Source organism: Corynebacterium sp. NML130628, assembly GCF_001875665.1.
Lineage (GTDB): Bacteria > Actinomycetota > Actinomycetes > Mycobacteriales > Mycobacteriaceae > Corynebacterium.
Map to the genome: position 1 here is coordinate 1 of NZ_MLAL01000045.1, position 55,426 is coordinate 55,426.

Genomic DNA, 55,426 nt, shown 5'->3' on the forward strand with positions numbered 1-55,426 from the left:
CCCGCAACCTGCACACATGACCCGAAAAATGCTCAACAATCACCCCAGACAAACCAACATGTTCAACAAACCCACCGACACCTGTCAGCAGGTGTTCAACAATCAAAACCACCGCATAATATACGCTTACATGCAATCACAGGTAAGAGAATACTAAGCAAACCGGGATTACCAGGCACGACAGGTGTCATTCGACATGCGTGTGCCGGGCTATTAATGCATTGCAGTTTGATACTCAAAACCGTTAGCAGACAAGTGTTACCAACCTAAGACTTGCTACGGCGTATAAGGCAGACCTTTTCGTGATCGTTGAACAGTTACTACCCCCGCGTTTTACCCCCGTTGGGTTGGGTCGAAAGTATGAAGGGCCCGAACCAGCATGATGCTCATACTGGTCCGGGCCCTGCAAACAGCGCCAACACGCAGCCTTTTAGCGCCGCTGAATGCGTACCTCTGTGTAGGAAATTGAGGTAATAATCCGCTCCCGCAACACGCGTGGTGCGTGGGCCTGCCCGCAGCAGTCTCGCACCAGGCCGCGGATCGCTTCCTCCGACTCAAGCTGGCGGAGGCAGTCCGGGCAGCTCGCTAGCTCCTGCCGGATGGCGGCGACGCGCTCCGGTGGAGTGTCGGGCTGAAACAACTCGCACAACAGCTGGTGCATGCCACGGCAGTCAGCTTCATTTGCGTGATTGTGTTCTGTTGCCATTACTTCTCCTCCACCTTCTGCTGCTTCAAATCCGCCATATCTGCGTGGTCGAGTCCTATGCCTTGTTCGTGTGCTACGTCTTTCAACATCTCGCGTAACTGTTTTCTTCCACGGTGGAGTCGGCTCATGACGGTTCCCAGCGGAATGTCCATCACTTCCGCGATTTCCTTGTACGCCATGCCTTCGACGTCCGCGTAGTAGACCACCATGCGGTAGTCCTCGTTGAGCGCGTTGAGCGCTTCGCTGATCCGCGAGTTCGGCATCGCCTTGAGCGCCTCAACCTCCGCTGATTCGAGGCCGGTCGAATCGTGTGAGCTTGTGGTGTAGAGCTGATGGTCGGTCACGTCCTCGGCTGAGGTTTCCAGCGGTCGGCGCTTCTTCTTCCTGTACGAGTTGATGTACGTGTTCGTCATGATTCGGTACATCCAGGCTTTCAGGTTGGTGCCTGGTTTGAAGCTGTCGAACGCGTTGTACGCCTTCAAGAAGGTCTCCTGCACGAGGTCTTCGGCGTCTTGGGGGTTGCGGGTCATCCGCAGCGCGCCGCCGTAGAGCTGGTCTAGCAGTGGCATCGCTTCCTCAGTAAAGCGTGTTTTGAGGTCTGTTTCGGGCATAGGGGCCATTGTAGCTAGCTGGACACGCGACGTAGCATCGTCTGTATGCAACGAACTCGTGCTTTGAAAGTTGTGGCGAAAACTCCGCATAAAGTGCTGGAGTACACCGCGAGCAAGGACAATTTCGGGGAGCATTCGGCCCATGAGCTGGGGCTTGACCCGACGACGGTGCTCAAGACGCTGGTGGTGTCGAATGTGCAGGATCCGAAGAAGCTTGCGCTGTGCTGCGTGCCGGTGTCCGGGCACCTCAGTTTGAAGGCCGCGGCGAAGGCGCTGGGTTGGAAGAAAGCTGCGATGGCGGAGCCCACCCAGGCTGAGCATGCCACGGGCTATGTCGTGGGCGGGATCTCGCCGCTGGGCACGCTCAAGCGGCTCCCAGTGCTTCTCGACGCCACCATCGAGCACCTGGACGCCATCAATGTTTCCGCCGGCCAACGGGGGCTGTCCTTGCAGCTGGCGCCGGGCGATCTTGCGAAGCTGACGTCCGGGAAGTTCGCGCCGATCGGCGCCTAGATCGGTTGGATAAGCTCAGGCGAGTCGTTGCGGACGTTGCCTACCTCGCGTCCGACCGCATGCCACTGCAGCTGCGGCGCAACCCGCGATGGGTGGATGAGCGCCTGGGCCTCCTCGGGTGTGCCCTTCGTCCACTGCTCAATTTCCTCTGGCAGGAGGAAAAGCGGCAGCCGGTGGTGGAGCCACGCGATGCGCTCGGCGGCATCGGTTGTGACCATGGTCGTCGAAAGCCGGTTAGCGCCGGTGTCCCAGAGTGCGGCGGCGACCAGCATCCCGGATGACGGAGTGACGTAGTAGGGCTGCTTTTCGTGCCATTCGTAGTAGCCGTCGAGAAGCATGATGCCGCGCTGGGCGCGCATCGCATCCCGAAACGACGGCTTTACCGCGACGGTCTCGCCGCGCGCGTTGAAGAGGGGCGGGCCGGAGTCGTCGCGTTTCCAGCTCGGCAGGAGTCCCCAGCGGGCGGCCTGGAGCAGCGCCTCGGTGCCGTGGAAGCGCACGAGCGGGACCTGGTGGGTCGGCGCGACGTTGTAGCGGGCAGGCGGCGTGCCGTCGGGGGTGAGAACCTCGCTCACACCAGGCAGCGTGCCCACAAAATCTACGAGTTGCTCGCCAGTGCTAAATAAAACGAAACGGCCACACATTCCTCTATTATGATGTACGCCATGACTGACTTGTGGCCAGCCCCCTCAATTGCCGACCCCGTCCGCGCCACGCTCGCGCTGCCGGGGTCCAAGTCAATGACTAACCGCGCATACATTTTGGCGGCGCTGGCCTCCGGTCCGTCGACGCTCGTCGGGGCGCTACACTCCCGCGACACCGACCTCATGGAGGCGGCCCTAGCTGTGCTCGGCGTGCAGTTCACCCACAACGCCGATACCGTCGAAGTCCAGCCAGCGCCCCTGCGCGGCGGCAATATCGACTGTGGACTGGCTGGCACCGTGATGCGCTTCGTGCCCCCCGTGGCGGCGTTCGCGCAAGGCACCACCCGCTTCGACGGCGACCCGCACGCCCGCACCCGGCCGATGGGCACCATCCTGGACGCGCTACGTCAGCTCGGCGCCGACGTCGAGGGGGAGCGCCTCCCCTTCACCGTCCACGGCACCGGCACCGTCGTAGGCGGTGACGTCCGCATCGACGCGTCCGGGTCCTCCCAGTTCGTTTCCGGTCTGCTGCTTGCCGCGGCAAGCTTCCAGCAAGGTGTCACGATCACCCACACGGGCGACTCACTGCCATCCATGCCGCACATTGATATGACGGTGGAGATGCTGCGCGAAGCGGGCGTCGAAACGCACTACGAGGACGGAACCTGGCGCGTGGCCCCGCAGGAGATCCGCGGGCGACGCTGGGACATCGAGCCGGACCTCTCGAACGCGACGCCGTTTTTGGCCGCCGCGGCGGTCACCGGCGGCGAGGTCCGCATCGAGCACTGGCCCGTGCAGACGACGCAGCCTGGCGACGCCATCCGCAACATCCTGGAGCAGATGGGCTGCGAAGTCGAGCTCCTGGAGGCCGAGAACGGCAACACGCTGCGCGTTCAAGGCCCCACACCGGGAACGCTGCGGGGCGTAACCCTCAACATGGGCGACATCGGCGAGCTCACGCCGACCGTCGCCGCACTGGCGACGCAGGCGGCGACCCCCTCGGAGCTGACCGGCATCGCGCACCTGCGCGGCCACGAAACGGACCGGCTCGCCGCGCTCACCACGGAGATCAACAGGCTTGGCGGCTCCTGCGAGGAGCTTGAAGACGGCCTCCGCATCCACCCGCAGTCCCTCCGCGGCGGCGTGTGGCACTCCTACGACGATCACCGCATGGCCACCGCCGGCGCAATCATTGGCCTGCGCACCCCAAATGTGCAGGTGGAAAACATCGCAACGACCGCAAAAACGCTCCCCGACTTCCCCACGATGTGGCACACCGCGCTCGGGCACGAAGAAGCATAGAAAGAACCTCATGGCACGCCGCAAGTTCAGCGATTACGACGAATCCGACGTCCGCGTCCGCCCCGGGCGCGGCTCACGCCCCCGCACCAAGGACCGACCCTCCTACGAGGACGCGCTCACCGGGATGGTGGTCACCAAAGACAGGGGGCGCTGGGGCGTCATGCTGGACAACGGCACCCTAGTGAACTGTATGCGGGCACGCCACCTGAAGCGCACCAGCATCGAAGTCGGCGACCGGGTCAGCGTCGTGGGTGATACCAGCGGACGCAAGGACACGCTCGCCCGCATCGTGCAGCGCGCCGACCGCACCTCTGTACTCCGCCGCACTGCCGACGACACCGACCCCTTCGAGCGCGTCGTCGTTGCCAACGCTGAGTTGCTACTCATCGTGGTCGCCGCCGCCGACCCACCACCACGCACGGGCCTGGTGGAGCGGGCGCTTATCGCCGCGTTCGTCGGCGACGTGCGCCCCATCGTCTGTATGACCAAGACCGACCTCGCGCGCCCGGACGAATTCATCGCCGAAATCGAGGACCTCAACGTCGAAGTCCTCACCGTAGGCATCGACGACCCCCTCGACCAGCTCACGCAACGCCTCGCCGGGCACGTGTCCGCCTGCATCGGCCACTCCGGCGTAGGCAAGTCGACGCTGGTCAACCGCCTCGTACCGGACGCGCAACGCGAAACCGGGGACGTCTCCGGCGTCGGCAAAGGCCGTCACACCTCAACGCAATCCGTGGCACTCGAGCTGCCTGGTGGCGGCTGGATCATCGACACGCCGGGTATCCGCTCGTTCGGCCTGGCGCACGTCTCCCCCGACCAGGTCATCGACGTCTTCCCCGAGCTCGCCGAGGCAGCCCAGGACTGCCCCCGCGGCTGCACGCACGCCGGCCCGCCCACGGACCCGGAGTGCTCCTGGGACGCCCTCGAGGGCGGGGCGCTGTCGCGCCGCGTCGCCGCAGTCCGGCGCCTGCTGAGCGCACTGCGCTCCAACAACGAGTGGGAACTAAAGCAGCTCGACGAGGAACGGTAGCTCGCTGACGTCATAGAACGCCAGGTAGTTATCCTGGGCGTCCCCGACAGCCAGCTCCGCGTCCTCATCCCCGAGGTCGGCGGCATCGATATGCTCGATAGCTTTCGCCGTCGCCGCTTCCGCCTCCGCCAGGTCGATGTGAATCGCGGCAACGTCCTCCAGCGCCACCGGCCCCGCTACCCGCACCACGGAATCCCCCATGTCGTCGGCTTCCTCCGCCTCCACGTCCGCAGAGATCACCACGCGGCGGTGCGGGAAACGATCCTGGTCACCAATTGCCAGCAGGCGGATCGAGGCCAGCGCGGCGTCGTCAAACGCTACTGCCTCGATCTCCTCCTCATCGCCCGAGGTGAAGAACTCATGCAGCGCCGTCGTCGCAGCAAAGCCCCACCCGTTGCGAGGGTGCACAACTTTGTCAGCAGCGAGCCCCTCCACCATGGAGAACGTCGCGGGGATGTAGACACGCATTAAAACTCTCCCTCGATATTGAACAGCGTCTGGATCTCCACCGCGGTGCGGTCAAACGCCGTGTGCAAAATCGCGATCATGCCGCACTCGACGGCCGAGCGGACGTTCATGATGTCGTCGTCGATCATGACGCAGTCGTTCATCGGAACATCCAGGGCATCCGCCGCGGCCTGGAACGCAGCCGGGGACGGCTTCTCCGCGCCGATGTCACCCGAGAGCACCACCGCGTCCACGACACCGCGGAACGCCCAGTCGCGCACCGCGTCCGCCATCTGACCCTCGGACTCCTCGTTGGACAAAATGCCGACAGCCTTGTCTTTTTCCTTCACAGCCTCAATAAGCTGTTGCCACCGGCGCTGGTCCTCCTGGTCCTGGTCCAACACGCCTGCGTAGTCAATAATGAGTCCCTGCATCTGGACGCCTCAATTCCTGTACTTCGTTTTGCTTCTTCTGCAGTGCACACCAAGGTGCGCAAATTCTCCTAGCGCCATCACGGCGCGAACGTGCACAATACTACCTACCAGCACGCGACGCCGTGCACAACGATACGAAAGGACCCCGCCGTGACCTACTACCCCGCACCCGGCCACCAGCATGTCCAGCTGCTCGTTCCCTCCCCAAAACGCAAAGAACGCGCCACGGAGGCCCAGCGACGCCAAGCAAGGTACTCCCCCAGCGATCCACGTCGCACCACCCCAAACGTCGCACCGCTCGTGCGCACGGCACTCGCAGCGAGCTTCGGAGCCACAAACCTCCGCGCACTTCGCGCCGACCGCTTTTCGACGGCCGCACGCACCAATGTCCGCGCCTACCGGCGCTTCCAACAGCAACACGCGGGCCCGCCACGCATCGTGACCTGCCACGCCCGCGACGGCGGCGAGTTCTTCGGCACCGTCGCCACCGGCCAAAAACGGTTCGGGTTCGTGGCAAAAATGGACAAAGGCCGGTTAGTGTCCTTCAAAATTCTGTAAGTGACACCACCCGGCCAGAGCCTACCTATCGAACTTAGGCCTGCGCAGTTGCTTCCTCCGCGGATTCGAACTGCTTGCGCATCATGAAGAGCTGGCGCACCGTCTCTTCCTGGATCGCCTCGTTCATAGCGTTGAACATGTCGCCGCCTTCCTTCTGGTATTCAACCAGCGGGTCGCGCTGCGCCATCGCACGCAGGCCAATGCCCTCCTTGAGGTAATCCATCTCGTAGAGGTGCTCGCGCCACTTCGTGTCGATGATCGGCAGGATCACCATGCGCTCAACGTTACGCATCTGCTCCTCGCCGCCGATCTCGGAGACGTTCGCCTCGAGCTGATCGTACTGCGCCTGAGCGTCGTCGATGAGCGCCTCGCGCAGTTGCTCAGCGGTGAGCTCGCCCGGCTTGCCGTACTCGTCGCCGTCGATAATCTCCTGGGCCGTCTTCGACGGGCCGTACAGGGACTCAAGCGCGTGCCAGAGCTCCTGCAGGTCCCAGTCCTCGACGTAGCCCTCCATCGTCGCGCCATCCACGTACGCACCGACGGTCGCGCTAATCATGCGGCGGATCTGGTCCTTAATGTCTTTCGACGCCAAGATCTCCTGGCGCTCACCGTAGACCACCTTGCGCTGCTCGTTGAGCACCTCGTCGTACTTCAGGACGTTCTTACGCATCTCGAAGTTCTGGTTCTCAACCTGCGACTGTGCGCCCTTAATCGCGTTCGAGACCATCTTCGCCTCAATCGGAACGTCGTCCGGAACGTTGAGACGATTCATCATGTTTTCCATCGACTGGCCGACGAAGCGGACCATCAGCTCATCGCGCATCGACAGGTAGAAACGGGTCTCACCCGGGTCACCCTGACGGCCAGAACGGCCGCGCAGCTGGTTATCAATACGGCGGGACTCGTGGCGCTCCGTACCGATCACGTACAGGCCACCAGCCTCACGCACCTCATCACCGAGCTGCTTCGAGCGCTCCTTCGCCTTCGGCAGTTGCTCGTTCCAGGCTTCCTGGTAGCGCTCCTCGTCCTCGAACGGGTCAAGGCCTTGCTCCTGCAGCTTCGCGTCCAGCAGGATTTCCGGGTTGCCACCTAGCACGATATCGGTACCACGACCAGCCATGTTCGTAGAGACCGTCACCTTCGACGGCAGACCAGCCTCCGCAATAATGCGGCCTTCTTCCTCGTGGTGCTTCGCGTTGAGCACATTGTGCTTAATGCCCTTGCGCGTCAGCAGCTGCGAAAGGTACTCCGAGCGCTCCACCGAGGTAGTACCGACCAGCACCGGCTGGCCCTTCTCCACGTGCTCCGCGATATCCTCCGCAACAGCAGCGAACTTTGCTTCCTGCGTCTTGTAGATCAGATCGTCGCGGTCCGCACGCTGGTTCGGACGGTTCGGCGGAATCTGCACAACGTCCATCTTGTAGATCTGGTGCAGCTCCGCCGCCTCGGTCTCAGCGGTACCGGTCATGCCGGCCAGCTTGTTGTAGAGGCGGAAGTAGTTCTGCAGCGTCACCGTCGCCAGCGTCTGGTTCTCGTTCTTGATCTCGACGTTTTCCTTCGCCTCGATCGCCTGGTGCATGCCCTCGTTGTAACGACGGCCAGCAAGCACACGGCCCGTGAAGCTATCGACGATCATGACCTCACCCTGGCGGATGATATAGTCCTTATCGCGCTCGAAGAGCTCCTTCGCCTTGATCGCGTTATTCAGGTAGCTCACCAGCTGCGAGTGTTCAGGCGCGTACAGGTTGTCAATGCCCAACTGGTCCTCAACGAACTCCACGCCTTCCTCAGAGATGCCAATGGTGCGCTTGCGGTGGTCCACCTCATAGTGGATGCCCTCGCGCATACGCGGTGCAAGCTGTGCGAACACGGTGTAGAACTGGCTGGAACCATCAACCGGACCGGAAATAATCAGCGGGGTACGAGCTTCGTCGATAAGAATCGAGTCAACCTCATCCACGATGGCGAAGTTGTGGCCGCGCTGCACCATGTCATTGACAGAGCGGGTCATGTTGTCACGCAGGTAGTCAAAGCCGAGCTCGTTGTTGGTGCCGTACGTAATCGCGGCGTCGTACGCCTTCTTGCGCTCCTGCGGGCGCATATCGGACAAGATGACGCCCACGTCAAGGCCCAGGAAGTGGTGAACACGACCCATCATCTCGGCGTCACGCTTTGCCAGGTAGTCGTTGACGGTGACAATGTGCACGCCCTTGCCACCCAAACCATTGAGGTAGGCAGGCAGCACGGAGGTCAGCGTCTTACCTTCACCAGTTTTCATCTCGGCGACGGAGCCGAAGTGCAGCGCGGCACCACCCATGATCTGCACCTTGTAGTGCTTCTGCCCCAGCACGCGCCAAGATGCCTCGCGGGCTGTCGCGAACGCATCGAGCAAAATGTCGTCGAGCGAAGCGCCGTCTGCAATCTTTTGCTTAAACTCTTCCGTTTTGGCCTTCAGCTCGTCATCTGTGAGTGCCGCGTACTCCTCTTCAAGATCGATGACTTGATCAGCGATCTTCGAGAGACGTTTTACCGTACGCCCTTCACCCGCACGCAGCAGTTTCGACAGTCCAAACACGTTTCTAGAATCCTTCAAAAGTTAGAAAAACAAAGCGATCACGCCAGCTCTACGCGCTGCTTTTTATGTACCAATCGGCCATTGTACGCACGCGTCAACGAAAACGGGCAATCATGGCTGGTGGAATGAATAAGAAAAGAATGTGAAAACGCCGCCCACCCGTACAAGCTGTTTGCTTACACGGAGAGGCGACGAATCATATAGTGGCGACGCTACTTCTCGTCGTTTGCCTTGACCTCATCTTCTGGGGCCAAGGTGATCAAACCGTAGTCGTACGCGTGGCGGCGGTACACAACTGCCGGGCGCTTCGACTCTTCGTCGATGAAGAGGTAGAAGTCGTGGCCGACCAGCTCCATCTCGGAGAGGGCGTCGTCAACGCTGATCGGGGTATCCGGGTGCAGCTTACGACGCACAACCTGGCCGAGCGGCGCATCTTCAATAGTGCCGGCGTATGGGTCCGTGTCGTACTTTCCGTGAGTCTGCTTCGCGCGTGCATCCTCTGCCTCGTGCACGAGCTCAGCTGCGATCTCGCCGGTGGACTTCGGAGCGCGGTGGCCGGAGCGAGCAATCTCGCGACGGACCTTGACCTTACGCAAGGAACGCTCCAGCTTGCCCAGCGCGGATTCAAGCGCTGCGTAGAAGCTGTCTTCCTTGGCCTCTGCACGTGCCAGGTGGCCCTTGCCGGTCGCAGTAATCTGCACGCGCTGTGCCTGCGCCTCACGACGAGGGTTCGGCTCATGCTGCAGCTCAACGTGGAAGAACGTCAACGATGGGTCAAGCTTCTCGATCTTGGCAAGCTTGGTGTTGACGCGCTCTTGGAAATGCTCTGGGACCTCGACGTTACGGCCAGTAATCGTAACCTGGGCTGCTGGTGCGATTCCGTCGGTGTGCTCTGCAGAAGTCATCTGCTTCCTCCCTAGCGTTGTTGGAACTGGGTCTATCACCACTATACAACTGGTAATAACCAATGGCTACGCAATGGTGTAAAACTCCCTGCCAGTTTGCTACCAGCGAACACCGCGCCTGCAGTGCTGCTAAGCGGCGCACACAGCGATGCAGCTCACCACGTCAAAACCGTGCGCAAGCAGCACCTCAACGCTGGTCTGCAAGGTAGCGCCAGTAGTCACAACATCGTCGACAACGATGACGGGGCCAGCGCCAGGTGCCGCCTGGAACGCCTCCCATCCGCGACGCATCCGCACCGCACCAGCCAAGTTCGCCCGGCGGTGTGCAGCATCAAGTTCCGACTGGTCAGTCGTAGATTCCGCGAGCTCCAGCAGATCCGCAGCCTTTCGACCCGTACGCTTACAGATCACGCTCACCGGGTCCCCACCGCGCTCCCTGGCAGACGCCGGACGCGTCGGCGCAGGAACGAGCAGTGCGTCCGGCTGAATCTCTCCACGGACCTCAAGAAAGGCCAGCGCGGCATCCAGCACCGCCCCCACGTGCTTGCGCACAGCCAGGTTCTTGCGCTCTTTCATTGCCAGCACCACCCCACGGTGCGCGCCGCCGTATGGGCCGAGCGCGAACACTGACACGTGTGGCAAATGCTGCGGCGACACTCGGCGGGGCACGGCAGCCAGCTCGGTGCGACACGTTTGGCACAGCACGGAACCTGGGGCCCCGCACCCCGCGCAGTGGCGCGGAAGAAAAAGTTCACCGACCTCTGCGAGCGTCACGCCACCTACCTCGCAATGATTGGGAGGGAGCGCACACCCTGCAACCCCGGCACCTCACGCCAGATGGGGGTGTCTGCGCCGCTGACAGGCATTTGCAAAATCGCATTCGCATCCGTGACGTACAACATGTTTGTCGACGCCGCCACCGCCACAACCGGCGCGGAAATGTTTCCGAGCGACAACGCGGTAGTCGAGGAACCGTCCTGCTCCACGCGCATCACCGGCGACGCCGGGTTCGACGTGCCCACGATCAGTGAACCGTCCGGGTGCCAGTCCGCAGCGACGACGCTGCCGCCGAGCTCAAAGCTGTACTCCAAAACGTTGACGATCGCCCCGGCACCCGCCGTGCGCTGCTCAATGATGCCGGTGTACAGGTGCCCGTCAATCACCATCACAACGCGCGAGCCCGAACGGGAAAGGCGCAGGACGGAGATATTGCCGTCGACGCCCTCCGGCAGGTGTAGGTGCACCTCCTCGGTGTTGACTTCCCCCGTCGCTGAGGACCGCGTGGAGCGAAGCACGTGCTTGCCGTCAGACACGGTCCACACTGCCTTGTTGTTGGACTCGAAGGAGGGACGCGAGAACGTCTCCGCCTTGACGACGCCCACATCCCCACCTGCGAGCTGCCCGACGCGCAGCTCCGCGCCTTCGGGCCCGTCGCCGAGGTTGAACACCGCTGCCCACTGCCCGTCGCCGGAGACATCGGCTGTGACCACGCTGCGCGTACTACCCAGCACGCCAGGTACAGGCTGGGGGCCGCCACCGGTGATTTGGGAGACGTGGCCGTCGGCAAGCGAATACAAGGTACTCTCCCCGACTTGCTCGACGACGGGGCTGACGTCGATAAAGTCGTCCGTCGTCAGTTCCCGAGCGCCAGTGATGAGCGGTTCTCCGTCAGCAAGGAGGGAAAACGGGCCGGTCACACCGGCGGAGGCGAGTGTCCACACCACCTGTGCGGCGAAGCGGCTACGGGCGGTCTCGTCCATATTCCCAAGCCCCGCGAAGTGGTAAGCGCCATTTTCGAAGCCCGTGTAGCGCACTGTGGACGGAATCGTGCCCATGATGGCGGGGCGAAGGCGGGTAGCCGGGCCGTCGAGGAGCAGCGAGACCAGCGTGCTCGGCAAAAAGTCGCGCGGCGAGTACACCCACCGGCGGTCGGTGACTAGCTCGTTGCCCGTCGGGTCGAAGAAGTAGAGGTTGTAAGGCTGGTATTGATTGCGCAACTCGGTGCGCTCCATCACGACACCCGGGGGCAGCGAGGCGATGCGCCACTGGCCGTCGACCTGCTCAAGCTCAAGCGTCGCCTCGTACGTACCGCGTTCAGGGGTGAACACGCCACCGCTGCCGAGTGCGCCGACCACGTTGCCATGCACCGCAAAACTACGCTTGTTGCCGACGCTGCCGGACACCGTATTCAGCCCGATCCGGTCGACGATGAGCGTCTGCTCGTGAGCACTCCAGGTGGGTTTGGCGTCCTCGGTCAGGAAGGAGCGCGCGGCCTCATAGTCGCCGGTTGGGATCGCGGAGGCCGCATAGAAATCTCGGAGCAACAGGTCGGGCTCGCGGTCCTTGATCGGGCCGATAATCTCCGACTCATGCGACTGCTCCTGGTAAGGCCGCAGCACATGCGGGTCAGTGTTCGACGGCAGCGTCGCGCACCCACCCAACAGCAGCGCCGCGCTCGTCAGTACAGCACAGTACTTATGCTTCATCTGGCTGCCTCTCCTCGTCCTGCGTTTCGACGTCCACTTCGACGCCATCCGCGTCCACTTCGGGTTCCAGCTCGAGAGCCAACGGGGGCGTCGAATAGCCTGCCTCCGGGTCACGCGGCAAGACAAGCCTGAACATCGCGCCGACGCCCTCCTCCCCGACGGCCTCGAGCGTGCCATGGTGCAACTGCGCATCCTCGCGAGCAATCGCCAGGCCAAGGCCCGTGCCTCCGGAGTGCCGCTTGCGGGACTTGTCCGCGCGCCAGAAACGGTTAAACACCAGCTCTTCCTGGCCGGGCTTCAGCCCGATGCCGTGGTCCCTCACCGTCACCGCAACCGCGCTGTCGTTAGCGCGCAGCGCAACAACAACCGGTTTGCCTTCCGAATGGTCGATGGCGTTTGCGATAAGGTTTCGCACGATGCGCTCAATCCTGCGGGCCTCGCCGAGCATCATCACAGGCTCGTCCGGCATGTCGAAGGAAACTTCGACACCAAGCTCCTCAGCGAGGTGCTGCGTCTGCTGCCACGCCGAGACAATCGGTGCCTTCATGTCCATTTGCGTTACGGACAGATCGGCCACGCCCGCGTCATGACGCGAAATCTCCAGAAGGTCGTTGAGTAGGGCCTCGAAGCGGTCCAGCTCGCGAGTCATCAACTGAGAGGCGCGGCGGGTCCCAGGTTCCAAGGAGTCTTCATCAGCGGCAATCATGTCAGCCGCCATCCGGACCGTGGTCAGCGGCGTACGCAGCTCGTGAGACACATCGGAAGTGAACTGACGCTGCAAGTCGCCGTAGCGCTCCAGGTGATCAATCTGCTGCGACAGCTTGTCAGCCATGTTGTTGAAAGACAGCGCCAGCACCGCCATCTCGTCCTCCCCGTCAACCGGCATGCGCTCACGCAGGTGGCCTTCCGCGAACCGGCGCGCAGTGCGCGACGCCGAACGCACCGGGGCAACAATCTGCTGCGACGCCAACCACGCAATACCCACCAGCAGGACGCTGACGATTACCGTGGCCGTCGCTAAGATGCCACGCATCAGCGCCAACGTCGAGGCCTCGCTGTCCATATTCATCACAAGGTAGAGCTGCAGGTACGGCACATCAGAGGTTGTCGGGGTACCGATAATCAACGCGTTGTACGACGAATGGTCGCCACGCTGCACCGAAGAAAACTGGTACGCAATGTTGCCCTCAGCAACGTATTCCTCAAGCTTGTCCGGGATCTGATACGCCTCCGGCGAAGACGTAACAACCCCGTTCGGATTCTTCACCACCAGCACCGGCTCGTACACGGCGGTCGCCTCCGAGCTTTGCTGCGTGCGCTGCGTCAACCCGGCACGCGCCGAATTCAAACGGCTTTGCAGCGAGGTCGCCGACCCCGAATTATTAATCTGCTCCTCGACGGTGACGCGCGCACGCTCGATCTCCGCGCTCGCAGCCTCAATCTTCGAGGCGGCAATGCGCTGGCTCACCACGGACGCCAACGCGAACCCCAGCACCAACATCACCACAGCGGAAACAATCAGCACTGTGCCGACGAAGCGCACCTGCAACGAAGTACGCCACGCCTCTGTGATTCGGTCCCTGCTACGTTTCAGTACGGCGAACAGGAGCGCCACCTCCCATTCTTACTTCACGGACTTGTAGCCCACACCACGCACAGTCTGGATAATCTCAGGGTGCTCATGGTCGTGCTCAATCTTGGAGCGCAGACGCTGCACATGCACGTTGACCAGGCGGGTATCGGAGTTGTTGCGGTAACCCCACACGGATTCCAGCAACTCGTCGCGGGAGTGGACCTGATTCGGCTTCTTCGCCATTTCCAGGAGGAGGTCGAACTCGAGCGGGGTCAGCGCAATCTCTTCGCCGTTGCGGGTCACCATGTGCTGGGGGACGTCGATAACTAAATCGGCGATTTCGATGACGTCGCCGGGCTCCTCGTCCGTCCTGCGCAGCCGCGCCCTAATCCTAGCCACGAGCTCCTTCGGCTTGAACGGTTTCGTGATGTAGTCGTCTGCGCCCGACTCAAGGCCAAGCACGACGTCGACGGTGTCCGTCTTGGCGGTAAGCATGACGATCGGCACGGAGGACTCGCGGCGGATCGCCTTGCAGATGTCGATACCGTTCATGCCCGGAAGCATGAGGTCCAGCAGGATCAGGTCCGGTTCGTACTCGTGGAAAGCCTGGACGGCCTCGGCGCCATCGGTGACAGGCCGGGAATCAAACCCCTCGGCCTCCAGCACGATGGTCAGCATCTCGTTGATGGCGGGGTCGTCGTCAACGACCAGGATCTTCGACATGGGCATTGGTGGCTCCTCTTAACGAACGCTTTGTATTGCTTGGATAATAGCCGTGGCATCCGACGTGGAAATCCACCGACTCACCCAGTCGCCGTCGGCGAGGCGCTGGTACTGGGAAAACGTCGCGTCCTGCAGCCCGCCGTCGCGCTCGTAATGGTCGCGAGTGCGCGTCGCGTCTTGTGCTTCTCGGCGTTGCGCGCGCTGCCTGGCAACCCTCGGGGACGTAGCCACCAACACCTGCAGATCAGGCTTCGGCAACCCGAGCCGTTCGAACTCAAGCTCAGCCACCCACTCCGCCGCTGCATCATCACCCGTGCGTGCCGCGGTATAGGCGGCGTTCGAGGCAACGTACCGGTCAAGCAAAAGGATGCGGTCCGGCGTGTCCTGGTACTGCGCGAGCTGCTCCTTTGCGTCGTAGCGGTCGAGCGCGAACATCGTCGCCATCCCGTAAGCGGAATCCACCAGGTCACCCATCTTGCCGTAGAGAGCGTCCTGCGCCAGCTGCGCGTGGAGCGAATCCTCGTAGCGCGGGAAAGACAAGGTGTCCGCATCGTATTCCTCCACGATGCGCCGCACGATGGTGTTCTTGCCCGCCCCATCAATGCCTTCGATGGCGATGATCATGCCACAGTCCTCCTACCGGCCTCCTCCTGGCCTCCTACGCGAGCGCTTCCAAAAACTGCTCGACGTCCTCGTCCTCGTCGTCGCCAACCGTTTCTAGGAGCTCGGCTGCGCTCTCAATGAGCTGCTCGTCAAGCTCACCGCTGTTGCCGCGGATGAACGGGAAGCGCTCCGCAACCTCTCCGGCGGAAAAAGGCGCACCAGCCCAGATGGCAGTGATTGTCGCCGCGGCGAGCCCGTTCGTACGTTCCTGGTCTGAGGCGCTGTCCTGGTCCGCGGCCAACAGCACCGCGTCACGGACGGCTTCCAATATGTCCTCTTCGTCCAAGTCCGCGATCTCATCAAGAAAGTCAATGTTGTCGTCGTCGGAGAAAATCTTCTGGTCCCAGCTGCTCATCAGTGCTTCCTTTCAGGTGGGGGCTGCATATACCCTGCAATCTACACGGGACAGCACTCATTGCGAACTCCCCTGCTTTCCGCCCAGAAACCGCACAGGCGCACTCTTTTCAATGTCGGCCATCCATGCTATAAACGTTTTCAAACAACAACATTGTTATCGTTTTGTAATTCTGGAAGTTCTGCGGCGAAGGGCAACGTATGAATCAGACGCAAAGGAGAGTTGCCACATTTATGGCGCTCGGCATCTGTGTTGCCATCGCAGTGGGAGTTGTTGTCTGGAACGCGTCCTCACCCGGTCGCTCAGACACCACCACGCAGGCTGGCTTCATTGCAACAACCTCAACCATGCCAGCTTCTTCCTTGTCGACGACCCCTTCGCGCTCCTCAAGCCGAAACGGGACGGCGCCACACACTGCTGAGGCGTACATCGCCACGACTCCGCCCTCGGCGTATAACTTGTCCGCAGACCCGCTCGCTCCGGCACACGCGTTCTCAGGCGGCCCTGCCGTTACGGAGCCAACGAAGCAGTACCGCCCGTCGAACGTGGCCCCGTCTGCGGCTGCGCCGCGTTCTGCAGGCTCTGCCACAACCGCTGAGTCGCAGCGCGCGAAGCAACGCGCCCCACGGCCCGACGCGTCATCCGCGCCGAACACTACCTCGCGCACCTCGCGCCCGCAGACGACGCAGCAGGCACCGACCACGGTGCCGACCACAGTGTCGACGCCAACCAGTATCACCACAACGCAGCCGCAATCCCCAACGGTGCTGCCTGCGGAGCCAACGCAGGACGAACCTACGACGCCGACGACTTCAGCCCCGAACCCTGGTGCCACGGCATCCACGTCAGCGCCGATGCCTACACAAACAACGACTTCCGAAGAGTCAACCTCGCCCGAGGAACCTACTGAGGAACAGTCCTAGACGCGCGCGTAGAAACACTGCGCCGTAGACCCTTCGGCGACCTCGAACGTCACTGCCGGGTCGGAGGCTGGAATCCACGCAGCCTGGCCAGGCGTGAGCACGAAGTCCCCTGCGCGCACCTGCCCTTCGGTGCACAGAATGATCGCCGGCCCGTCGGTGTCCACGAGCAGGGGATGCTCAGTGTCGACGCGGTGGGCACTCATGATGAAATCGTGCACCGGCAAGTGGAAGCTCACCACGTTGTCCTGCTCAGACGTAGCCGCAAATGGGTCTTCCAGCGAAGAAAAGTCGAGTACCTTCACCAACTCAGGTACGTCCACGTGTTTCGACGTCAGACCCCCGCGAAGCACGTTGTCAGAATTCGCCATGATTTCCACGCCAAGCCCCGAAAGGTACGCGTGGAGCTGGCCGGCCGCCAGGTAGAGCGCTTCCCCAGGGCGCATCTGCACGTAGTTCAACAGCAACGCGGCAAGGACGCCGACGTCATTGGGGTACTTTTCGTGCACCCGCAAGAACATCCCGGCTAACGCCGCGGCATCCCCCGCTGTAGCGTCATCGGCGACGCGCTGGGCAGCCGGCACAATTGCGGCAATCAGGGAGGTGCGGGCGTCTTCAGGCAGGGAGATGAACGTCGTGAACGCTGCACGGAGTCCGGCATCTTCCGAAGGGGCGTCGAGAAGCGAAGCGTAACGGTCCAGCTCCTCGCAGTCGAGCGCGGCGAAGAACTCGCGCGTCTGCTCCAGCGGGCGGAACCCGGCGAGTGCCTCGAACGGGGTCAGCGCCACAATCAGTTCCGGCTTCGGGTTCGGATCCTTGTAGTTGCGGGTCGGATCCTCCAGGCTGATACCATCGGCTTCCTCCCGCGAGAACCCGTCCTTCGCCTGCGAGCGCGACGGGTGCGCCTGAATGCTCAGCGGCTCGGCGGCGGCGAGCAGCTTCAACAAAAACGGCAGCTGGGAGCCGTACTGGTCAGCAACACGCTTGCCCAGCATGCCGACGGGGTCAGCGGCAATGAGGGCGTCGAGCCCCTGCCCGTCCACTAGCGAAGGTGCGGCGCTGTGGGCACCGAACCAGAGCTCGGCCTCTGGCTCCGCGCTTGGCACTTCGGTGCCGCGCAGTTGTGCAAGCAACGTGCGCGAACCCCACGGGTACGTCCGCAGCGCCCCCTGTAGGTGCTCCATAGTGTCTCCTTCGCAAGTTTCGTCGGTGCTGAAACAGTTGAAACAACAGCGTTCCAGAATACCAGCGTGGCGCCGTTTCACGGAACAGCGCCGGAGACCACGGGCGCTACTGGCGAATAACTGCGAGGACTTCCTGCACAATCTCGTCGACCTTCGCCCTGGTCGGCGCCTCAACGTTGAGGCGCAGCAGTGGCTCCGTATTCGACGCGCGCAGGTTCAACCAGACTGGTCCTGGCGCACTGTCCTCGTCGCGAAGCGTGACAGTGACCCCGTCCAGGCGATCAATGTCTGCAACGCGGTCGCCGAGCGCCTCGAGGACGCGTTCGGTAGCAGCTACCTGATCCGCGACGGTTGAATTGATCTCCCCGGAGGCCTCGTAGCGTTCGTACTGGGCCATCATCTCGCTGAGCGGTTTCTCTTGCTCCGCAAGCGCCGCCAACACGTGCAGCGCCGCCACCAGGCCGGAGTCCGCGTTGAAGAACTCCGTGAAGTAGTAGTGTGCCGAGTGTTCCCCACCAAACATCGCCCCAGTACGTGCCATCTCCGCTTTAATGTACGAGTGGCCCACCCGGGTACGCACCGGGTTGCCGCCCTGCTCACGGATGATCTCCGGCACAGCACGGGAGGTGATCAGGTTGTGAATGATGGTCGCACCTGGGTGCGTCGCAAGAGTACGGGTGGCGACCAACGCAGTGATCGCGGATGGGGACACAGCCTGACCACGCTCGTCCACAACAAAGCAGCGGTCCGCGTCACCGTCGAAGGCAAGCCCAATGTCGGCCTTTTCCTCAACCACAAAACGCTGCAGGTCAACAAGGTTCTTCGGGTCGAGCGGGTTTGCCTCGTGGTTTGGGAACGTGCCGTCGAGCTCGAAGTAGAGCGGCCGAATATCGAGGTCGCCGAGCACCGCCGGCACCGTCAGTCCCGCCATGCCATTCGCGGCGTCAACAGCGACCTTCAGCGCCTTGCCCTGCGGCAGCGGCACGAGCTGGCGGAGGAATTGCGCGTAGGAGTCGAGCACATCTCGCTTTTCGACGTCCCCTTCTTCCCCTTCAAACGCCGGCACTCCCTCAACGAGCATGCGGCTGATCTCCGAAAGGCCAGTGTCGGTGCTGACCGGGGTGGCGCTTGCGCGGCAGAGCTTGATGCCGTTGTACTGCGCAGGATTATGGGAGGCAGTAAACATCGCGCCGGCACACTCGAAGGTGCCGGCTGCATAGTAGAGCTCATCGGTAGAGGTCAGACCCAGGTCAAGAATGTGCAGCCCTTGCGAGGTCGCGCCCTCCGCGAATGCAGCGGACAGCTCCGGTGAGGAAGGGCGCATGTCGTGGCCGACAGCAATGGTTCGCTCCCCTTCGTTGTACAGGATATGCCCGAACGCTGCCCCTACCGTGCGAACAGTATCCGCATCAATGGTGGAGCCAACAACGCCGCGAATGTCATACGCCTTAATAAGGTCCTTCAAGGACTCATCGGTGTGCTCAATAGCCATACGGCCAATCTTAGTGACTCGACTCCTCGTCGGCGCCTTCAGTACCTTCAGCACCTTCAGTGCCCGCAGCACCTTCAGCAGGGTCAGGGACGACGTGGAGGTGGGAGCGTCGCGCGTTGCGCTCCGCAGCAAGGTGCTCCTCGATCCGCTTCGTGCGGTGCACCGGATGATTTGACGTCGAAGGATCGTTAAAGTCCTTCGTCGCCTCGTACTCGATTGGGTCGCCGCCGTTTTCCACCAGCCCCGTGGTCACACGACCGGCCTCCCGGACGGCCTGCGCCAGCGCAGTCAGCTCTTCGTCCTCGAGTGCGTGCGCCTCGTCGTCAAAGATATCGACGGCCTCTACTCGCACCAGCTCCCAACCAACTGGGGCCGTGATGTGCGCCGAGTGCCGCTCACAGAGGTCCCAGGCGTGTGGCTCCGGGTTCGGCGAGAGCGGGCTGATGACTGCTGTCGATTCCGAGTAGGCATAAATCAGCGTGGCCACAGCAGGCCTGCCACAACCAGGACGACAACACCGACGGAAAGTACTCACGCCGTCTAAGCCTAAACCCCAACTTGAGATTTTGGTAGTACGTCCTCGGCGCGCCATGCCCGACTGCACCCCAAGATCCCTAGAATCTGGGGCATGAACGCGCCAATTCACCACCTTCGGACTGCACGAGACCGCCACGGTCGCGGGGCCCACGGCCCACTGCTCCCCGTCGGTGTTCCCCGCTACCGGACGCGCTCCGCGCAGTTCGACCAGCTGGTGCTAGACACGTACGCCCCGCTACATAACGCGTACTTTGAGCAGCTGGCTACGGTGGATTTGGCCGTCGATACGATCCCCCGGATGCGCCTGCACCCCGATGTTGCCCGCTTCAGCGATGAGATAGTTGCCGACGGCCCCATCCCACTCGGCCGTATCCTCCAGGCAGGCGTGGACCGCTACGGCGTTCCCACGAGGGCACGCTTCGTGCTCTTTCGCCGCCCGATTGAGCAGCGCACCGAGACAACAGAAGAGCGGTCAGCCCTCATTCATTGGGTACTGACCGCCCTTGTTGCTTCGTATATCAACCTGGACCCACGGGACATCGATGCCGATTTCCCTTGGTAGCTCAGGCGTTTAGCCGATCTGCTTCTTTAAGCGACGGCGCTCTCGGTCGGAAAGTCCGCCCCAGATACCAAAGCGTTCGTCGTGCTCGAGCGCGAATTCGAGACACTCGTCCCGCACAGCGCACGCTTTGCAGATCCGCTTTGCTTCGCGGGTCGAGCCACCCTTTTCCGGAAAGAACGCCTCGGGATCGGTTTGGGCACATAGCGCCTGATCTTGCCATTCCTGCTCGACGGCACCGAACAGCTCGTCGAAGCTCATGCCAACCGCGGCCACGCCACGGATGTCAGCACCATTTGCCGTGTCTTCCACGCCGTCCCCTTTCTCCGTCGTCCTTGATTACAGCCAACTGTCGCCCACACCCCACTGAAGGGGTGCGACGAGTGACCCTTGCACTTCTGCGATTACACACCGAACCACTAAATAGGTGCAAGCTACTGGGGTAAAACTTCACCGTTTCCCGCGGAAAACGCACGCCAGTAGTCACACGAGTCACAACAGTCACAGGGGTACAGATTCGGGGGTATAGGTCGGGGGTACTACATGTGGTACCCCGACTGGCCACCTCTTACTAACCGGCAAGTTTTTGGCCTCACCGGCGTGTCGCTTACGCATCTGGGGAAAAGCGCACTCCCGAATCAGGGATCACAACTCCCGGCCACACCCGCATACCGCCTTGTAATTCGCAGCGAGCACCGATTTGGGCGCCCTCACCGATCACGCAGCCATCGATGCGGGAGTTCGCCCCGATGGTGGCACCCGAGGCGATGATCGAGTCGCGAATAACGGCACCCGGTTCAATCGTGACCCCATTGAAGATGACACTGTCGTCCACGCGGCACCCAGCGCCGATCTCCGTACCGCGGCCGACTGCAGTGCCGCCCATCAAAATGACGCCGGCCGCGACCCCCGCGGACTCGTCAATAAGCGCCTCTCCAGTCTGTCCTTCCAACAGAGGCGAGTACGCGATACCGCGCACCACGTCCGAGGACCCCTGCACGAAATCCGACGGCCTGCCCATGTCCCTCCAGTACGAGGCGTCCACATAGCCAACCATCTTCGCGCCAGACTCCAGCAGCCCCGGGAAGGTTTCGCGCTCCACGGAGACCACACGGCCAGCAGGAATCTGCTCAATCACCTTGCGGCGGAACACGTAGCACCCCGCGTTAATCTGATCGGTTGGCGGATCCTCCGTCTTTTCCAAAAACGCAAGCACGTTGCCGTCCGCGTCGGTAGGGACAGACCCGAACGCGCGCGGATCGGGAACGCGGACCAGGTGCAGCGTCGCGTCGGCATCCTTCTCAGCGTGGTAGTCCAGGATCTTGCTCAGGTCAGCGCCGGAAAGCACATCCCCGTTAAACACCATCGCGTTATCGAAGCGCAGCTTATCCGCAACGTTTCGGATTGCGCCGCCGGTGCCCAGCGCCTCTTCTTCGACGACGTACTCGATCTCAAGACCAAAGTCGGAGCCGTCACCGAAGTACTCCTCGAACACCTCCGCGCGGTAGGACGTCCCCAGCACCACATGGCGCATCCCCGCCTGGCGGATCCGCGCAAGCAGGTGCGACAGGAACGGGTGCCCGGCAGTCGGCAACATCGGCTTCGGGGTACTCACTGTCAACGGACGCAGGCGCGTGCCGCGACCACCAACCAAAATGACCGCGTCGGTATTCTCCGGGGTCACGGTGCGGGATGCATTCACGTGGAATCCTTTCAAAGCGTTCTCTATTACTTACGGCGTGAGACAAGCAGTGCTGCCCGCACCTTCAGGCCAACCCACAACAGCGCGCGCAGCGGGGCCTGCCACCAGTGAGGGTGGCGGTCAGACTGGAAACGATAGGCGGAGGCATGGTGCGCCGGCACCGTGACCCGCTGAAATTTGCTAGCAACATGGCCCTGGTCATGCACGATGACCGAGGAGGGGCAGTACACGTTTTCCCACCTGGCACGGCGCAAACGGTCGCCGAAGTCCACGTCCTCGAGGTACATAAAGTAGCGCTCGTCGAAACCGCCGATGGCATCGAAGGCGTCCCATCGCACGAGCAGGCACGCGCCCGAGAGCCACCCGGCACTGCGCTGTTGGTTCATGTGCTGCTCCGCCTTGTAGGAGGCAGAAAATGGGTTGGACGGCCATACCTCATATAGCAGGGCGTGCCCGATGCCGGTGATAATGCCAGGCACTTCGCGTGCGCTCGGGTACAGGTTGCCTTCGCAGTCTTCAATGCGCGGCCCGACCGCACCAGCCTCCGGCAGGGCGTCCATGCAAGCGCGTAGCGTGTCCACACTACCCGGGCGAAACACCACGTCCGGGTTGGAGATCAGGAAGTAATCCTGGTTGATCTCTCCGCGCTCTCGGCGAGGGCGCAATTCCCGAACTGCGGCATTGATCGCCGCGCCGTACCCGATGTTTCCGCCGGTCGGCAGCAACTCAACGTGTACGTGCTCACGCGCCGCAGCCTCCGGGGCTCCATCGGTAGAGCCGTTATCGACACAGACGAGCAGCGTCTGGTCGGCAGTGGCGTCGTCAAGCGAGGCGATGAGCTCCGCCAGGTGCTTTCCCGGCGAATAGGTTACTGCCACCACAGCGAGTGGAGCTGTCATAGCCACCTAGCCCTCCTATCGGTCCTATCGGTCAGCCTTGCGAGCACAATGCGGATCAGCTTACCCATCCAAAAGTGTGAGAGGCATCTTGAACTCACCTACCAAGCTGACTTTTCGCACCCTGTATACTTGCGCCCTGTGACTGACTCCTTGAGGCCTGCGCGCGACATCCAACCCGCCCCATCGCAGATGCGTGACATTTCTCAGATGGGCCACCCGGTTGTAAAGGGATCCCTGGCGGTGCTGTCGGCTGTTGCCTTGACGGTGTCCGCCGTCGGTTACTTCACAGTCGGTCGAGTGAGTAATCAACTCAGCGCATCCGAGCTACGGATTAACGCGGGTCGCGGGCAGAACGACAAGGAGCAATTCGACGGCGCGATGGACATCCTGCTGGTCGGCTCGGACTCCCGTACCGACGCCCAAGGCAACCCATTGAGCGAGGCGGAGTTGGCGCATCTCAACGCAGGCATCGCCGATGGGGAGATCAACACGGATACCATCATGATTATCCGTGTGCCCGACGACGGCTCGCGCGCCACGGCGGTTTCTATCCCGCGCGATACGTACGTGCACACCGATGACTACGGCAACTTAAAGATCAACGGTGTCTACGGTGCGCACGCTGCCGCCAAGCGCGAGGAACTCATCGCGGCAGGAAAGACGGAAGGCCCCGCCCTCGAGCAAGAGGTAGCCCGCGCAGGTCAGCTCGGGCTTATCGACGCCATCAATGACCTCACCGGCGTGGAAGTCGATCACTACGCGCAGGTGGGCCTCCTCGGCTTCGTGCTGCTGACGGACGCAGTTGGCGGGGTCGACGTCTGCCTCAACGCCGCAGTAGACGAACCGCTTTCGGGTGCGCACTTCCCTGCCGGGCAGCAAACGCTCGACGGCACCCAGGCGCTATCCTTTGTGCGCCAGCGCCACGACCTGCCACGCGGCGACCTTGACCGCATCGTGCGCCAGCAGGCGTATATGGCGTCACTTGTGCAGAAGGTGCTCTCTGCTGGCACGCTGACGAGCCCTGCGAAGCTGCGCGACTTGGCGAACGCCGCAGAGCGCTCGGTCACCCTGGACCAGAACCTCGACGTGATGCGGTTCGCCCAGCAGATGTCCGGCCTGGCAGGTGGCAACGTCACCTTCACGACCATCCCGGTGACCTCTGTCAACGGCGTCGGTGACTACGGCGAATCCATCGTGACTGTGGACATCAACGAGGTCCACAGCTTCATGGACGCCGCGATCAAGGAAAACGAACAGGTCCCCGAGGACGGGCAGCCAGAGCAGGCACCGGAGCAGGCCGAAGACTTTGCCGGTACACAAGTTTTCGTCCTCAACGCGGGTTCCGTACCTGGGCAGGCCCGCTCGACCGGCGAGTGGCTCGCTGACGCTGGCATCACCGTCTCCGACGTGTCGAACGCGATGGACGGCGTGTACTGGGAATCTCAGGTCGTCGCTGCCGACCCTGAAGACCCACGCGCGAAGAAGCTCGCAGAGATGCTCGGCGGCGTGCCGGTCACGGCGAACAACGCCCTCGAACCTGACAGCATCATCGTGGCTGTCGCGGACGACTATAACGGGCCGGCGAAAGTCGACCCGGAAGATGCCGAGCAGCACGTTCCCGTCGGCACACCTGGTGACGACATCAGTGGCATGAGCCTCGGCCCCGAAATCGACGCTGGCGGCCAAGGCCCCCGCTGCGTGAACTAGCCCACCCACCTATGCTTGGCTGCCATGAGTATGCTGGCACGCTTATTGCAGGATGACCCCGCGACGCCCCGCCTGACCGTCTATGACGAGTCCCAAGGCAGCCGCATGGAGTTTTCCGCGCTGACCCTTGACAACTGGCTGAGCAAAGTAGGCAACCTCCTGGATGAGGAGTTCGACCTCGAGGATGACGCCACCATCGTGATCGACCTGCCCGTGTCTTGGCAGGCCGCGGTGATCGCGCTCGGCGCGTACAACATTGGGCGGCGCCCGGTGTTCGCCGATACGCCTGAGGCCGTCGACGATGTGCCGCTCGTGTTCACCGTGGCGGAGCGCGTCGATACGTGGTCAGACGCGGAAGAGTGCGTCGTCGTATCCCGTGACCCGTTCGGGCGTGGCGTCGTCGAATCTGGCGGCACCCTTCCTGTCGGGACAGTCGACTTCAGCCCGACGGTACGAAGCTACGGCGACCAGTACTTTGGGCAGACCGCCGACATCTGCCAGTGGGCGCAGAGAGGCGAGCCACCCGCCTCCCCCGAACGGGTGCTCATTTTTGGGTGGAACAGCGCCGAGACATTCGAGCAGCACGTGCTTGCTCCACTGGCGGCGGACGGCTCCGTCGTCGTAGTGACAGATGAGACGGAAACGCCTGGTGAAGAACGTGTTGCCGCCATTGCCCGCACCGAGCACGTCAACCACATACAACCGGGCACCTAACTCCGCTACCGCCCCCGTTCGTAGGTAATTGTGCAGATCTCGGCGCGTCCGCATCTCGTTTTTGCACTAGATTGAAGTCACCGAATTCACACGAGTCACACATGACCCAACGAAAGGCGCATGAATGAAACTCCGTACTACTGGTGCAACCCTCTGTGCAATCGCGCTCGCGGGAGCAGCGCTGACCGGTTGTTCTTCCGATAGCGAGCCAGCGGACACCAACAAAGACTCCGGCACCACTGCTTCCGAAGCCGGCGAAGGACGCGGCCCAATCACCTTCGCGATGGGCCGCAACGATACGGACAAGCTCACGCCAATCATCGAGAAGTGGAACGAAGCCCACCCCGATGAGAAGGTCACCCTCTCCGAGCTTGCTGGCGAGGCCGACGACCAGCGCGACACCCTCGTGCAGTCCCTCCAAGCTGGCAACGCTGACTACGATGTGATGGCCCTCGACGTTGTGTGGACGGCCGACTTCGCTGCGAACCAGTGGCTCGAGCCGCTCGAGGGCGAGTACGCCGTCGATACCTCTGGCCTGCTGCAGTCCACGGTCGACTCCGCAACCTACGGCGGTAAGCTCTACGCCCTGCCGCAGAACACCAACGGTCAGCTGTTGTTCCGCAACGTCGACAAGGTGCCGAGCGCGCCTGACACCTTCGACGACGTCATCGCTGCGTGTAAGGAGGTGGAAGGCGACTGCCTGACCACCCAGCTCAAGCAGTACGAAGGCTTGACGGTGAATACGCTCGGCTTCATCAACGGCTGGGGCGGCAGCGTCCTCGACGACGCCGGTGCGCCAACCGTCGAATCCGACGCCGCAAAGGCCGGCCTGCAGGCGCTCGTTGACGCATACAACGATGGCGTCATCGCCAAGAGCTCCACAGCCGCGACCGAGGAAGAGACCAACCTCGCGTTCACCGAGGGCAAGACCGCCCTGGCGATCAACTGGCCGTACATGTACACCAACGCCCAGGAGGCCGGTGTGAACTTCGAGGTCCAGCCGCTGGTCGGCAAGGATGGTGTGGGCGTATCCACCCTGGGTGGCTACAACAACGGCATCAACGTGAACTCCAAGCACAAGCAGACCGCGAAGGACTTCATCGAGTTCATCATCAACGAGGAGAACCAGCTCTCGTTTGCTGAAGCATCCTTCCCACCAGTGCTCGCCTCGATTTACGATGACGCTGAGCTGGTAGCAAAGCACCCGTACCTGCCAGCACTGAAGGTGTCGCTGGAGAACGCACAGCCACGCCCGGTTTCCCCGTTCTACCCAGCAATCTCGAAGGCTATCCAGGACAACGCTTACGCAGCGCTGACCGCGGGCAAGAGCGTCGATGACGCCACCGCCGACATGGCTGCTGCTATCAAGCAGGCCTCCTAATACGATCGAATACGATAACTTCGTATGAGCATAACGCCCGCCCGGACTGTGTTCGGGCGGGCGTTATAGTTCGCACATCTCCATCTTCCCGTCTACTTGCAAAGGCCCACGATGAGAACACCCCCATCAAAGCCTCGCGATACCGCGAAAGCGGCAGCGCTCGTCGCTCCCGCATTGCTGGTATTGGCAGTGGTGATTGGCTACCCGATCGTCCGCGCAATTTGGCTTTCATTCCAGTCCAACCGACACCTTGACGCCGCAACTGGTGTCTTCATCGACGGTGGCTTCGCTGGCGTCGATAACTACTTGTATTGGCTGTCAAACCGTTGCATGACCCCGTCGGGTGTCGTGGGTGCTTGCCCTCCTGGTGTGCTCGCGACGGACTTCTGGCCAGCGGTCTCAGTGACGCTCTTCTTCACCGTGGTCACCGTCGCACTAGAGACCGTACTCGGCATCGGGATGGCCATCATCATGAACCGCCCGTCGCGTGCCCGCGGGCTCATCCGCGCGGCTGTGCTCATCCCCTGGGCGATCCCGACCGCGGTAACGGCGAAGCTGTGGCAGTTCATGTTCGCGCCAAGCGGCATCGTCAACTCGCTGCTGGGCGCAAACATCGCGTGGACGACCGACCCGTGGGCTGCGCGCTTCGCGGTGATCATCGCCGACGTATGGAAAACCACGCCGTTTATGGCGCTGCTGATCCTCGCCGGCCTGCAGATGATTCCGAAAGACGTCTACGAGGCCGCGCGCGTCGACGGCGCCTCAGCATGGCAGACGTTCACCAGCATCACCCTGCCGCTAGTGCGCCCGGCGCTCATGGTGGCGGTGCTCTTCCGCACACTGGACGCGCTGCGCATGTACGACCTGCCCGTCATCATGATTTCGGGCTCCTCGAACTCACCAACGGCGACGATCTCTCAGCTCGTAGTCGAGGACATGCGCCAGGGCAACTTCAATTCGGCCTCTGCGCTGTCCACGCTGATCTTCTTGCTTATCTTCGCGGTGGCGTTCGTCATGGTGAGGTTCCTGGGCGCAAACGTGGGCGGCGCAGACGAACGCCGTGAAGCCCGGCGCGCGAAACGGAAGAACACAAAGGCGGAACAGTCAAAGGAGGTGGCCACACGATGAAGCGGCTCGGCCACTACGCAGGCATCATCTTCATTATGTTCTGGGGGCTCGCCCCGTTTTATTGGATGCTGATTACCGCGCTGCGGGACAAGCGGTTCACCTTCGATACCACCCCGTGGCCTACACATGTCACCCTTGAAAACTACCGCGACGCGCTGGCAACAGATGCAGGTAACGATTTCCTCGGGGCGATTCTCAACTCGCTGATCATCTCGCTGGCGACGACGGCGCTCGCAGTCGCCGTCGGTGTGTTTACCGCCTATGCGCTGGCTCGCCTGGACTTCCGTGGCAAGGGGATTATCACGGGCATCATCTTGGCGGCGTCGATGTTTCCTGGCATCGCGCTTGTTACTCCCCTGTTCCAGCTGTTCGGCGACCTGGGGTGGATTGGCACGTATCGCGCGATGATCATCCCGAACATCTCCTTCGCCCTGCCGCTGACGATCTACACGCTGGTCTCCTTCTTCCAGCAGCTGCCCTGGGAGCTGGAGGAGGCAGCACGTGTCGACGGCGCCTCCCGCGGCCAGGCGTTCCGCCTCATCCTGCTGCCGCTGGCTGCGCCGGCCATTTTCACGACGGCGATCTTGGCATTCATCACCACGTGGAATGAGTTCATGCTGGCACGCCAGCTGTCTTCGACCGCGACTGAGCCGGTGACCGTCGCCATTGCTCGTTTCTCCGGGCCGAGCGCCTTCGAGTATCCGTACGCAGCGATTATGGCGGCTGGTTCGCTCGTGACCATTCCGCTGATCATCATGGTGCTGGTATTCCAACGCCGCATCGTGTCGGGCCTCACAGCTGGCGGAGTGAAGGGGTAACTTAACTTTTTCTTATCTCTCGATTAAACTGTATTCACTTTATTACTTTCCATCCCTAGAAAGAGCGGCAATGCACAACACCACGCTCCGAATCGCGACAGCAGCTGCAATCGCTTCCTCCTTGGCGGCAGGTGGCGTCAGTGCCACGGCACACGCCGAAACCACTGCGACGGTGGCTACCAACACTGGTGACAATGGCGCCGAGGTGACCGTCAACGTCACCGCGAACGCCACACCAAAGAGCGGCTTCACTCAAGATGAGGCGAACGCGCTTGAGGTCGCCGGTGTGGTGGTGGGGATCTTGGCAGTACTCGGGGCTCTGATGGCCGGGTGGCTATACTTCGCTGCGCCGCACATGGGCCTGAACTTCGGCCCCCGCCTCTAACGAGTGCAACGTCCTTCGCAGCGCCAGGACCTGCTCTGGCAAACAATCATTGGGTTCGTAGGGTTCTTCACCCTGCTCGCCTTCGTGCAGGCCGCCATCAACATCACAAGGCCCGAGCCGTCAATCTGGCCGGGCCTTGTGCTTGCCGCCTTCGTCGCGGCGCTGTGGAGGCTGATTCGCCGGTGGCGCCGGTGGCGCGCAGGCGAAGACTAAGTCACTCCTTGCCGAGCAGACGCTCACGCAGCGCGGCGTCCTTACGCTCAACTTCGGCCGCCATGTCGGCCTGGTACTTCACCATTTTCTCCACTAGTTCCGGATCCCCGGCACCGAGCATCCGAACAGCAAGCAGGCCCGCGTTCTTCGCGCCACCAATAGACACGGTCGCGACCGGAACACCGCCCGGCATCTGCACGATGGAAAGCAGCGAGTCCAGCCCGTCAAGGTCCTTCAATGCGCGAGGGATACCGATGACTGGCAGTGGCGTTGCCGCGGCGACCATCCCCGGCAGGTGGGCTGCCCCACCGGCGCACGCGATGATGGCCTGGATGCCGCGTTCATGTGCCTGCTTCGCATAGGCAAGCATCTTCTCAGGGGTGCGGTGCGCGGAGACCACCCCAACCTCAAACGGCACCGAGAATTCAGCAAGCACCTCTGCGGCAGGTGCAACCGTGTCCCAATCCGAATCCGAGCCCATAATGAGCCCAACGCGTGCGTTCATAGGTAAATCTCCTCCTGTTAGTACCAGTTCGCGTGAACGATGAAGTGCGCTGCATGCTGAGCGATCGCCAAGGTAGACATCGCGTCGTAGCCGGTGACGTTCACATGCCCCATCTTGCGCCCGGGGCGCCAGCCCTTGCCGTACAGGTGCACTTTGGCTTCTGGGTAGCGGCGCATCACCTCGATGACGCGTCGCTCCATCGGCATCTGCGGGTCGTCCTCCGCGCCGAGGGTATTGACCATCACCGTGACTGGCTCGAGCGTGTCCACCGAGCCAAGCGGCCAGTTCAGTACCGCGCGCAGGTGCTGCTCAAACTGGGAGGTCACGCACCCGTCTTGTGTCCAGTGCCCGGTGTTGTGCGGGCGCATCGCCAGCTCATTCACCAAGACTTTTGACGCCCCGTCCTCCCCGATGCACTCGAAAAGTTCGACGGCAAGCACACCAGTGACATCGAGCTTGGTCGCGATCTTGGTGGCTAGATCACGGCACTGCTTCGCCACGGTAGCCGGCAGTTCTGGCGCCGGCGCGATCGCGATATGGCACACCCCGTCAGCCTGGCGCGACTCCGCAACTGGCCACGCCTTGACCTCGCCGTCGCGGTTGCGTGCCACCATCGCGGAAAGCTCGCGGGCAAACTGCACCTTTTCTTCCGCGTACAGTACAACCCCCTTCTCGAGCAGGTCTGTGACGAGCTGCTCGCACTCCTGCAGGGTCTCGGGGAACCAGACGCCGTGCCCGTCGTAGCCACCACGCGTTGCCTTGACACACACCTGGCCGTCAACAAGCTTCCAGAACTCGCGTGCATCTTCCACCGAGTCGAACTTCGCGAACGGCGGCACCGGCGCCCCCAGTTCCTTGAGCTTCCGGCGTTGCTCTAGCTTGTCCTGGGCGTAAATCAGCGCCTGGGGCCGCGGCTCTACGTTGTAGCCCTCGTCCAGCAGGCGCTGCAGGAATTCGTTCGGGACGTGTTCATGGTCGAACGTGATCGCCGACGCGTCCTGGATCGTTGCGTGAAGGTCGTCGAAGTTGGTGTAGTCGCCGAGCTGGACGTCGCCAAACACCTGGGCAGCGGAGGCGTCCGGGGCCCCTGCAAGCACCCGGGGCTGCAGTCCGAGCTCGATGGCTTCGGTGTGCATCATTCTGGCAAGCTGACCATCACCGATGATGGCGACTCTGGGCATTCCTTGAGCGTCTCTCACAACGAACTACCTTAGCCTTAAGGGCGCTACGATGTGGGCATGACTGAAACGAATCCTGCCATTGTTCGCCACACCATCTTCCAGAACTCGTTGATGACCGCGCTTCTCGACGGCATCTACGAAGGCGAACTGACCATCGGAGACATCCTCGGCAAGGGAAACTTCGGCCTTGGCACCTTCGACGGGCTCGACGGCGAGATGATCATTCTCGACGGCGTGTGCTACCAGCTCACCAGCGACGGCAAGGCTCGCGTCGCCACCCTCGACCAGCGCACGCCGTTTACCGTCGTGACGAACTTTGTGCCACGCATCCGCGTCGACGCCCCGAAAGGGATGCGCCGCGCCGAACTTGCCGAGTTCATCGACGCGCTCGAGCCGAGCCACAACTTCTTCTACGCCGTCAAAATCACCGGCACCTTCGACGAGGTGGTCACCCGCACCGTCACCAAGCAGGAGAAGCCCTACCGCCCCATGACGGAAGCCATCGGCGACGACGCCGAGCACCACTTCACCGACGTCCACGGCATCATCGGAGGCTTCCGCACGCCCGCCTACGCCAAAGGCATCGGGGTGCCGGGCTGCCACGTCCACTTCATTGACGACGCCCGCACCGTCGGCGGCCACGTGCTCGACTACACCATCAACGACGCCGTCATCGAGCTGTGCCCCGCCACCGACATGGACCTGCACCTGCCGATCACAGCAGACTTCCAGGCGGGTAGCCTCAGCCCCAGCGACCTGGACAGTCAGCTACACACGACGGAAATTAAGGAGTAATCAGCGACGGCGCAAGCTCTCGTCCAGCGCACGCTCCACCGCGCGCGTTTTCCCGACCTGCGGGAAGAACACCGGCTGGTCGAACCCCCACAAGGCGATGGACAGCCCGCCGCGCTGGCGTCGAAAAGAATGAATCTGACGCAGCGGAATGGAATCGACCGCACCGCGCGACGAGCGAGCGAGGATACGGCGGTCGGTGAGCAGGAAGCGCTGGCGGCGGAGTCGAACCACCGGCAGTACAAAGCGCCACGCGGACAAAAGCGCCCACACCACAACCACGACGTTGCGTGCCTGGGCGTCTACGAACGGGGTGACATCCATCCAGCCGACGGCGATCCAGGCGATCCCGGTAATCACGATGAGCTCGAGCAACGGGAAAACGAGGCTCCTCAAAGGCGGGTTCGTGTCGGCGAGGACGGTCTCGCCCTCTGCCAGCTGAAACTTCACCCGCGACTGTTGCACGGCACAGATCCTACTGTTTCGGCCGGAGGTGGTGCACATCTCCGACGGTGTAGGCCGTGCCGTCTATGATCACTTCGCCCTCATCGTTGACACCATCGACGGTGCCGACCACCTCGCCGTTGTGCAGCTCAAGGCGCACTTGCTGGCCGATCGTGCTGCACACCCTGCGGTAGTCGGCGAGCAGCTGCGGGTCGCGCTGCTGCCACTGCACGAAACGCCGCCCCATCGCGCACAGCACCTGCGTGGTGAAGTCCACGAAGTCGACGTCGATTCCCTCAAGGTTCAGCGCTGTGACGGTAGGAATGGGCAACTGTTCGCGTTCAAAGTTGAGGTTGATGCCGATGCCGACCACCACGCGGCCATCCGCAAGCCCGGAGAGTATCCCCGCGAGCTTCTTGCCCCCGATCTGAATATCGTTCGGCCACTTGAGCCGAGCTTGTGGCACGACGTCGGTCACTGCGACCCCGGGGGCGATCGACAAAAGCCCGAACGGTGGCGGGCTGTCATCGACGGGCACCACCATGCTCATTGCCAGCTGCGCACCCTTGGGGCTCACCCATTTGCGCCCAAGCCGCCCACGCGATGCAGTTTGCTCGCCCGCGATGAGCACGGTGCCGGGCTCACCTTCTTTAAGGAGGTCGTCGTTCGTCGACCCAGTGGTTTCGACCCATCGCACCACCGGCCAGTACTTTTCGACGCCCCGCTGGAGCCTGCTCAGTTCCTCAGCATTCATGTTGCCCCAATCTAGCGCTACTGTTGGACGCATGACCATTCAACGTTTTCTTCGCAAGGCACTCATCCCGACGTTCGGGGTGGCCGGCATCCTGCACTTCATCAAACCGGAACCTTTCGACTCAATCGTTCCCGATGCCCTCCCCGGTGAGGCCCGGACGTACACCTACGCATCCGGCGTCGCAGAGCTTGCGGCCGCGATCCTGCTGGCGGCGCCGAAGCTTGGTCCGGCATCACATGCGGGGCACCAGAAACGTGCGCCGAAGCTGCGCAAACTTGGTGGTGCATTCGCAGCAGCGCTTTTGCTGGCCGTGTGGCCTGCAAACTTCGAGATGGCACGACAGTGGCGCAAGAAGCCGTGGCAGAAGCAAGTGATCAGCATCGGCCGCCTGCCACTGCAGTTGCCTCTGATCTCGGCTGCGTGGAGCATATTCAAGGATCCGAGCATACGCTAAGCGCGTTGCGCGTGCCGTGCTGGCGCGCTTGGCGCACTGGCGTGGTGGTGCCTGAAACATGAGGGCGCCGCCGCGCGATTTATAATGTGGTTTTCTTTCCGTGCTAGTTAGACTGAGGCGATATGGGCGATAAATCTTCTTCCAAACCTGACATGTCGACGACAGCGGGCCGCATCCAAGATCTGCGCAACCGGCTCGATGAAGCCCGCGCGCCGCTTGGCCAGGATGCGATCGACGCGGTCCACGAAGCGGGAGACCTGACCGCGCGGGAGCGCGTCGAGCGTTTGCTGGACGCGGGCTCCTTCGTGGAGGTCGACGCGCTGGCGCGCCACCGCGTCGAGGCGTACAAGATGGACCGCACTAAGCCGTCGACGGACGGTGTCGTGGCGGGTTACGGCCTAATCGACGGGCGCCGTGTGTGCGTGTTCTCCCAGGACTCGAGCATTTTCGACGGCGGTATCGGCGAGGTGTACGCCGAGAAGATCCTCAAAGTCTACGAGCTGGCCGCAAAGACTGGTGTGCCGGTGATCGGGTTCTACGACTCGCTCGGCCCGCGCTGGCAGGAGGGCGTCGTCACGGCTCACATGCAGGCGAAGATCTTGCGAGCCGCGACGCAGGCCTCTGGTCTGGTGCCACAGATCGCCGTGGTTGCCGGTGAGGTTGCCACGCTCGCTGCCACAACCGTTCCTCTGGCCGACATGTGCATCATGGTCGATGGCGCGAGCCTGCACCTGGCCGCGACCGACGTCGCGTCCAAGGTCGCTGGTAGCGAGGTGACCGCGGAGCAGCTCGGCGGCGCGGACGTCCACTCGGCGACCACTGGTGTTGCCAGCATCCGCGTCAGCACCGATGAGCAGGCTGTCGACGAGGTGCGTAAGCTGGTGAGCTACCTGCCGCTGAACAACCGCGCGGCCTCTCCCGTGGCGGACGCTGCCGAGGGCGCGGACGCTAGCGCGCTCGATTCCCTCGTTCCGGACGAGGATGCCCAGACGTACGACATCACTACCGTCATCGAGACGATCACTGACGGCGACTTTTACGAGCTCGGCGGCGCCCACGCCGACAACGTTGTCACCGGGTTTGCACACATTGATGGTCGAGCGCTCGGCATCGTGGCAACGCAGCCAAGCGTGCTTGCCGGCTGCCTGAGCGCCGACGCTGCCCGGAAGGCCGCGCGCTTCATCCGCACCTGCGACGCCTTCAACCTGCCACTGCTGCACATCGTGGACTGCCCCGGCTTCGTCCCGACCGTCGAGGAGGAGCAGGCAGGCGCCCTGTCCGCGGCCTCCACCCTGGCGTACGCCTTCGCTGAGGCCCAGGTGGGCACCATGACTGTGATCACGCGCAAGGCACTCGGCACCGCCTACTCGGTGCTCGGCTCGAAGGGACTGGGCGCCGACTTGGTCTTTGCGTGGCCGACCGCGCAGATCGCGCTGGCTGACGCCCCGACGGCTGCTGAGGCGTTGGGCGTCGATACGCAGGCGTACGAGGAAGAAAACCTCAACCCCTACGTCGCTACCGAGCGCGGCCTTGTCGACGCCGTCATCGCACCAAGCGACACCCGCGCCCAACTCGTGGAGGGCCTGCGCCTGCTGGAGCGCAAGGTTATGTACCCGCCGCAGAAGAAGCACGGCAACCTGCCGCTGTAACAACGAAAGGAACGGTATGTCTTCCCTCCCCTTCGACGTTGTGAAAGGCAACCCCTCCCCCGAGGAGGTCGAGGCGCTGCGCCTCGTGCTGGAGCAACTGCAGCAAAAGGCACAGGCGGCGAAGCGCGGGCAGCGCAACCTCTGGGGCACCACGCCGTCGCCGGTGCATACGCCGACGCTGTTCAACCCGCTCGCGTTCTCCCCTTCGACGTACTCCTAAGCCATGCGGATTGTTCTCGCTTCGCAGTCGCCGTCGCGCCGAATGCTGCTCGAACAGGGTGGCGTAGAGCCGGTACTTCGACCCGCCAACATCGACGAGGATGCGGTCATCGCCTCGCTAGTCGACGCCCCGCCAGCCCACACCGTGGCGGCCCTCGCCCGCGCGAAGGCCGAAACCGTCGCCGGTGAGTACCCGGACGACGTCGTGGTCGGCTGCGATTCCATGCTGCTTCTGGACGGCCAGCTACTGGGCAAACCACACACCGTCGAGGCCACGATCGAGCGCTGGCGTGCGCAACGCGGCAAGACCGCTGAGCTGCTCACCGGCCACGCTGTGACCTACAACGGCGAGTGGGTCACGGACACCGTGCGCACCACCATCCGCTTCGGCGAGGCGAGCGACGCGGACATCGAGGCCTACGCCAACTCGGGCCAGCCCCTGCAGTGCGCGGGCGCGTTCACGCTGGAGGCGCTCGGTTCCTGGTTTATCGATTCCATCGACGGCGACCCAACCAGCGTCATTGGCCTGTCTATGCCGCTGCTGCGTCGCTGCCTCTATCGCTTCGGGCTGGACGCATCAGCGTTCTGGGTATCTTAGTCGGCGAACTTCGCCTCGACGCGCTTGATTGCCTCTTGCGCAACGAGCTCTTGGATGCCCATGTCGAGCTCGGAGGTGAAGCCGACGCAGGAGCAGTTGATCTCGCCGAGCACGTAGGTGTCCTCGCCGTTCTCGCCGTCGGCCAGCATGAAGTCCGCGGTCCAGATGAGCGGGATGTTGTCGCCGCCAAGGTTCTCGGCGATGACCGGGCGTGCTTCAGCGAACATGTCGATGAGCTCCTGCCACGCCTCTGGCTTGTCGTAGGTGTACGTTGCGCCGGAGAACAGGGTTGCGGAGAAGTTGTCGCCACCCTCTGCTGGCTTCTTGTGCACAACGAACACTGGGTGCGGGCCGACCAGGAGGATACGGATTTCGCCCTCGACGATGCGAGGCATGAAGCGCATGTCGACCAACATGCCGTTGTCGCCGACAATGTACTGGTTGCAGAAGGTCATGAACTCGCCGAGCTCACGGGTCTCTGTGTGGTTGTCGACGGCCTCGGTGCAGCGGATTTTGGTATCCAACGGCAGCGCGGTGCCCGGCTCGACGGAGGCAGCGAGGTCCTCATCCGCGATGCGGACGCGCCAGATACCTTCACCGGTGGAACCACGGTTTTGCTTGAGCACACGCTCACCGTAGGACAGGGACGTCGGGAAGGTCTCGTGGAAAATATCGACGTCGTAGTAGGCGGCGGTGTCGGACGGGACGAGGTCGGTGTCCTTCAGCTTCACCAACGCATCCTTCGCGCCGTAGGCCATCATCTCACCCGGCGTCGACATGCCGACCAAGCCTGCAACCGAAAGGCTGGTGAGCAAGTCAAAGTAGCCCTTCTCGCCGCCGGGGATGTTGCCTGGGTTGACACGCGAGATGTAACCGTCAAAGTTCTCGGAAACGTAGGTGAAGATCGCGTCTTTCCACTCGGGGCGGTAGAAGACGACTTCGGCGTGCCATCCCATTGCCTTGATCGCGTTGACGATCGGCATGGTGTCTTTCCGGTGTCCGTCAAAATATTTATCCGAGCCGCCCTCGACCTCGAATACGACGATTGCCTTATGCATGGGGCACCTTTCTTGTCATTGTTCCACCGTATTGGCGGAAACTGGTGTCGAAATGTTTCAATTTTTCACTTTATTGTCTGGAGTGAATTTTTCCGCACCCGCCTGGGCAAAGGTGCCGAATTTCACACAGCGATTGACCCCCTTGGATACACCCTGTACACAGGAGTGACGCCCCACACAACAGGTCCGTTTTTGCGGGCTTTCCCGGCTCTCTATTTCCTTGACATGTAGGGTGAGGGGTATTAAAGAACTTCGCTCTGTGTTTTTAGCCAGTGTTATTGGAGGTTAGCCCACCGTGGGTATTGAACTCGATGATCATTCGCAGTTTGCAGACTACGCGCACCCTGAACGATTCGTCTCTGCAGCATGGTTGTCTGCGCGCCTCGGCATGCCGGGGTTGCGGGTGATTGAAAGCGATGAGGACGCCTTCCTCTACGACATCGGCCATATCCCAAGCGCGGTGCGCATCGACTGGCACAATGACCTCAACGATCCTGTGCAGCGCGACTTCATCGACGGTGAAGCTTTCGCGGAACTCATGAGCGCCCGTGGCATCTCCCGCGACGACACCGTAGTTATTTACGGCGACCGCTCCAACTGGTGGGCCGCCTACACGGCGTGGGTCTTTGAGCTTTTCGGCCACCCGGATGTCCGCATCCTCGACGGTGGTCGCGATGCCTGGATGGGCGAGGAACGCGACACCTCGTTCGCGGTGCCCGAGTACCCTCGCACCGAGTACCCGGTGGTGGAGCGCCAGGACGCGCCACTGCGCACGTTCGCATCACAGCTGCTAGCAGAAACGCCCGCCCAGCTTATCGACGTCCGCACGCCCGAGCACTACACAGGAACAGAAGAGGCGGCACAGGATGGTGGCGTCGGCACCCTGCGCCACGGACATATCCCGGGAGCTATCAATATTCCTTGGGGCAACTCCGTGTTCCCGAACGCGCGCCTGAAGGGCAAGGACGACATTGCGCAGGTCTACAAGGATCTCGACCCTGTTGTACCGACTGTGGTCTACTGTCAGCTCGGCGAAAGCGCGGCCCACACCTGGTTCGTACTGAAGCATGTGCTCGGCTTCGAGCAGGCTTCGCTCTACGACGGTTCATGGGCGGAGTGGGGAAACATGGTGCGTGTGCCGGTAGAGCGCGAAGGACACTAGGCCTGAACAGGTTGACTGCCTGTCGCACCGGACTTCCAGGTGCATATCAGGCAGGTGGCAGTGACGTAGTCGCCATCGGTGTCGCTGCCATCGATGCACTTGATGACGCGCCCTTCCTAGGAAATAATGAGAATAACCTCGTCGATGCATTAATCAAGCAAATAACCAGGAGCTGGGACTCCGAGAGCAGGTGACACAAATGGAAAAGCACCGTACCCCTAATCAAGAGATTTACGTCCCAAAGACCAACGTTCCTCCAAACGCGGGCCAAATCGCCGCGGCCAAGCTCATCATGAAGCGCCACCGCGAGGGCAAGGGGCGCGTGGAGATCACACCGAAGATCCGTTACCTCGCGAACTACGGGGACTAATTCTGAGCCTCTCCTACTACTCTCCGACCCATTGTCAGTCTGGTTGCCAAAAATCGCTTTCCCGTGGCTGCACCCAGCAGCTACGCGTAGAATCGCGGCCACGCGCACTGAACAAATTTGGCGTGAAGGTAGTTCGCTACTACGGAAAAGATGACCTACGAATCGACGAAATTGCAAAGCCCGAAATTCATCCGGCACAGCACGCAGGCCGGGTAGAAGTTTTTAGCCCTGCCCTGCGGCCCCCTACTTCTCCGCAGGCTGGTGGGCCAGCATGAATTCGACGACCGCATGGATCGCCGAATGGTCATCGCCGCCGTAGATGTACGCGCGACCGAGCAGGTCGTGGAACTCGGACTCGATCTCGCCGCTTGCTTCCGCGTCGTGCGGGACGACCAGCACAGTATCTTCGGGGAGTAGGACGTTGGCTGCCAGGATCGCGGTGCGCTTGTTGCCGTCCTCGAAGGGCTGCGCCTTAGCTAGACGAACAAATAGCAACGCTGCTCGCGCAAGCATTGAGTCGGGCGCAATGGGCTCAGTCTCGTCTTCCTCTACGAGTGCCCGCAGCTTTTCCATCGTGAGCGCCGGAGGCATGTGATCGCCGTCGGCGGTACGCACGCCGATACGCTGCTCTTCCCGGCGCAATTGCCCCGGGTGAAGCGCTGCAGAGCGTGTCATCGCGGCGTTGAGTTCACACACAAGCTCGGCGGTCACCGACTGCCGGTAGTGTTTCGCTCGCCGTGCGATTCGTGCAGCATCCTGTAAGTCTTGGAGCAGCTGCAAGTCAGCCCGCGAGGCGATTCCGGCAGTGCTGCCATTCGCCAAGAACTCCTCAGTCGCAAGCCGTCCGGTACGGAGGTTGTCGAAAACCTTTCCCGCCGAATAGATAACTGAGACAAACGCGTCCGTCCGTAGCATGCCTCGAAGTGTAGCGCTTAGGGCACATCGACGAGATCGCCTCTACTTCTCCCCCGCCCATCACAGCGAGGCAGCAGATTCCCTTGCCGAGCTCTGCCTCATCAAGCCTGGCAACATCGGCGGCAGCACTCTAGAAGCCAGGCAGGCCAAGGAGGAGTACAAGGAAGGCTGCAGCTGGGTCATCGCCGACTGGAATACCGACGTCATCGCGACCCCGGAAACCGTCACCAGCTACTTTGTGCAGCTGGACATCTACGCCACGATCCGCACAGCAGCGCTTGGCCAACCGGTGTCCCGCCTCGAACTCATCTTCGCGGGCGTGGAGGTGCCACTAGGTGTGGTGCACGACCGTAGGTGAAGAACGGCGAAGCAACGTGGCACCCTTCCACCACGACCAATACAATTTCGCCACCCTAACTATTTTCCTGCCGAAAAGCTTGGTTGTCGATAAGCACAAGCTGCTAACCTGGCGCCATGAAAATCAACGACATGCTTGCACCCGCGCCTCTGCACTTGCCCGAGGACCCTGCACACGGGAAAGACCTCCTGGCGCGCGACACCGCGCTGGCGCACCCCGACTCCCCCGCAGTGTGGGCTGCACGCGCCGAGCAGGAGCTCGACGGCGGCGACGTCCTTGTCGCCTACGCGTACGCGCGCACCGGCTACCACCGCTCGCTCGACCGGCTGCGCGCCAACGGCTGGAAGGGCTGGGGCCCGGTACCGGCCTCGCACGAAGCGAACGTGCCGGTGCTCAAGGCCATCGCGATGCTCGCCCTGGCGTCCAAGGCAATTGGCGACGACGCCGAGTACGACCGCTGCCGCCAAATGCTCTCCGACGCCGACCCCGACAGCGTCGCTACGCTGCTCTAACCCCCAGACTGGAACCATGACACACAAGCTTTTCAGCCGCGCATCAGCTGCCACTCTCACGATATTGGCACCCCTGACCTTCACCGCCTGCAGCTCCGAGACGGACACACCACCCGTCATCACCATCACGCAGACCACCGTGGTGGAAGAGCCCTCCTCCTCAAACACCGCTGACACCGCCACACCGCCTGCCAAGCAGCCAGCGCAGCACAACAATGCGGACGCGTGTGCCCAGCTCCCCAATGACCCGCGCGAGGCATACCCTTCCAACTCGACGCCCGGGCGCATGCCCGCTGATGATGGCAGCGACTCCAACTACTGGATCGAGGACATCGACAATGCCTACGACCCATGTCAGCGTTTGAGCTGGATCATCTTCCGCGGCTCACTCGGAGACAAGGAGCGCCCAGCAGGCACCGGCGCCTCCATTACCGACGGAGTAGCGTTCTACGTCGACGGCAAACCGGTCAAAGAGATGAAGGCTTTCGGCCGCGTCGACAGCATCACTCCACTCAAGGACGACGGAGCCATCTTCGCATGGTCAGGGCGCGGCGATTACACAGCCGAAGGCTTCGTCAACCACTACTCTGCGGAGATCCGCGTCACCGACGCGGGCATCGCAGCGGTCTCCGGGGACACGGAAAAGTTTCACGAACACTGGGACTATCGCGTCAGCTACCTGCTGGGCACGTATGATTAAGCACGTCCCCGCGACGCATTTTCATGCACCCCTCGTTATGAGAATCGCTGGGACCTACCGGCAAGTTGTAACATAGGGTGGCAAAATCCGATATATTTCGGCAAAGCTCAGACTCTTTGAGAAAGACGGGATTTTTTGTGCCTACTCAGAATCAGCAAGTGACCAAGGTGCTGGTTGCAAACCGCGGCGAGATTGCGGTGCGCATCATCCGTGCTGCCCAGGATGAAGGCATCGCGTCCGTTGCGGTGTATGCAGACAGTGACGCGGCCGCACCATACGTCTCCCTTGCCGATGAAGCGTTTGCCCTCGGCGGGGAAACCGCCGCAGAGACCTATCTGGACATGGCGAAGCTGCTCAAAGTGGCGGCTGATTCGGGCGCGGACGCCGTTCACCCCGGCTACGGTTTCCTCGCGGAGAATGCTGAATTCGCACAGAAAGTTATCGACGCCGGTTTAACCTGGATCGGCCCCTCCCCTGAAGCGATCGCGACCCTGGGCGACAAGGTCGCTGCCCGCGCCATCGCCGAAGCTGTCGACGCCCCGATGGCACCCGGTACGAAAAAACCCGTCGCAGATGCCGACGAAGTCCTCGCGTTCGCGGACGAACACGGCCTGCCAATTGCGATCAAGGCCGCATACGGCGGCGGCGGACGCGGAATGAAGGTCGCGCACACGCGTGAGGAAATCCCAGAACTGTTCGAATCCGCAACCCGTGAAGCCATCGCAGCGTTCGGCCGCGGCGAGTGCTTTGTGGAGCGCTACCTGGATAAAGCCCGCCACGTTGAGGCCCAAGTGCTGGCGGATCAGCACGGCAACGTCGTGGTCGTCGGCACTCGCGATTGCTCTCTGCAGCGCCGGTTCCAGAAGCTGATCGAGGAAGCCCCCGCACCGTTCCTCACCGATGAGCAGCGGGAACGGATCCACCGCTCTGCCGAAGCAATCTGCAAAGAGGCCGGGTACTACGGCGCCGGTACCGTGGAGTACCTGATTGGCGCTGACGGCCTGGTGTCCTTCCTTGAAGTTAATACTCGCCTGCAGGTGGAGCACCCGGTCACAGAGTTGACCACGGACCTCGACCTTGTCCGCGAACAGTTCCGTATCGCTCGCGGTGAGAAGCTCAGCATCACGGAAACTCCAACTCCGCGCGGGCACGCATTCGAATTCCGCATCAACGGTGAGGACCCAACAGCCAACTTCATGCCATCTCCCGGCCCAATCAACGTGTACCGTGAGCCAGCCGGTCCTGGTGTGCGCGTGGACTCTGGAGTGCGCGAAGGTTCTGCGATTAACGGACAGTTCGATTCGATGCTGGCCAAACTCATCGTGTACGGCGCCACTCGCGAAGAGGCACTGCGCCGCGCACGCCGCGCGCTTGCTGAATACACCGTTGCAGGCATCCCGACTGTCATCCCATTCCACCGCGCAATGGTGGAACACGACGCCTTTGTCGGCGACGGCTCCTCGTTCGACGTCTACACCCGCTGGATCGAAGAGGCCTGGGACGGCGAGATGCCAGGAATCACTGCGGCTGATGAAGACGCTGTGGAGGGCGAAGAGGGCGTCGATAAGCAGGTGTTCGCAGTGGAAGTTGATGGGCGCCGCATCGAGGTCGCCCTGCCTTCCGCGCTTGTGCCTGGTGCGGGCCCTGCCCGTAAACCGAAGAAGCGCCGCGCATCCGCAGCGAAGAGCGCAGCATCCGGCGACACTGTGACCGCCCCGATGCAGGGAACCTTGATCAAAGTCAACGTGGCAGAGGGCGACACCATCGCAGAAGGCGACGTGCTTGTTGTACTCGAGGCTATGAAGATGGAAAACCCTGTCAAGGCGCATAAGGACGGCGTGGTCACTGGCCTGTCCGCCGAGCAAGGCTCGCAGGTAACGAAGGGCGCGGCACTGATGGAGCTGAAGTAGCCGATGGAGTTTCACTTCCGCCGCGCCACCGAGTCCGACCGCACCTACCTCGAGCGCATCTACTTCCTCGCCGAGGCCCACGGTGACGAGTCGAGCGAACTGTTCACCGACTACCCCACCTACGCCGCTGGCTACATCGGCGACTGGGACCCGGAGCGCGACGGCGGCATCATCGGCTACGACGCCCTCGGCATACCAGCTGGTGCAATCTGGCTGCGGTTCTGGGAGGATGCTTCCGCCGTCGGGTGGGCGAACCTCGGGCCTGATATCCCAGAGTTCGCCATCGCGATTGAAGCCCGCGTGCAAGGCAAGGGCCTGTCACGCACGATGATTGAGCAGGCCTGTGAGCTCGCGCGCGACAAGAGCGCCCGGCAGCTCGCACTCTCTGTCGACGCCGACAACCCCAAAGCCCGCCACGTCTACGAAAAGTTTGGCTTCCGGGACGTCCCCGACGCCCCGCGCCCGGGCACGATGGTTATCGACCTCTAGCTGCCGCGATCGAGCGCCAGGACTCCACGATGGAAACGATATCTGGCGCGGCTGCAACCAGCACGCCCAGGACAATAGCCAGCACGGCAGGAAGCACGCCGCGCGCCGCGGAGCCATCCTCGGAGGACAGCGATTCCAGCCGCTTTCCTAGCTGAGCGCCCGCGTTCGCGGCGGTTTCTACTGGGCGCTGCGCGGTATGTGTAACTGGGCCGTCGATACGAAACTTGCGCTTGAGCACACTGATTTCCTCATCAACGCTGTAGTCCCTGCCGTCTTCCGGGTGCACCGCCCGCGCGAGGCCCCGCGATCCGGAGGAGGACGAGATCTTGCTGATGCCCGAGTACGGCCCGATCATGCCCTTGCCTTCGACCCAGACGGGCGCGCCGGAGTCACCGGCCTGGCCGTCCGGCAGCGTTGCAAACACCGTGTTGCCGAGGCGAGCGGCAAACGTGCCACAGCGCTTCGTCTTGGACACCCCGCCGTACGTGCACACGCGATCCTTCGAGGTCAACTCCGTGCCCGGGGAGATACGCGCGTCTCCGCTCAGCCAGTTCGGGCCGAGTGCCACGCCGTCGTCCCACAGCACCATCGCCCAGTCGTTGGCGGTGTAGCCTTCCTCATCGCGGTAGAGCGGCGAAGGGAGAAACGTTCCGGTAAGGCCTTCGGCACCGTTGACGGTGACCCGGTCCCCGTTGTGCCCGCAGTGGGCGCTGGTGTAGCTCACGCCCTGGTCTGGATCGTTCATCGCGACGGTGCACTTCGTGTTGCCGCCAACCACGATCAGACCACCCTGCTGCACTACCGACGCCGCCACCGCGGCACCGTGCGAAACGCCGAGGACCAACGCCACGGCGATCGCCCCGATGCCACGTGTCATTCCTCCTCGCATAGGCCACAGGGTACCGCACTGCCCGAACTGCACCTATCTGCATCTACCTGTGCAACCCGCGTTACAGTAGGCACCATGACACAAAACAAGTCGTTTACCCTGCGCCAGGCCACCGAGTCTGACCGCATGTACCTTCAGCGCTTGAACTTTCTCGCGGACGTGTTCGGGGATGAGACCGCGCCCGTCGGCCACGAGGAACGCCTCGGAGTCACCGACTACGTGGACCACTGGGATCCCGAGCGCGACGGCGGAATTATCGCATGCGACGAGTTCCGCACCCCGGCCGGTGGGGTGTGGCTCCGCTACTGGGATGACCCCGACGAAGGCCACGCCAACCTCGGGCCCGACGTGCCGGAGCTGGCCATCGCTGTGGAGCGCCGCTTCGCCGGGCACCGGCTGGGCGCGAAGTTGCTGCGCGCGGTCGTCGAGCTCGCAGCGCAACAAGGCGCGCCCCGCGTCGCTCTCTGGGTTGACCCAGACAACGAGCGTGCGCGCCACCGTTACGAGCAGTTCGGCTTCACCGCAGTTGCCGACGTTGCCAATGTCATGGTGTTTGACTGCAACGTCGGCTAGCTGAAGACGAGGAACCTCTTAGGAGATAACGACGACCAGGTCGCCGCCCTCCACCTTGGTTGCCTGCGTGAAGGCGACTCGCTCAATTGTGCCGTCCTTCGTGGCGGAAATTGCGGCCTCCATCTTCATCGCCTCAATCGAAGCAACTTGGTCGCCGGCTTTAACCTCATCGCCTGGCTTGACAGTCACGTTCACCACACCAGCGAACGGCGCTGCAACGTGGCCTTCCTGCGACGGATCTGCCTTCTCCACTTCGGCGACCGTGGACTCGGCGTTCTCATCCCTGACCTGCATCGGGCGGATCTGGCCGTTGACGGTCAGGATGACCTGGCGCATACCCTTCTCATCGGGCTCGCCCACAGCGTCAAGGTTGACCACGAGCGGTGGCAGGTGCTCGTCGCGCTCGCCGTACCAAATCATCGTCTCTTCGCCTTCAACGAGGCCGTAGAAGAAGGTGCGGTCAGACAGGTGGTCCGTGATGCCGTAGGTGCGACGGTGCTCCAGGAATTCCTTGTACTGCTTCGGGAACAGCAACTGATCCAGCGCGGCACGGCGTGTCACGTGCTCTTCAGAGGCAAGGTCACCGGCGAGTGCTTCCGGCACCTGCACCGTGTGGTCTACTTCCTTGCGGTCCTCGAGCGCCTTATCGCGCAGCAACGGCCAACCACCCGGAGGTGTACCCAGCTCACCCTGCAGGAAGCCAATGACGGACTCGGGGATGTCGTACTTGCGCGGGTTCTCCGCGAAGTCCTTCGGGTCCACGCCCGCACCCACCAGGTGCAGCGCGAGGTCACCAACAACCTTCGAGGACGGCGTCACCTTCGTCGGGCGCCCCAGAATCTCGTTCACCGCGGCGTAGTAGTCCTCGATGAGCTCGAAGCGGTTGCCCAGCCCCAGTGCCTTCGCCTGCGTACGCAGGTTAGAAAGCTGGCCACCAGGAATCTCGTGCTTGTACACGCGGCCGGTCGGGCCGGGAATACCGGACTCGAACGGTGCGTAGACCTGACGCACGGCCTCCCAGTACGGCTCAAGGTCACTGACAGCCTGCAGGTCAATGCCGGTGTCGCGCTCGGTGTTCGCGAACGCAGCAACGAGTGCGGACAGCGAAGGCTGCGAGGTGGTACCCGCCAGCGGTGCCGACGCCACGTCCACAATGTCCGCGCCAGCATTTGCGGCCGCCAGGTAGGTCGCCAGCTGGCCGCCAGCCGTGTCGTGGGTGTGCACGTGCACCGGCAGGTCGAAACGCTCGCGCAGCGCCTTGACCAGCTTCGCTGCGGCACCAGGGCGCATCAGGCCCGCCATGTCCTTGATCGCGAGGACATGCGCGCCGGCGTCGACAATCTCTTCTGCCAGACGCAGGTAGTAGTCCAGCGTGTAGATGTCCTCAGCAGGATCAAGCAGGTTGCCAGAGTACGCCATCGCAACCTCGGCGACGGTGGTGTTGGTCTCCAGGACAGCCTCGATCGCTGGACGCATCTGAGAGACGTCGTTCAGCGCGTCGAAGATACGGAAGATATCAATGCCTGACGACGCCGCTTCGTTCACGAACGCCTTCGTCACCGAATCCGGGTACGGGGTGTAGCCCACCGTGTTGCGGCCACGCAACAGCATCTGGATGTTGACGTTCGGGATAGCCTCACGCAGGGCGTCGAGACGCATCCACGGAGACTCGTGGAGGAAGCGCATGCCCACGTCGTAGGTGGCGCCGCCCCACGCCTCCACCGAGGCGAGCTGCGGCGTCATGTGGCCAACGTGCTTTGCCGCAGCAACCAGCGTGTTCGTACGGATACGCGTTGCCAGTAGCGACTGGTGCGCATCTCGGAACGTCGTCTCAGTGACGCCAAGTGCGGTCTGGTTGCGGATCTTCTCTGCCCACTTGGTCGGGCCAAGCTCCAGCAGGTCGTCGCGGGAACCGCGTGGCAGATCGCCGTAGTCGAACTCTGGCAGCTTCTTGGAAGGACGGATCGAGGTCGGACGTGGACCGTTCGGCTTATTGACGGTCACGTTCGCCAGGTAGTCGAGGATCTTGCCTGCATCGTCCGCTGCTGCGGGCGCCTCAAGCAGGTGCGGGTGATCGTTGATGAAACTCGTGTTGATGCGCTTGTAGCGGAAATCCTCCTCGGACAGCAGCGCGCGTAGGAAGCCAATGTTGGTGGAAACACCGGTGACGGTGAACTCGTTGAGCGCGCGCAGCGCACGATCAACCGCGACCTGGAAGTTGCGTCCGCGGCAGGTCATCTTCACCAGCAGCGAGTCGAAGTTCGGGGTGATCTCAGTGCCGACGTTTGCGGAGCCGTCGAGACGTACACCTGCGCCACCTGGCGAGCTGTAGCCGGTGATCACGCCGGAGTCCGGGCGGAACCCGTTGTTCGGGTCCTCGGTGGTGATGCGGCACTGCAGCGCAGCACCGTTCATCTCGATGAGGTCCTGGCTGAGGTGCACGTCCTCGAGCTTCGCCCCCGCGGCGATGTACATCTGGTTCTTCACGATGTCCACGCCGGTGATTTCCTCGGTGACGGTGTGCTCCACCTGGACACGCGGGTTCATCTCGATGAAGACATGGTTGCCGTTTTCGTCGACGAGGAATTCGACCGTGCCGGCGCCTTCGTAGTTGATTTCCTTACAGAAGTTCACCGCGTCCTGGCAAATGCGCTCACGCTGTTCCTGCGTGATGTGCTGCGCCGGGGCGATCTCGACGACCTTCTGGTGGCGGCGCTGCAGGGAGCAGTCGCGCTCAAACAGGTGCACCACGTTGCCGTAGGAGTCGGCCATGATCTGCACCTCGATGTGCTGCGGGCGGATGACCGCGCGCTCGAGGTACACGTTGCCGTCGCCAAATGCGGCCTCGGCCTCGCGGGACGCCTCGGCTGCGAGGCGCTCAACGTCCTCAATCTTCTCAACGAAGCGCATACCGCGGCCGCCACCGCCGGCAACTGCCTTCACGAAGATCGGGAAGGTGAAGTCCTTCGCAAGCTCAGCGAGATGCGCCGGATCAGTCGACGGCTCGGAGTCTTTCAGCGTCGGCAGCCCGGCGCGCTCAGCCGCATGCACCGCGGCTGCCTTATCGCCGGTCAGCTCGAGTGTTTCTGGGCTTGGGCCGATGAACTTAATGCCGTTGTCGCGGCAGGCGCGCGCAAGCTCCGCGCGCTCCGAAAGGAACCCGTAGCCTGGGTACACTGCATCGGCGCCGGTCTCTTTCGCAGCCCGGATAATCTCATCGATGTCGAGGTACGCCTTGACAGGCTGCCCCTCAACGCCGATTCGCACGGCTTCGTCGGCGAACGGTCGGTGGTATGACTTGCGATCCTCACGCGGGTACACCGCGACGGTCTTCGCACCCGTTTCGAATGCTGCTCGGAAAGCACGCACCGCGATTTCGCCACGGTTTGCTACCAAGATCTTTTTGAATGCCGGGAGGTCATTCAGGGGGAGCTGCTCCATCGATGCAATCCTTCCATACTGTGACATGCGTGACAGTTTGCATGTTATTTGGTTGGCCTGACAATCTTAACGCAGGTCGGCGCTACATCACGGGAAAATGCAGAATTGCATTCGGTCCCCCAGCGATTACCCCCTATGTTGGGGCCCGCACTCAACGCTGCTTCAGGTGAAAAACAAACAAAACGGATGGCCCACCGCGCAGGCAGGCCACCCGTCGGTAAATGCTTACTGCGGCTGGTAGGTGCCGTCGAGATGACGCTCCTCCGGGCCGTTGTACGCGGACAGCGGGCGAATCAGCGAGTTGTTCTCGAACTGCTCGATGATGTGAGCCGTCCAGCCCGTGATGCGGCTCATCACAAACAGCGGTGTGAAGAACTCGATGTCAAAGCCCAGGATGTAGTAGGACGGGCCGGACGGGAAGTCCAGGTTCGGGCGGATGTTGATGGACGTGTTCTCGTACATCGTCTTCGCCATGATGTCGTAGATTTCCACCCACTTCTCGGCGCCCTTGTCCTTGTGCTCTGCTGCAAGCTTCTTGAACGCAGCTTCCATGGTCGGCACACGCGAGTCGCCCTTCTTGTACACGCGGTGGCCGAAGCCCATGACAAGCTCCTTGTTCTTCAGTTTGTTCAGGCACCACTGCTCAGCGTTGGCTGGGTCGTCGATTTCCTTCATGTGGTGCATGACGAACTCGTTCGCGCCACCGTGCAGCGGGCCCTTCAGCGCGCCGATCGCCGCGGTAATCGCGGACCACGCGTCGGACTGCGTCGAGGTCACCGTGCGCGCGGTGAACGTGGAGGCGTTGAAGGAGTGCTCCGCGTAGAGAATCATGGTCTTCTCAAACGCCTCAATATCCGACGGGATGGTTGCCGGTGAGCCCTCTTCGTCACCAAAGACCATCCAGAGGAAGTTCTCCGAGAACCCCTTGTCCTTGCTCGGGGCGATGTATCCCTTGCCCTGACGGCGGCGAATATCAGTTGCGACGATCGTCGGCAGCTTTGCCAGCAGCTCGGTGCCGATCTTACGGATGTGATCAGCGTCCGGAGTGAACTTGTACTCGTCGCGGGTGCCAAGGAAGGACACTGCGGTGCGCAGCACATCCATTGGGTGGCAGTCCTTCGGCAGGTAGTTGATCACCTGGATGAGTTCCTCATCGATGTCTCGGTTATTCATGCAGCCGAGACGGAACTGTTCCGCGCCTTCCTTGTCTGGCAGTTCGCCGTTCCACAGCAGGTACGCGACTTCCTCGAAGGTGCAGTGTTCTGCCAGCTCGTGGACTGGGTAGCCGTAGTACAGCAGGGAGTTGGTCTCCGGGTTGACCTTGGAGATTGCGGTGTAGTCCGCAACGACGCCAGCGAGGCCCTTCTTGATTTCTTGAGTGGTCATGGGATGAGTCCTTTCGGGATAGTGATTAGGATGAGAGTTGAGTGCTAGAGCTACTCGAACGTGGATGAGTAGGTGTCCTTCGAGTAGGTGAAGACGGACTGGTCAAATTGGTTGAAGTCTTCGTACTTGACCAGCTCGTACAGGCGTGACCTGTGCTGCATACGGTCGAGCCACGGCTCCTGCGTGCCGGTTTCCGCGATGTCGCGAAGCATGGCTTCGGTCTGGCCCATCGCGAGGCGGAACGTGGTCACTGGCCAAATCACGGCGTTGTAGCCAAGGTCTTGCAGCGCGCCGGCCGAAAGCAGTTTGGTCTTACCGAACTCAGTCATATTGGCCAGCAGCGGAATGTCGACGGCCTGACGGAAGGTTTCGAAGTCCTTCTCGGTGTACAGCGCTTCGGTGAAGATGAGGTCCGCGCCGGCATCGGCGTAGGCCTTGGCGCGCTCGATCGCGGAGTCAATGCCTTCGATGCCTGCTGCGTCGGTTCGAGCGCAGATGACGAAGGCGTCGTCGTGACGCTCCCGGACAGCGGCGCTGATGCGTCGCACCATCAGGTCGCGCGGTACGACCTCTTTGCCGTCGAGGTGCCCACAGCGCTTCGGGTTGACCTGGTCTTCCAGGTGCAGCGAGGCAAGCCCCGCGCCTTCGAACTCAGCCACGGTGCGTGCGGCGGACATCGGTTCGCCGAAGCCGGTGTCGGCGTCGATAAGCACTGGGAGGTTCGTAGCGCGAGCGATGTGACCGCCACGCTGCGCGACCTCCGTCAGAGTGGTCAGCCCGATATCCGGCAGGCCCAGGTCATTTGCGAGCACCGCGCCGGAAACATAGACGCCTTCGAACCCACCGATGTCTTCAATCAGCCGAGCCGTCAGCGGGTTGAACGCACCGGGCAGCTTTGTAATTTTCTCGGACTCGAGCGAGGCCCGCAGCGCCAGGCGGCGCTCATTCGGCGTTGTATCAGGAACAAACATCTTAGAAAATCCCTCCCGGAATCTGAGGAGCGTTAGCCTTCGTTTCTGCGTTGACCTTGATGTTGAGCTTGCTCAAGTCGGTGAGCTGCTCCAGGTTCTGCACGTCCGCAAGGAAGCGATCCTGCTCTTCCTTATCGACGATCCCCTCCGCCAGCGTGCGGAACTTCTGGATGTACTGCTCACGGGCGAACGGACGCGCCCCCAGTGGGTGCGCATCCGCCACGGCCATCTCGTCCTCGATGACGGTGCCGTCGTTGAAGGTGATGACAGCCTTCGCACCGAACGCCTTCTCGTTCGGATCCTGCGAGTGGTAGCGGCGCGTCCACTCCGGGTCCTCCACCGTGGAGATCTTGTGCCATAGCGTTACCGTCTCTGGGCGGTTCGCACGTTCAGGAGCGTAGGAGTCGACGTGGTGCCACGTGCCGTCCTCGAGCGCGACTGCGAAGATGTACATGATCGAGTGGTCCAGCGTCTCGCGGGTCGCGGATGGGTCCATCTTCTGCGGGTCGTTCGCGCCGGTGCCGATGACGTAGTGCGTGTGGTGCGAGGTATGCAGCACGATGGACTCGATGTCGGCGGTGGACTTGCCTGCATCCGCAATGGTCTGCTTCATGCGGCGCGCCAGGTCGATCGGTGCTTGCGACTGATACTCGGCCGAGTGCTCCTTCGTGTAGGTCTCCAGGATTGCGCGCTTCGCCTCACCGTCCGCCGGCAGTGGCACGATGTAGGTGCGTTCTGGGGAGTGCAGCATCCACGCGATGAAGCCGTCTTCGCCTTCCCAGATCGGTGCAGGTGCGCCCTCGCCGCGCATCGCACGGTCAACGGCCTCGATGCCCATCTTGCCCGCGAAAGCTGGAGCGGACGCCTTCCAGGAAGAGATGAGGCCCTTACGGGACTGGCGCGTCGCAGTCGTCGTGTGCAGCGCCTGACCCACCGCCTGGTAGATGGTGTCGACGTCCAGGTCCAGCATGGTACCCAGACCAGCTGCAACTGACGGGCCAAGGTGTGCCACGTGGTCAATCTTCCACTCGTGCAGACACATGCCCTTCACCAGGTTGACCTGGATTTCGTAGCCGGTGGCCAGGCCACGGATCAGTGCCTTGCCGTCGAGCCCCTTGTGCTGCGCGACTGCGAGGATCGGCGGGATGTTGTCGCCCGGGTGGGAGTATTCGGCCGCGAGGAAGGTGTCGTGGAAGTCCAGCTCGCGAACCGCGGTGCCGTTCGCGAACGCGGCCCACTCTGCGGAGTAGGAGCCGTCGACACCAAAGAGCTGCGCGCCGCCTTCGACAACCGGGTGTGCCTCCGCCATCACGCGGGCAGTGGCAACTGGGCGACGACCGTAGGAAGCGACCGCGACCGCAGCGTTGTCGATGATGCGGTTGATAATCATCTCGGTCGTTTCAGCAGGAACCTCGACCGGGTCTGCCGCAACCTTTGCAATCTTGTATGCGAGGTGCTCTTCAATCGGGAAATCTTCTGCCGAACGGTGCGTGCGCACATTGTGTTCGATCATCTCGGCTCCTTCGTCTTTGCTGAAGTTCCGCATCTGCGAAACGTTGTTGATGTTGCAGCTCATACTAAGAACCAAAATGTGATGCGTGCCATGATTTTAGGCTGTAAACTTCTGCGTACAAATTCATTCGACTATGCAAACTCTGCTAACCACGCTGCGTAGACGCACAAAACCGAGGAAAGGCAACCATGGCAAAGCTGTACGCGGGGGCAAAGATACAGACGCTCCGCCGTGAACTCGAACTCACACAAGGGGAAATGGCCCGCCGGATCGACATCTCAACGAGCTACCTCAACCAACTCGAAAACGACCAGCGGCCGCTGACCGTCAGCGTGCTCCTCCAACTCACCAACGTGTTTCAGCTCTCCCCCACCTTCTTCTCCCCCGACGAAGACCAACGCGTGGTCAATGAGCTGTCCGAACTCCTCCCGCGCATCCCGCAACCGCAACTCCACGAATTCGCGCAGCGCTTCCCCGACATCGCAAATACCCTCCGGGCGCTGCCCTCTCCCGAAACAGCCGATCCCGAACACCCCCACGCGTTAGTCCGCGAGTTCTTCCAAAACCACAAGAACTACTTCCACGAACTCGACCTCGCAGCCGAACAGCTCGCCGCGCACACCGCGAACCGACAACTGCGACTGACCCGGCTCGCGGCGACCTTCGACCGTGAATACGGCATCCAGGTGCGCTTCAACCAATACGTCAACGGACCCCGCTCAACCCTGCAGCACAATCAGCGCGAGATCCGGCTGCGCACCGGCCTCACCGAGGCGCAACAGTGCTTCGAACTCGCCTACCACTACGGGCGCACCGCGTTCGCCGCACTCATCGACGAATACGTACGTGACACCTTCAACGAGGCAACACAACCCGAACCTGTCCAGCTTGCGCGCCACGGACTGGCGCAGTACTTCGCCGCTGCTGTCACCATGCCCTACGCCGAGCTGCTCAAAGCCGCCGAGGAAACCCGCTACGACATCGACGTCATCTCAGCACGCTTCGGCACGGGGTTCGAGTCCACCTGCCAGCGCCTCGCCACCTTGCAGCGCCCCGGCGCGGAAGCAATCCCATTCGTTTTCGTGCGCACCGACCGGGCGGGCAATATTTCGAAGCGCCAGTCGTCGACAGCGTTTCACTTCTCACGCCACGGCGGGGGTTGCCCCTTGTGGGTTGTGCACCGCGCGTTTGAAACCTCAAACAGGGTGACGCGCCAGGTTGCCGTCATGCCGGACGGGCGGACCTACTTGTGGATCGCGCGCATGGTGCAAGGCCCCGTCGTCGGTTTCGACTCCCCGCGCCGGGAGCACGCGGTGGTGTTGGGCTGCGATATCGCGTTCGCCCAACGCATGATTTACGCCGACGGGCTGAACATCTCCCCTGAATCAGCGACAAAAATTGGCCCCGGCTGCGCTACCTGCCCACGCGCATCGTGCCCGCAGCGAGCGTTTCCGGGGCCACCAAGCCCTCACCTGGGTACCGAGGTCGGCCCCTAGTCCAGGTCAGACTTAGCAATCAGCCTGCGCGCCGCCTCAGTAATCGAGCCCGACAGGGACGGGTAAACCGCCATCGAGTTCGCCAGCTGGCGTACGGTCAGGTCGTTGGCCACCGCGATGGTCAACGACAAAATCAGTTCGGAGGCTGTCGGGGCGACAATCACGCCACCGAGCACCTGGCCGGAGCCCTTGCGGGCGAAAATCTTCACAAAACCATGCTGGAGGGAACGCATCTTCGCGCGAGGGTTCGTCGCCAAGTCCAGCTTGTAGATGTCCGCGTCCACCTCACCGTCGGTGATCTGCTGCTGCGTCACGCCAACCGCTGCGATCTCCGGTCGGGTAAAGACCGCGTTGCCCACCGTCTTCAAACGCACCGGCGAAACCCCCTCACCCAGGGCGTGGTCGACGGCAATGCGACCCTGCTGCGCTGCGACGGATGCCAGTGGCATCAGGTCACTGCAGTCGCCCGCAGCGTAAATGCCAGCGACGTTGGTGCGCGACACACGGTCAACAACGATGTGGCCGGACGGGGCAACCTCCACACCGGCCGCCTCCAGGTTGAGGTCCGCCGTGTTCGGAATCGAACCAATGGACATCATCACGTGCGAACCGGAAATTTCGCGCCCATCCGTCGTGCGAACCACGACGCCGTCGCCAGTGTTCGTCACCGACTCCACGCGCGCGTGCTTCTCCAAGTGGACGCCACGGCCAGCCAGCACATCCTCGAGCACGTCAGCCGCATCGGCGTCGTCGTGCGGCAGAATGCGGTCACGCGACGCCACCATGGTCACCTTGACGCCCAGCTCAGCGAACGCAGAAACAAACTCGGCGCCAGTGACGCCGGAGCCGACCACGATCAGGTGCGTCGGCATTTCCTTGAGGCTGTACATCTGACGCCAGTTCAAGATGCGCTCGCCGTCCGGCTCAGCGCCTGGCAGCACGCGCGGATTCGCGCCGGTGCACACCAGCACCATGTCGCAGTCGATAATCTCGGTGTCGTTGCCCTCGCAGTGCACCTCCACGCGATGCGTCGTGTGCCCAAGCTGCTTGTCAGCAAACCGCGCACGCCCATTGATAAGACGCACACCACGCTGCTCCAACTGCGCAGCGATGTCGCTCGATTGCTTCTCGGCCAGTGCAATCACACGCGCATTCAGCGCCGTCAGCGATAGCTGGGCTTCCCCAAGGCCGTGGTTGAGGCCCATGTCGTCTGCACGGCGAAGGTCCGTCTTGATGTTGGCGCCAGCAATGAACCCCTTCGAAGGGACAACGTCCTTGCGGATAGCGGACCCGCCCAAGCCGTTGTCTTCCACAACGGTGATATCAGCTCCGTACTTTGATGCAACCAGCGCAGCCTCGTAACCAGCCGGCCCTCCGCCAATAATGACGATCTTCTTCGACACCTACATACTCCTCAACGGTCTTCGTCGTTCACACAAATACTTAGATAGTCTACACCGCTGTACGCAGCTCCGATACCATCCAATAGTTGCACTAGCTGAGGTTTTCGGCGTACTTTTCGACGACCCCTCCGAACAAGCGCACCCCAACTTCAAGGGCACGCTCATCAATATTGAGATCGCCTTGATGCAAGTCCTGCATTTCCCCTTCACCGCTCCAAGCGCCAAGCCTGAACATCGCCCCCGGTACGTGCTCCAGGTACCAAGAGAAGTCCTCGCCACCGGAAGATTGCGGCGCGGTCACCACAGCGTGAGGGTCAATCCTCCGACCTGCTTCAACACCGAGTGCGGTCGCGGCGTCATCATTCAGCACAGGTGGCACACCCCGCATGTAGTCCAGGTGATAGGTACATCCGGTCGGCGCAACCACCAGATCGATCAAGTCGGTCACCAGATCTTCGAGGATGCGCCACGTCCCGATATCCGCCGTTCGCAGGGTGCCCAGCAGCTCACCAGTCTT

59 protein-coding genes (1 of these 59 cut by a window edge) are annotated in these 55,426 nt (G+C 62.2%); 26 read left to right on the plus strand and 33 right to left on the minus strand.

Features of this window, described 5'->3' with window-relative positions:
• Positions 1-430 precede the first annotated feature (430 nt).
• The gene (locus BJP07_RS09690) at positions 431-706 is read right to left on the minus strand and encodes a hypothetical protein (RefSeq protein WP_071567268.1); all 276 of its coding nucleotides are present in this window, start codon (positions 704-706) and stop codon (positions 431-433) included.
• A complete protein-coding gene (locus BJP07_RS09695; protein ID WP_143111774.1) occupies positions 706-1,317 on the minus strand; it encodes a sigma-70 family RNA polymerase sigma factor in 612 nt (203 codons plus the stop codon). The genes BJP07_RS09690 and BJP07_RS09695 overlap by 1 nt, the downstream gene beginning before the upstream one ends.
• A 45-nt stretch (positions 1,318-1,362) precedes the next feature.
• Between BJP07_RS09695 and BJP07_RS09700 the strand changes: the two genes are divergently transcribed.
• The gene (locus BJP07_RS09700) at positions 1,363-1,830 is read left to right on the plus strand and encodes an aminoacyl-tRNA deacylase (RefSeq protein WP_071567270.1); all 468 of its coding nucleotides are present in this window, start codon (positions 1,363-1,365) and stop codon (positions 1,828-1,830) included.
• Here BJP07_RS09700 and BJP07_RS09705 read toward each other — a convergent pair.
• Complete coding sequence (locus tag BJP07_RS09705; RefSeq protein ID WP_071567271.1) at positions 1,827-2,474, minus strand: SOS response-associated peptidase; 648 nt, start codon at positions 2,472-2,474, stop codon at positions 1,827-1,829. The genes BJP07_RS09700 and BJP07_RS09705 overlap by 4 nt on opposite strands.
• Positions 2,475-2,495: 21 nt before the next feature.
• On the opposite strand from BJP07_RS09705, the gene aroA reads away from it, so the two are divergent.
• Positions 2,496-3,776, plus strand: a complete 1,281-nt coding sequence (aroA, locus tag BJP07_RS09710; protein ID WP_071567439.1) for a 3-phosphoshikimate 1-carboxyvinyltransferase — start codon at positions 2,496-2,498, stop codon at positions 3,774-3,776.
• Positions 3,777-3,786: 10 nt separating this feature from the next.
• The gene (gene rsgA / locus BJP07_RS09715) at positions 3,787-4,809 is read left to right on the plus strand and encodes a ribosome small subunit-dependent GTPase A (protein WP_071567272.1); all 1,023 of its coding nucleotides are present in this window, start codon (positions 3,787-3,789) and stop codon (positions 4,807-4,809) included.
• Here the strand turns inward: rsgA and BJP07_RS09720 are convergent.
• Together BJP07_RS09720 and BJP07_RS09725 are read right to left on the minus strand one after the other, a co-directional pair.
• A complete protein-coding gene (locus tag BJP07_RS09720; RefSeq protein ID WP_071567273.1) occupies positions 4,783-5,277 on the minus strand; it encodes a hypothetical protein in 495 nt (164 codons plus the stop codon). The genes rsgA and BJP07_RS09720 overlap by 27 nt on opposite strands.
• Positions 5,277-5,690, minus strand: coding sequence for an HAD family hydrolase (locus BJP07_RS09725; RefSeq protein WP_071567274.1), 414 nt, complete (start codon positions 5,688-5,690; stop codon positions 5,277-5,279). The genes BJP07_RS09720 and BJP07_RS09725 overlap by 1 nt, the downstream gene beginning before the upstream one ends.
• A 150-nt stretch (positions 5,691-5,840) precedes the next feature.
• On the opposite strand from BJP07_RS09725, the gene BJP07_RS09730 reads away from it, so the two are divergent.
• Positions 5,841-6,248 (plus strand): hypothetical protein, encoded by a 408-nt coding sequence (locus tag BJP07_RS09730; protein WP_071567275.1) that lies wholly within the window; start codon positions 5,841-5,843, stop codon positions 6,246-6,248.
• A gap of 34 nt (positions 6,249-6,282) precedes the next feature.
• On the opposite strand, the gene secA is transcribed toward BJP07_RS09730, so the two are convergent.
• The 12 genes from secA to BJP07_RS09790 all read right to left on the minus strand — a co-directional run bounded on the left by secA (position 6,283) and on the right by BJP07_RS09790 (position 19,716).
• Positions 6,283-8,823, minus strand: a complete 2,541-nt coding sequence (gene secA / locus BJP07_RS09735) for a preprotein translocase subunit SecA (RefSeq protein ID WP_071567276.1) — start codon at positions 8,821-8,823, stop codon at positions 6,283-6,285.
• 212 nt (positions 8,824-9,035) lie between these two features.
• Positions 9,036-9,728 (minus strand): ribosome hibernation-promoting factor, HPF/YfiA family, encoded by a 693-nt coding sequence (gene hpf / locus BJP07_RS09740; protein WP_071567277.1) that lies wholly within the window; start codon positions 9,726-9,728, stop codon positions 9,036-9,038.
• Between the two features lie 129 nt (positions 9,729-9,857).
• A complete protein-coding gene (locus BJP07_RS09745) occupies positions 9,858-10,502 on the minus strand; it encodes a ComF family protein (protein WP_071567278.1) in 645 nt (214 codons plus the stop codon).
• A 5-nt stretch (positions 10,503-10,507) separates the two neighbouring features.
• Entirely contained in the window at positions 10,508-12,214 is a 1,707-nt protein-coding gene (gene lpqB, locus BJP07_RS09750; protein WP_071567279.1) for an MtrAB system accessory lipoprotein LpqB, read from the minus strand.
• Positions 12,204-13,829 (minus strand): MtrAB system histidine kinase MtrB, encoded by a 1,626-nt coding sequence (gene mtrB / locus BJP07_RS09755; protein WP_369822354.1) that lies wholly within the window; start codon positions 13,827-13,829, stop codon positions 12,204-12,206. The genes lpqB and mtrB overlap by 11 nt, the downstream gene beginning before the upstream one ends.
• Before the next feature lie 9 nt (positions 13,830-13,838).
• A complete protein-coding gene (gene mtrA, locus BJP07_RS09760) occupies positions 13,839-14,510 on the minus strand; it encodes an MtrAB system response regulator MtrA (RefSeq protein ID WP_071567280.1) in 672 nt (223 codons plus the stop codon).
• Between the two features lie 18 nt (positions 14,511-14,528).
• Positions 14,529-15,134 carry a dTMP kinase gene (locus BJP07_RS09765; protein ID WP_071567281.1) on the minus strand — a complete coding sequence of 202 codons (606 nt, stop codon included), beginning with the start codon at positions 15,132-15,134 and terminating at the stop codon, positions 14,529-14,531.
• Positions 15,135-15,168: 34 nt separating this feature from the next.
• Positions 15,169-15,528 carry a DUF4259 domain-containing protein gene (locus BJP07_RS09770; protein WP_071567282.1) on the minus strand — a complete coding sequence of 120 codons (360 nt, stop codon included), beginning with the start codon at positions 15,526-15,528 and terminating at the stop codon, positions 15,169-15,171.
• A 205-nt stretch (positions 15,529-15,733) separates the two neighbouring features.
• Entirely contained in the window at positions 15,734-16,363 is a 630-nt protein-coding gene (locus BJP07_RS09775) for a hypothetical protein (RefSeq protein ID WP_143111775.1), read from the minus strand.
• 84 nt (positions 16,364-16,447) lie between these two features.
• Complete coding sequence (gene manA, locus BJP07_RS09780) at positions 16,448-17,632, minus strand: mannose-6-phosphate isomerase, class I (RefSeq protein ID WP_071567284.1); 1,185 nt, start codon at positions 17,630-17,632, stop codon at positions 16,448-16,450.
• A gap of 106 nt (positions 17,633-17,738) precedes the next feature.
• A complete protein-coding gene (locus BJP07_RS09785; RefSeq protein WP_071567285.1) occupies positions 17,739-19,124 on the minus strand; it encodes a phosphomannomutase/phosphoglucomutase in 1,386 nt (461 codons plus the stop codon).
• Positions 19,125-19,134: 10 nt separating this feature from the next.
• Positions 19,135-19,716, minus strand: coding sequence for a DUF3499 domain-containing protein (locus tag BJP07_RS09790; RefSeq protein ID WP_083584199.1), 582 nt, complete (start codon positions 19,714-19,716; stop codon positions 19,135-19,137).
• Between the two features lie 36 nt (positions 19,717-19,752).
• On the opposite strand from BJP07_RS09790, the gene BJP07_RS09795 reads away from it, so the two are divergent.
• Positions 19,753-20,223, plus strand: a complete 471-nt coding sequence (locus BJP07_RS09795) for a metallopeptidase family protein (protein ID WP_071567287.1) — start codon at positions 19,753-19,755, stop codon at positions 20,221-20,223.
• Positions 20,224-20,232: 9 nt separating this feature from the next.
• On the opposite strand, the gene BJP07_RS09800 is transcribed toward BJP07_RS09795, so the two are convergent.
• From BJP07_RS09800 to BJP07_RS09810, 3 genes are all read right to left on the minus strand, one after another.
• A complete protein-coding gene (locus BJP07_RS09800) occupies positions 20,233-20,481 on the minus strand; it encodes a WhiB family transcriptional regulator (RefSeq protein ID WP_176754827.1) in 249 nt (82 codons plus the stop codon).
• Between the two features lie 346 nt (positions 20,482-20,827).
• Positions 20,828-21,922: a sugar phosphate nucleotidyltransferase gene (locus BJP07_RS09805; RefSeq protein ID WP_255365977.1), complete on the minus strand. Its 1,095-nt coding sequence runs from the start codon at positions 21,920-21,922 to the stop codon at positions 20,828-20,830.
• 26 nt (positions 21,923-21,948) lie between these two features.
• Positions 21,949-22,821 (minus strand): glycosyltransferase family 2 protein, encoded by an 873-nt coding sequence (locus BJP07_RS09810; RefSeq protein ID WP_071567289.1) that lies wholly within the window; start codon positions 22,819-22,821, stop codon positions 21,949-21,951.
• A 138-nt stretch (positions 22,822-22,959) separates the two neighbouring features.
• Between BJP07_RS09810 and BJP07_RS09815 the strand changes: the two genes are divergently transcribed.
• From BJP07_RS09815 to BJP07_RS09845, 7 genes are all read left to right on the plus strand, one after another.
• Positions 22,960-24,528, plus strand: coding sequence for an LCP family protein (locus tag BJP07_RS09815; protein ID WP_071567442.1), 1,569 nt, complete (start codon positions 22,960-22,962; stop codon positions 24,526-24,528).
• 24 nt (positions 24,529-24,552) lie between these two features.
• Entirely contained in the window at positions 24,553-25,242 is a 690-nt protein-coding gene (locus BJP07_RS09820) for a TIGR03089 family protein (protein ID WP_071567290.1), read from the plus strand.
• Between the two features lie 124 nt (positions 25,243-25,366).
• Positions 25,367-26,623, plus strand: a complete 1,257-nt coding sequence (locus BJP07_RS09825) for an ABC transporter substrate-binding protein (RefSeq protein WP_071567291.1) — start codon at positions 25,367-25,369, stop codon at positions 26,621-26,623.
• Between the two features lie 111 nt (positions 26,624-26,734).
• Positions 26,735-27,751: a carbohydrate ABC transporter permease gene (locus BJP07_RS09830; RefSeq protein WP_071567292.1), complete on the plus strand. Its 1,017-nt coding sequence runs from the start codon at positions 26,735-26,737 to the stop codon at positions 27,749-27,751.
• On the plus strand, positions 27,748-28,569 hold the full coding sequence (locus tag BJP07_RS09835; RefSeq protein WP_071567293.1) for a carbohydrate ABC transporter permease: 822 nt from the start codon (positions 27,748-27,750) through the stop codon (positions 28,567-28,569). Before BJP07_RS09830 ends, BJP07_RS09835 begins: the two co-directional genes overlap by 4 nt.
• A gap of 70 nt (positions 28,570-28,639) precedes the next feature.
• Positions 28,640-28,954: a hypothetical protein gene (locus BJP07_RS09840; protein WP_071567294.1), complete on the plus strand. Its 315-nt coding sequence runs from the start codon at positions 28,640-28,642 to the stop codon at positions 28,952-28,954.
• Positions 28,955-28,957: 3 nt separating this feature from the next.
• Positions 28,958-29,167 carry a hypothetical protein gene (locus BJP07_RS09845; protein WP_071567295.1) on the plus strand — a complete coding sequence of 70 codons (210 nt, stop codon included), beginning with the start codon at positions 28,958-28,960 and terminating at the stop codon, positions 29,165-29,167.
• Between the two features lies 1 nt (position 29,168).
• Here BJP07_RS09845 and purE read toward each other — a convergent pair whose 3' ends face one another.
• Positions 29,169-29,672 (minus strand): 5-(carboxyamino)imidazole ribonucleotide mutase, encoded by a 504-nt coding sequence (gene purE / locus BJP07_RS09850; protein ID WP_071567296.1) that lies wholly within the window; start codon positions 29,670-29,672, stop codon positions 29,169-29,171.
• Between the two features lie 17 nt (positions 29,673-29,689).
• Complete coding sequence (locus BJP07_RS09855) at positions 29,690-30,853, minus strand: 5-(carboxyamino)imidazole ribonucleotide synthase (RefSeq protein ID WP_071567297.1); 1,164 nt, start codon at positions 30,851-30,853, stop codon at positions 29,690-29,692.
• 57 nt (positions 30,854-30,910) lie between these two features.
• Here BJP07_RS09855 and budA point away from each other — a divergent pair, with 57 nt between their 5' ends.
• A complete protein-coding gene (gene budA, locus BJP07_RS09860) occupies positions 30,911-31,648 on the plus strand; it encodes an acetolactate decarboxylase (protein WP_071567298.1) in 738 nt (245 codons plus the stop codon).
• Here budA and BJP07_RS09865 read toward each other — a convergent pair whose 3' ends face one another.
• Positions 31,649-32,110 carry a hypothetical protein gene (locus BJP07_RS09865; protein ID WP_255365978.1) on the minus strand — a complete coding sequence of 154 codons (462 nt, stop codon included), beginning with the start codon at positions 32,108-32,110 and terminating at the stop codon, positions 31,649-31,651.
• Between the two features lie 10 nt (positions 32,111-32,120).
• Positions 32,121-32,843 (minus strand): biotin--[acetyl-CoA-carboxylase] ligase, encoded by a 723-nt coding sequence (locus tag BJP07_RS09870; protein ID WP_071567443.1) that lies wholly within the window; start codon positions 32,841-32,843, stop codon positions 32,121-32,123.
• A gap of 31 nt (positions 32,844-32,874) precedes the next feature.
• Between BJP07_RS09870 and BJP07_RS09875 the strand changes: the two genes are divergently transcribed.
• The 4 genes from BJP07_RS09875 to BJP07_RS09890 all read left to right on the plus strand — a co-directional run bounded on the left by BJP07_RS09875 (position 32,875) and on the right by BJP07_RS09890 (position 35,763).
• Positions 32,875-33,297 (plus strand): hypothetical protein, encoded by a 423-nt coding sequence (locus BJP07_RS09875; RefSeq protein WP_071567300.1) that lies wholly within the window; start codon positions 32,875-32,877, stop codon positions 33,295-33,297.
• A gap of 122 nt (positions 33,298-33,419) precedes the next feature.
• Positions 33,420-34,946: an acyl-CoA carboxylase subunit beta gene (locus tag BJP07_RS09880; protein ID WP_071567301.1), complete on the plus strand. Its 1,527-nt coding sequence runs from the start codon at positions 33,420-33,422 to the stop codon at positions 34,944-34,946.
• A gap of 16 nt (positions 34,947-34,962) precedes the next feature.
• Positions 34,963-35,166: an acyl-CoA carboxylase subunit epsilon gene (locus BJP07_RS09885; protein WP_071567302.1), complete on the plus strand. Its 204-nt coding sequence runs from the start codon at positions 34,963-34,965 to the stop codon at positions 35,164-35,166.
• A 3-nt stretch (positions 35,167-35,169) separates the two neighbouring features.
• Positions 35,170-35,763, plus strand: coding sequence for a nucleoside triphosphate pyrophosphatase (locus BJP07_RS09890; RefSeq protein WP_071567303.1), 594 nt, complete (start codon positions 35,170-35,172; stop codon positions 35,761-35,763).
• On the opposite strand, the gene BJP07_RS09895 is transcribed toward BJP07_RS09890, so the two are convergent.
• Positions 35,760-36,821 carry a Cj0069 family protein gene (locus BJP07_RS09895; protein ID WP_071567304.1) on the minus strand — a complete coding sequence of 354 codons (1,062 nt, stop codon included), beginning with the start codon at positions 36,819-36,821 and terminating at the stop codon, positions 35,760-35,762. The genes BJP07_RS09890 and BJP07_RS09895 overlap by 4 nt on opposite strands.
• A gap of 295 nt (positions 36,822-37,116) precedes the next feature.
• Here BJP07_RS09895 and BJP07_RS09900 point away from each other — a divergent pair, with 295 nt between their 5' ends.
• Both BJP07_RS09900 and BJP07_RS11265 read left to right on the plus strand, forming a co-directional pair.
• Positions 37,117-37,983, plus strand: a complete 867-nt coding sequence (locus BJP07_RS09900) for a sulfurtransferase (RefSeq protein ID WP_071567305.1) — start codon at positions 37,117-37,119, stop codon at positions 37,981-37,983.
• Between the two features lie 199 nt (positions 37,984-38,182).
• Positions 38,183-38,353 carry a hypothetical protein gene (locus tag BJP07_RS11265; RefSeq protein WP_177222556.1) on the plus strand — a complete coding sequence of 57 codons (171 nt, stop codon included), beginning with the start codon at positions 38,183-38,185 and terminating at the stop codon, positions 38,351-38,353.
• A gap of 243 nt (positions 38,354-38,596) precedes the next feature.
• On the opposite strand, the gene BJP07_RS09905 is transcribed toward BJP07_RS11265, so the two are convergent.
• The gene (locus tag BJP07_RS09905; protein ID WP_071567306.1) at positions 38,597-39,268 is read right to left on the minus strand and encodes a Fic family protein; all 672 of its coding nucleotides are present in this window, start codon (positions 39,266-39,268) and stop codon (positions 38,597-38,599) included.
• Here BJP07_RS09905 and BJP07_RS09910 point away from each other — a divergent pair.
• The 5 genes from BJP07_RS09910 (at position 39,267) to BJP07_RS09930 (ending at position 43,237) form a co-directional block, all read left to right on the plus strand.
• On the plus strand, positions 39,267-39,626 hold the full coding sequence (locus BJP07_RS09910; RefSeq protein WP_071567307.1) for a hypothetical protein: 360 nt from the start codon (positions 39,267-39,269) through the stop codon (positions 39,624-39,626). The two genes, BJP07_RS09905 and BJP07_RS09910, sit on opposite strands and share 2 nt — an antisense overlap.
• Positions 39,627-39,742: 116 nt before the next feature.
• On the plus strand, positions 39,743-40,138 hold the full coding sequence (locus tag BJP07_RS09915) for a DUF3151 domain-containing protein (protein ID WP_071567308.1): 396 nt from the start codon (positions 39,743-39,745) through the stop codon (positions 40,136-40,138).
• A 16-nt stretch (positions 40,139-40,154) separates the two neighbouring features.
• Positions 40,155-40,838 carry a hypothetical protein gene (locus BJP07_RS09920; protein ID WP_071567309.1) on the plus strand — a complete coding sequence of 228 codons (684 nt, stop codon included), beginning with the start codon at positions 40,155-40,157 and terminating at the stop codon, positions 40,836-40,838.
• Between the two features lie 137 nt (positions 40,839-40,975).
• Entirely contained in the window at positions 40,976-42,748 is a 1,773-nt protein-coding gene (locus tag BJP07_RS09925) for a biotin carboxylase N-terminal domain-containing protein (protein ID WP_071567310.1), read from the plus strand.
• A gap of 3 nt (positions 42,749-42,751) precedes the next feature.
• Positions 42,752-43,237 (plus strand): GNAT family N-acetyltransferase, encoded by a 486-nt coding sequence (locus BJP07_RS09930; RefSeq protein ID WP_071567311.1) that lies wholly within the window; start codon positions 42,752-42,754, stop codon positions 43,235-43,237.
• On the opposite strand, the gene BJP07_RS09935 is transcribed toward BJP07_RS09930, so the two are convergent.
• A complete protein-coding gene (locus BJP07_RS09935) occupies positions 43,224-44,114 on the minus strand; it encodes a hypothetical protein (RefSeq protein ID WP_071567312.1) in 891 nt (296 codons plus the stop codon). The genes BJP07_RS09930 and BJP07_RS09935 overlap by 14 nt on opposite strands.
• 87 nt (positions 44,115-44,201) lie before the next feature.
• Here BJP07_RS09935 and BJP07_RS09940 point away from each other — a divergent pair, with 87 nt between their 5' ends.
• On the plus strand, positions 44,202-44,699 hold the full coding sequence (locus BJP07_RS09940; protein WP_071567313.1) for an N-acetyltransferase: 498 nt from the start codon (positions 44,202-44,204) through the stop codon (positions 44,697-44,699).
• An 18-nt stretch (positions 44,700-44,717) separates the two neighbouring features.
• Here BJP07_RS09940 and BJP07_RS09945 read toward each other — a convergent pair whose 3' ends face one another.
• The 4 genes from BJP07_RS09945 to prpD form a co-directional block, all read right to left on the minus strand.
• Complete coding sequence (locus tag BJP07_RS09945) at positions 44,718-48,167, minus strand: pyruvate carboxylase (RefSeq protein WP_255365979.1); 3,450 nt, start codon at positions 48,165-48,167, stop codon at positions 44,718-44,720.
• Between the two features lie 198 nt (positions 48,168-48,365).
• Positions 48,366-49,526, minus strand: a complete 1,161-nt coding sequence (locus BJP07_RS09950) for a bifunctional 2-methylcitrate synthase/citrate synthase (RefSeq protein WP_071567315.1) — start codon at positions 49,524-49,526, stop codon at positions 48,366-48,368.
• Between the two features lie 50 nt (positions 49,527-49,576).
• A complete protein-coding gene (gene prpB, locus BJP07_RS09955) occupies positions 49,577-50,497 on the minus strand; it encodes a methylisocitrate lyase (RefSeq protein ID WP_071567316.1) in 921 nt (306 codons plus the stop codon).
• Position 50,498: 1 nt separating this feature from the next.
• Positions 50,499-52,010, minus strand: a complete 1,512-nt coding sequence (gene prpD, locus BJP07_RS09960) for a 2-methylcitrate dehydratase PrpD (RefSeq protein WP_071567444.1) — start codon at positions 52,008-52,010, stop codon at positions 50,499-50,501.
• 188 nt (positions 52,011-52,198) lie between these two features.
• Here prpD and BJP07_RS09965 point away from each other — a divergent pair, with 188 nt between their 5' ends.
• Positions 52,199-53,506 (plus strand): short-chain fatty acyl-CoA regulator family protein, encoded by a 1,308-nt coding sequence (locus BJP07_RS09965; RefSeq protein WP_071567317.1) that lies wholly within the window; start codon positions 52,199-52,201, stop codon positions 53,504-53,506.
• Here BJP07_RS09965 and BJP07_RS09970 read toward each other — a convergent pair.
• Together BJP07_RS09970 and BJP07_RS09975 are read right to left on the minus strand one after the other, a co-directional pair.
• Complete coding sequence (locus BJP07_RS09970; protein ID WP_071567318.1) at positions 53,503-54,909, minus strand: NAD(P)H-quinone dehydrogenase; 1,407 nt, start codon at positions 54,907-54,909, stop codon at positions 53,503-53,505. The genes BJP07_RS09965 and BJP07_RS09970 overlap by 4 nt on opposite strands.
• Before the next feature lie 91 nt (positions 54,910-55,000).
• Positions 55,001-55,426, minus strand: the 3' portion of a protein-coding gene (locus BJP07_RS09975; protein WP_071567319.1) for an amidohydrolase. It continues 753 nt past the right edge of the window; the window shows 426 of its 1,179 coding nt (coding positions 754-1,179); the start codon falls outside the window, past its right edge; it ends in the stop codon at positions 55,001-55,003.

What these genes read in the sequence shown, in the direction of transcription:
- BJP07_RS09690 (WP_071567268.1), bottom strand. Translation starts at nt 706, where the DNA reads ATGGCAACAGAACACAATCACGCAAATGAAGCTGACTGCCGTGGCATG.
- BJP07_RS09695 (WP_143111774.1), bottom strand. Translation starts at nt 1,317, where the DNA reads ATGCCCGAAACAGACCTCAAAACACGCTTTACTGAGGAAGCGATGCCA.
- BJP07_RS09700 (WP_071567270.1), top strand. Translation starts at nt 1,363, where the DNA reads ATGCAACGAACTCGTGCTTTGAAAGTTGTGGCGAAAACTCCGCATAAA.
- BJP07_RS09705 (WP_071567271.1), bottom strand. Translation starts at nt 2,474, where the DNA reads ATGTGTGGCCGTTTCGTTTTATTTAGCACTGGCGAGCAACTCGTAGAT.
- aroA (WP_071567439.1), top strand. Translation starts at nt 2,496, where the DNA reads ATGACTGACTTGTGGCCAGCCCCCTCAATTGCCGACCCCGTCCGCGCC.
- rsgA (WP_071567272.1), top strand. Translation starts at nt 3,787, where the DNA reads ATGGCACGCCGCAAGTTCAGCGATTACGACGAATCCGACGTCCGCGTC.
- BJP07_RS09720 (WP_071567273.1), bottom strand. Translation starts at nt 5,277, where the DNA reads ATGCGTGTCTACATCCCCGCGACGTTCTCCATGGTGGAGGGGCTCGCT.
- BJP07_RS09725 (WP_071567274.1), bottom strand. Translation starts at nt 5,690, where the DNA reads ATGCAGGGACTCATTATTGACTACGCAGGCGTGTTGGACCAGGACCAG.
- hpf (WP_071567277.1), bottom strand. Translation starts at nt 9,728, where the DNA reads ATGACTTCTGCAGAGCACACCGACGGAATCGCACCAGCAGCCCAGGTT.
- lpqB (WP_071567279.1), bottom strand. Translation starts at nt 12,214, where the DNA reads ATGAAGCATAAGTACTGTGCTGTACTGACGAGCGCGGCGCTGCTGTTG.
- mtrA (WP_071567280.1), bottom strand. Translation starts at nt 14,510, where the DNA reads ATGTCGAAGATCCTGGTCGTTGACGACGACCCCGCCATCAACGAGATG.
- BJP07_RS09765 (WP_071567281.1), bottom strand. Translation starts at nt 15,134, where the DNA reads ATGATCATCGCCATCGAAGGCATTGATGGGGCGGGCAAGAACACCATC.
- BJP07_RS09770 (WP_071567282.1), bottom strand. Translation starts at nt 15,528, where the DNA reads ATGAGCAGCTGGGACCAGAAGATTTTCTCCGACGACGACAACATTGAC.
- manA (WP_071567284.1), bottom strand. Translation starts at nt 17,632, where the DNA reads ATGGAGCACCTACAGGGGGCGCTGCGGACGTACCCGTGGGGTTCGCGC.
- BJP07_RS09785 (WP_071567285.1), bottom strand. Translation starts at nt 19,124, where the DNA reads ATGGCTATTGAGCACACCGATGAGTCCTTGAAGGACCTTATTAAGGCG.
- BJP07_RS09790 (WP_083584199.1), bottom strand. Translation starts at nt 19,716, where the DNA reads ATGGCGCGCCGAGGACGTACTACCAAAATCTCAAGTTGGGGTTTAGGC.
- BJP07_RS09795 (WP_071567287.1), top strand. Translation starts at nt 19,753, where the DNA reads ATGAACGCGCCAATTCACCACCTTCGGACTGCACGAGACCGCCACGGT.
- BJP07_RS09800 (WP_176754827.1), bottom strand. Translation starts at nt 20,481, where the DNA reads ATGAGCTTCGACGAGCTGTTCGGTGCCGTCGAGCAGGAATGGCAAGAT.
- BJP07_RS09810 (WP_071567289.1), bottom strand. Translation starts at nt 22,821, where the DNA reads ATGACAGCTCCACTCGCTGTGGTGGCAGTAACCTATTCGCCGGGAAAG.
- BJP07_RS09820 (WP_071567290.1), top strand. Translation starts at nt 24,553, where the DNA reads ATGAGTATGCTGGCACGCTTATTGCAGGATGACCCCGCGACGCCCCGC.
- BJP07_RS09825 (WP_071567291.1), top strand. Translation starts at nt 25,367, where the DNA reads ATGAAACTCCGTACTACTGGTGCAACCCTCTGTGCAATCGCGCTCGCG.
- BJP07_RS09830 (WP_071567292.1), top strand. Translation starts at nt 26,735, where the DNA reads ATGAGAACACCCCCATCAAAGCCTCGCGATACCGCGAAAGCGGCAGCG.
- BJP07_RS09835 (WP_071567293.1), top strand. Translation starts at nt 27,748, where the DNA reads ATGAAGCGGCTCGGCCACTACGCAGGCATCATCTTCATTATGTTCTGG.
- BJP07_RS09840 (WP_071567294.1), top strand. Translation starts at nt 28,640, where the DNA reads ATGCACAACACCACGCTCCGAATCGCGACAGCAGCTGCAATCGCTTCC.
- purE (WP_071567296.1), bottom strand. Translation starts at nt 29,672, where the DNA reads ATGAACGCACGCGTTGGGCTCATTATGGGCTCGGATTCGGATTGGGAC.
- BJP07_RS09855 (WP_071567297.1), bottom strand. Translation starts at nt 30,853, where the DNA reads ATGCCCAGAGTCGCCATCATCGGTGATGGTCAGCTTGCCAGAATGATG.
- budA (WP_071567298.1), top strand. Translation starts at nt 30,911, where the DNA reads ATGACTGAAACGAATCCTGCCATTGTTCGCCACACCATCTTCCAGAAC.
- BJP07_RS09870 (WP_071567443.1), bottom strand. Translation starts at nt 32,843, where the DNA reads ATGAATGCTGAGGAACTGAGCAGGCTCCAGCGGGGCGTCGAAAAGTAC.
- BJP07_RS09875 (WP_071567300.1), top strand. Translation starts at nt 32,875, where the DNA reads ATGACCATTCAACGTTTTCTTCGCAAGGCACTCATCCCGACGTTCGGG.
- BJP07_RS09880 (WP_071567301.1), top strand. Translation starts at nt 33,420, where the DNA reads ATGGGCGATAAATCTTCTTCCAAACCTGACATGTCGACGACAGCGGGC.
- BJP07_RS09885 (WP_071567302.1), top strand. Translation starts at nt 34,963, where the DNA reads ATGTCTTCCCTCCCCTTCGACGTTGTGAAAGGCAACCCCTCCCCCGAG.
- BJP07_RS09890 (WP_071567303.1), top strand. Translation starts at nt 35,170, where the DNA reads ATGCGGATTGTTCTCGCTTCGCAGTCGCCGTCGCGCCGAATGCTGCTC.
- BJP07_RS09895 (WP_071567304.1), bottom strand. Translation starts at nt 36,821, where the DNA reads ATGCATAAGGCAATCGTCGTATTCGAGGTCGAGGGCGGCTCGGATAAA.
- BJP07_RS11265 (WP_177222556.1), top strand. Translation starts at nt 38,183, where the DNA reads ATGGAAAAGCACCGTACCCCTAATCAAGAGATTTACGTCCCAAAGACC.
- BJP07_RS09910 (WP_071567307.1), top strand. Translation starts at nt 39,267, where the DNA reads ATGCCTCGAAGTGTAGCGCTTAGGGCACATCGACGAGATCGCCTCTAC.
- BJP07_RS09905 (WP_071567306.1), bottom strand. Translation starts at nt 39,268, where the DNA reads ATGCTACGGACGGACGCGTTTGTCTCAGTTATCTATTCGGCGGGAAAG.
- BJP07_RS09915 (WP_071567308.1), top strand. Translation starts at nt 39,743, where the DNA reads ATGAAAATCAACGACATGCTTGCACCCGCGCCTCTGCACTTGCCCGAG.
- BJP07_RS09920 (WP_071567309.1), top strand. Translation starts at nt 40,155, where the DNA reads ATGACACACAAGCTTTTCAGCCGCGCATCAGCTGCCACTCTCACGATA.
- BJP07_RS09930 (WP_071567311.1), top strand. Translation starts at nt 42,752, where the DNA reads ATGGAGTTTCACTTCCGCCGCGCCACCGAGTCCGACCGCACCTACCTC.
- BJP07_RS09935 (WP_071567312.1), bottom strand. Translation starts at nt 44,114, where the DNA reads ATGACACGTGGCATCGGGGCGATCGCCGTGGCGTTGGTCCTCGGCGTT.
- BJP07_RS09940 (WP_071567313.1), top strand. Translation starts at nt 44,202, where the DNA reads ATGACACAAAACAAGTCGTTTACCCTGCGCCAGGCCACCGAGTCTGAC.
- BJP07_RS09945 (WP_255365979.1), bottom strand. Translation starts at nt 48,167, where the DNA reads ATGTCACAGTATGGAAGGATTGCATCGATGGAGCAGCTCCCCCTGAAT.
- BJP07_RS09950 (WP_071567315.1), bottom strand. Translation starts at nt 49,526, where the DNA reads ATGACCACTCAAGAAATCAAGAAGGGCCTCGCTGGCGTCGTTGCGGAC.
- prpB (WP_071567316.1), bottom strand. Translation starts at nt 50,497, where the DNA reads ATGTTTGTTCCTGATACAACGCCGAATGAGCGCCGCCTGGCGCTGCGG.
- prpD (WP_071567444.1), bottom strand. Translation starts at nt 52,010, where the DNA reads ATGATCGAACACAATGTGCGCACGCACCGTTCGGCAGAAGATTTCCCG.
- BJP07_RS09965 (WP_071567317.1), top strand. Translation starts at nt 52,199, where the DNA reads ATGGCAAAGCTGTACGCGGGGGCAAAGATACAGACGCTCCGCCGTGAA.